This window comes from Caulobacter sp. GW821-FHT11E10, assembly GCF_058808375.1.
Genome location: NZ_JBXARP010000006.1, coordinates 57,099 through 110,992, shown reverse-complemented (window position 1 = coordinate 110,992; position 53,894 = coordinate 57,099). Strand labels below are relative to the sequence as shown.

55 protein-coding genes, 2 tRNA genes and 4 pseudogenes (2 of these 61 cut by a window edge) are annotated in these 53,894 nt (G+C 67.7%); 38 read left to right on the top strand and 23 right to left on the bottom strand.

All coding sequences use genetic code 11. The features are described 5' to 3' along the window. A protein-coding gene (gene argH / locus AC1RRV_RS13685; protein ID WP_492860203.1) for an argininosuccinate lyase crosses the window boundary here: on the bottom strand, nt 1–49 show its 5' end (the start). Its footprint begins 1,373 nt before the window's first position; the window shows 49 of its 1,422 coding nt (coding positions 1–49); the start codon lies at nt 47–49; the stop codon falls past the left edge of the window. Between argH and AC1RRV_RS13680 the strand changes: the two genes are divergently transcribed. The 5 genes from AC1RRV_RS13680 (at nt 50) to AC1RRV_RS13660 (ending at nt 3,722) form a co-directional block, all read left to right on the top strand. Beyond that, nucleotides 50–682, top strand: coding sequence for a TlpA family protein disulfide reductase (locus tag AC1RRV_RS13680; protein ID WP_492860202.1), 633 nt, complete (start codon nt 50–52; stop codon nt 680–682). Beyond that, on the top strand, nt 679–1,407 hold the full coding sequence (locus AC1RRV_RS13675; protein WP_492860201.1) for a GNAT family N-acetyltransferase: 729 nt from the start codon (nt 679–681) through the stop codon (nt 1,405–1,407). The genes AC1RRV_RS13680 and AC1RRV_RS13675 overlap by 4 nt, the downstream gene beginning before the upstream one ends. Before the next feature lie 111 nt (nt 1,408–1,518). Beyond that, the gene (locus tag AC1RRV_RS13670; protein ID WP_492860199.1) at nt 1,519–2,736 is read left to right on the top strand and encodes an acyltransferase family protein; all 1,218 of its coding nucleotides are present in this window, start codon (nt 1,519–1,521) and stop codon (nt 2,734–2,736) included. A 31-nt stretch (nt 2,737–2,767) separates the two neighbouring features. After that, a complete protein-coding gene (locus AC1RRV_RS13665; RefSeq protein WP_492860198.1) occupies nt 2,768–3,400 on the top strand; it encodes a hypothetical protein in 633 nt (210 codons plus the stop codon). A gap of 7 nt (nt 3,401–3,407) precedes the next feature. Further along, a complete protein-coding gene (locus AC1RRV_RS13660; protein ID WP_492860197.1) occupies nt 3,408–3,722 on the top strand; it encodes a winged helix-turn-helix domain-containing protein in 315 nt (104 codons plus the stop codon). Here AC1RRV_RS13660 and gluQRS read toward each other — a convergent pair. Together gluQRS and AC1RRV_RS13650 are read right to left on the bottom strand one after the other, a co-directional pair. Then, nucleotides 3,719–4,558 (bottom strand): tRNA glutamyl-Q(34) synthetase GluQRS, encoded by an 840-nt coding sequence (gene gluQRS, locus AC1RRV_RS13655; RefSeq protein WP_492860196.1) that lies wholly within the window; start codon nt 4,556–4,558, stop codon nt 3,719–3,721. The genes AC1RRV_RS13660 and gluQRS overlap by 4 nt on opposite strands. A gap of 7 nt (nt 4,559–4,565) precedes the next feature. Beyond that, on the bottom strand, nt 4,566–5,189 hold the full coding sequence (locus tag AC1RRV_RS13650; protein WP_492860195.1) for a TetR/AcrR family transcriptional regulator: 624 nt from the start codon (nt 5,187–5,189) through the stop codon (nt 4,566–4,568). 167 nt (nt 5,190–5,356) lie between these two features. Between AC1RRV_RS13650 and AC1RRV_RS13645 the strand changes: the two genes are divergently transcribed. The 5 genes from AC1RRV_RS13645 to AC1RRV_RS13625 all read left to right on the top strand — a co-directional run bounded on the left by AC1RRV_RS13645 (nt 5,357) and on the right by AC1RRV_RS13625 (nt 8,099). Beyond that, a complete protein-coding gene (locus tag AC1RRV_RS13645) occupies nt 5,357–5,467 on the top strand; it encodes a hypothetical protein (protein ID WP_492860194.1) in 111 nt (36 codons plus the stop codon). A gap of 186 nt (nt 5,468–5,653) precedes the next feature. Next, on the top strand, nt 5,654–6,136 hold the full coding sequence (greA, locus tag AC1RRV_RS13640; RefSeq protein ID WP_492860193.1) for a transcription elongation factor GreA: 483 nt from the start codon (nt 5,654–5,656) through the stop codon (nt 6,134–6,136). 51 nt (nt 6,137–6,187) lie between these two features. Beyond that, a complete protein-coding gene (locus AC1RRV_RS13635; RefSeq protein ID WP_492860192.1) occupies nt 6,188–6,829 on the top strand; it encodes a DNA-3-methyladenine glycosylase family protein in 642 nt (213 codons plus the stop codon). A gap of 174 nt (nt 6,830–7,003) precedes the next feature. Beyond that, nucleotides 7,004–7,567 (top strand): HNH endonuclease, encoded by a 564-nt coding sequence (locus AC1RRV_RS13630; protein WP_354071289.1) that lies wholly within the window; start codon nt 7,004–7,006, stop codon nt 7,565–7,567. A gap of 247 nt (nt 7,568–7,814) precedes the next feature. Beyond that, the gene (locus AC1RRV_RS13625) at nt 7,815–8,099 is read left to right on the top strand and encodes a hypothetical protein (protein WP_492860191.1); all 285 of its coding nucleotides are present in this window, start codon (nt 7,815–7,817) and stop codon (nt 8,097–8,099) included. Here the strand turns inward: AC1RRV_RS13625 and AC1RRV_RS13620 are convergent. The 5 genes from AC1RRV_RS13620 to AC1RRV_RS13600 form a co-directional block, all read right to left on the bottom strand. After that, the gene (locus tag AC1RRV_RS13620) at nt 8,092–8,616 is read right to left on the bottom strand and encodes a VanZ family protein (protein ID WP_492860190.1); all 525 of its coding nucleotides are present in this window, start codon (nt 8,614–8,616) and stop codon (nt 8,092–8,094) included. The genes AC1RRV_RS13625 and AC1RRV_RS13620 overlap by 8 nt on opposite strands. A gap of 134 nt (nt 8,617–8,750) precedes the next feature. Next, the gene (locus AC1RRV_RS13615) at nt 8,751–10,523 is read right to left on the bottom strand and encodes a M1 family metallopeptidase (RefSeq protein ID WP_492860188.1); all 1,773 of its coding nucleotides are present in this window, start codon (nt 10,521–10,523) and stop codon (nt 8,751–8,753) included. A gap of 83 nt (nt 10,524–10,606) precedes the next feature. Continuing rightward, nucleotides 10,607–11,167, bottom strand: a complete 561-nt coding sequence (locus AC1RRV_RS13610; protein ID WP_492860187.1) for a demethoxyubiquinone hydroxylase family protein — start codon at nt 11,165–11,167, stop codon at nt 10,607–10,609. Beyond that, complete coding sequence (locus AC1RRV_RS13605) at nt 11,167–11,736, bottom strand: disulfide bond formation protein B (RefSeq protein ID WP_492860186.1); 570 nt, start codon at nt 11,734–11,736, stop codon at nt 11,167–11,169. Before AC1RRV_RS13605 ends, AC1RRV_RS13610 begins: the two co-directional genes overlap by 1 nt. Then, the gene (locus AC1RRV_RS13600; RefSeq protein ID WP_492860185.1) at nt 11,733–12,341 is read right to left on the bottom strand and encodes a YqaA family protein; all 609 of its coding nucleotides are present in this window, start codon (nt 12,339–12,341) and stop codon (nt 11,733–11,735) included. Before AC1RRV_RS13600 ends, AC1RRV_RS13605 begins: the two co-directional genes overlap by 4 nt. A 210-nt stretch (nt 12,342–12,551) precedes the next feature. Between AC1RRV_RS13600 and AC1RRV_RS13595 the strand changes: the two genes are divergently transcribed. From AC1RRV_RS13595 to AC1RRV_RS13585, 3 genes are all read left to right on the top strand, one after another. After that, on the top strand, nt 12,552–12,806 hold the full coding sequence (locus AC1RRV_RS13595; RefSeq protein ID WP_492860184.1) for a DUF3297 family protein: 255 nt from the start codon (nt 12,552–12,554) through the stop codon (nt 12,804–12,806). A gap of 47 nt (nt 12,807–12,853) precedes the next feature. After that, nucleotides 12,854–13,099 carry a hypothetical protein gene (locus tag AC1RRV_RS13590; RefSeq protein WP_492860516.1) on the top strand — a complete coding sequence of 82 codons (246 nt, stop codon included), beginning with the start codon at nt 12,854–12,856 and terminating at the stop codon, nt 13,097–13,099. 220 nt (nt 13,100–13,319) lie between these two features. Next, nucleotides 13,320–13,829: a MarR family winged helix-turn-helix transcriptional regulator gene (locus tag AC1RRV_RS13585; RefSeq protein WP_492860183.1), complete on the top strand. Its 510-nt coding sequence runs from the start codon at nt 13,320–13,322 to the stop codon at nt 13,827–13,829. On the opposite strand, the gene AC1RRV_RS13580 is transcribed toward AC1RRV_RS13585, so the two are convergent. Next, nucleotides 13,816–14,811 (bottom strand): P1 family peptidase, encoded by a 996-nt coding sequence (locus AC1RRV_RS13580; protein WP_492860182.1) that lies wholly within the window; start codon nt 14,809–14,811, stop codon nt 13,816–13,818. The two genes, AC1RRV_RS13585 and AC1RRV_RS13580, sit on opposite strands and share 14 nt — an antisense overlap. Nucleotides 14,812–14,911: 100 nt before the next feature. Here AC1RRV_RS13580 and AC1RRV_RS13575 point away from each other — a divergent pair. Then, nucleotides 14,912–14,996: transfer RNA gene (locus tag AC1RRV_RS13575), tRNA-Leu, on the top strand. 15 nt (nt 14,997–15,011) lie between these two features. Here the strand turns inward: AC1RRV_RS13575 and AC1RRV_RS13570 are convergent. After that, on the bottom strand, nt 15,012–15,620 hold the full coding sequence (locus AC1RRV_RS13570) for an alpha/beta hydrolase (RefSeq protein ID WP_492860515.1): 609 nt from the start codon (nt 15,618–15,620) through the stop codon (nt 15,012–15,014). Nucleotides 15,621–15,747: 127 nt separating this feature from the next. After that, a complete protein-coding gene (msrB, locus tag AC1RRV_RS13565; protein ID WP_492860181.1) occupies nt 15,748–16,227 on the bottom strand; it encodes a peptide-methionine (R)-S-oxide reductase MsrB in 480 nt (159 codons plus the stop codon). A 55-nt stretch (nt 16,228–16,282) separates the two neighbouring features. Between msrB and AC1RRV_RS13560 the strand changes: the two genes are divergently transcribed. Further along, nucleotides 16,283–16,861, top strand: a complete 579-nt coding sequence (locus AC1RRV_RS13560) for a type 1 glutamine amidotransferase family protein (RefSeq protein WP_492860180.1) — start codon at nt 16,283–16,285, stop codon at nt 16,859–16,861. 182 nt (nt 16,862–17,043) lie between these two features. Here AC1RRV_RS13560 and AC1RRV_RS13555 read toward each other — a convergent pair whose 3' ends face one another. Together AC1RRV_RS13555 and AC1RRV_RS13550 are read right to left on the bottom strand one after the other, a co-directional pair. Next, a complete protein-coding gene (locus AC1RRV_RS13555) occupies nt 17,044–17,553 on the bottom strand; it encodes a GlcG/HbpS family heme-binding protein (protein WP_492860179.1) in 510 nt (169 codons plus the stop codon). After that, nucleotides 17,550–21,474: pseudogene (locus AC1RRV_RS13550) on the bottom strand (LamG-like jellyroll fold domain-containing protein). Before AC1RRV_RS13550 ends, AC1RRV_RS13555 begins: the two are co-directional and overlap by 4 nt. 22 nt (nt 21,475–21,496) lie before the next feature. Between AC1RRV_RS13550 and AC1RRV_RS13545 the strand changes: the two are divergent. The 3 genes from AC1RRV_RS13545 (at nt 21,497) to AC1RRV_RS13535 (ending at nt 24,531) form a co-directional block, all read left to right on the top strand. Further along, nucleotides 21,497–23,491 carry an acetyl-CoA carboxylase biotin carboxylase subunit gene (locus AC1RRV_RS13545; RefSeq protein WP_492860178.1) on the top strand — a complete coding sequence of 665 codons (1,995 nt, stop codon included), beginning with the start codon at nt 21,497–21,499 and terminating at the stop codon, nt 23,489–23,491. 44 nt (nt 23,492–23,535) lie between these two features. Continuing rightward, the gene (locus tag AC1RRV_RS13540; protein WP_492860177.1) at nt 23,536–24,030 is read left to right on the top strand and encodes a DUF805 domain-containing protein; all 495 of its coding nucleotides are present in this window, start codon (nt 23,536–23,538) and stop codon (nt 24,028–24,030) included. 90 nt (nt 24,031–24,120) lie between these two features. After that, a complete protein-coding gene (locus AC1RRV_RS13535) occupies nt 24,121–24,531 on the top strand; it encodes a DUF805 domain-containing protein (RefSeq protein ID WP_492860176.1) in 411 nt (136 codons plus the stop codon). Between the two features lie 562 nt (nt 24,532–25,093). Here AC1RRV_RS13535 and lipB read toward each other — a convergent pair. Continuing rightward, entirely contained in the window at nt 25,094–25,819 is a 726-nt protein-coding gene (gene lipB, locus AC1RRV_RS13530; protein ID WP_492860175.1) for a lipoyl(octanoyl) transferase LipB, read from the bottom strand. Nucleotides 25,820–25,836: 17 nt separating this feature from the next. Here lipB and AC1RRV_RS13525 point away from each other — a divergent pair. From AC1RRV_RS13525 to AC1RRV_RS13505, 5 genes and pseudogenes are all read left to right on the top strand, one after another. After that, nucleotides 25,837–26,141, top strand: a pseudogene (locus tag AC1RRV_RS13525) (FliM/FliN family flagellar motor switch protein). An 86-nt stretch (nt 26,142–26,227) separates the two neighbouring features. Further along, nucleotides 26,228–26,312 (top strand) — tRNA-Leu (locus AC1RRV_RS13520). 146 nt (nt 26,313–26,458) lie between these two features. Further along, on the top strand, nt 26,459–27,913 hold the full coding sequence (gene mgtE, locus AC1RRV_RS13515) for a magnesium transporter (protein ID WP_492860174.1): 1,455 nt from the start codon (nt 26,459–26,461) through the stop codon (nt 27,911–27,913). A gap of 94 nt (nt 27,914–28,007) precedes the next feature. Next, entirely contained in the window at nt 28,008–29,297 is a 1,290-nt protein-coding gene (spmX, locus tag AC1RRV_RS13510) for a lysozyme-family localization factor SpmX (RefSeq protein ID WP_492860173.1), read from the top strand. Between the two features lie 84 nt (nt 29,298–29,381). Further along, nucleotides 29,382–30,542, top strand: coding sequence for an isovaleryl-CoA dehydrogenase (locus tag AC1RRV_RS13505; RefSeq protein ID WP_492860514.1), 1,161 nt, complete (start codon nt 29,382–29,384; stop codon nt 30,540–30,542). A gap of 99 nt (nt 30,543–30,641) precedes the next feature. Here AC1RRV_RS13505 and AC1RRV_RS13500 read toward each other — a convergent pair. Then, nucleotides 30,642–30,727 (bottom strand): annotated as a pseudogene (locus tag AC1RRV_RS13500) (hypothetical protein). A 155-nt stretch (nt 30,728–30,882) separates the two neighbouring features. Between AC1RRV_RS13500 and AC1RRV_RS13495 the strand changes: the two are divergent. Then, nucleotides 30,883–31,677 carry a methyltransferase domain-containing protein gene (locus tag AC1RRV_RS13495; RefSeq protein ID WP_492860172.1) on the top strand — a complete coding sequence of 265 codons (795 nt, stop codon included), beginning with the start codon at nt 30,883–30,885 and terminating at the stop codon, nt 31,675–31,677. Between the two features lie 60 nt (nt 31,678–31,737). Here the strand turns inward: AC1RRV_RS13495 and AC1RRV_RS13490 are convergent, their stop codons facing one another. Beyond that, the gene (locus AC1RRV_RS13490) at nt 31,738–33,513 is read right to left on the bottom strand and encodes a patatin-like phospholipase family protein (RefSeq protein ID WP_492860171.1); all 1,776 of its coding nucleotides are present in this window, start codon (nt 33,511–33,513) and stop codon (nt 31,738–31,740) included. A gap of 170 nt (nt 33,514–33,683) precedes the next feature. Here AC1RRV_RS13490 and AC1RRV_RS13485 point away from each other — a divergent pair, with 170 nt between their 5' ends. Genes AC1RRV_RS13485 through AC1RRV_RS13470 form a run of 4 tightly spaced genes read left to right on the top strand, consistent with a single transcriptional unit; the run spans nt 33,684 to nt 39,456 of the window. Beyond that, complete coding sequence (locus AC1RRV_RS13485; RefSeq protein WP_492860170.1) at nt 33,684–35,276, top strand: carboxyl transferase domain-containing protein; 1,593 nt, start codon at nt 33,684–33,686, stop codon at nt 35,274–35,276. Nucleotides 35,277–35,297: 21 nt separating this feature from the next. After that, nucleotides 35,298–36,137: an enoyl-CoA hydratase-related protein gene (locus AC1RRV_RS13480; RefSeq protein WP_492860169.1), complete on the top strand. Its 840-nt coding sequence runs from the start codon at nt 35,298–35,300 to the stop codon at nt 36,135–36,137. Nucleotides 36,138–36,164: 27 nt separating this feature from the next. Further along, a complete protein-coding gene (locus AC1RRV_RS13475; protein WP_492860168.1) occupies nt 36,165–37,478 on the top strand; it encodes a DUF3667 domain-containing protein in 1,314 nt (437 codons plus the stop codon). 7 nt (nt 37,479–37,485) lie between these two features. Beyond that, nucleotides 37,486–39,456: an acetyl/propionyl/methylcrotonyl-CoA carboxylase subunit alpha gene (locus tag AC1RRV_RS13470; RefSeq protein WP_492860167.1), complete on the top strand. Its 1,971-nt coding sequence runs from the start codon at nt 37,486–37,488 to the stop codon at nt 39,454–39,456. A 12-nt stretch (nt 39,457–39,468) separates the two neighbouring features. Here AC1RRV_RS13470 and AC1RRV_RS13465 read toward each other — a convergent pair whose 3' ends face one another. Continuing rightward, the gene (locus AC1RRV_RS13465; protein WP_492860166.1) at nt 39,469–40,422 is read right to left on the bottom strand and encodes an amidohydrolase family protein; all 954 of its coding nucleotides are present in this window, start codon (nt 40,420–40,422) and stop codon (nt 39,469–39,471) included. Between the two features lie 340 nt (nt 40,423–40,762). On the opposite strand from AC1RRV_RS13465, the gene AC1RRV_RS13460 reads away from it, so the two are divergent. Continuing rightward, the gene (locus tag AC1RRV_RS13460; RefSeq protein WP_492860513.1) at nt 40,763–41,164 is read left to right on the top strand and encodes a DUF1489 family protein; all 402 of its coding nucleotides are present in this window, start codon (nt 40,763–40,765) and stop codon (nt 41,162–41,164) included. A 176-nt stretch (nt 41,165–41,340) separates the two neighbouring features. Here the strand turns inward: AC1RRV_RS13460 and panC are convergent, their stop codons facing one another. Then, entirely contained in the window at nt 41,341–42,198 is an 858-nt protein-coding gene (gene panC / locus AC1RRV_RS13455) for a pantoate--beta-alanine ligase (RefSeq protein WP_492860165.1), read from the bottom strand. A gap of 211 nt (nt 42,199–42,409) precedes the next feature. Between panC and mipZ the strand changes: the two genes are divergently transcribed. From mipZ to AC1RRV_RS13435, 4 genes and pseudogenes are all read left to right on the top strand, one after another. Then, a complete protein-coding gene (gene mipZ / locus AC1RRV_RS13450; protein ID WP_492860164.1) occupies nt 42,410–43,246 on the top strand; it encodes a division plane-positioning ATPase MipZ in 837 nt (278 codons plus the stop codon). A gap of 73 nt (nt 43,247–43,319) precedes the next feature. After that, nucleotides 43,320–43,754, top strand: coding sequence for a J domain-containing protein (locus AC1RRV_RS13445; RefSeq protein ID WP_492860163.1), 435 nt, complete (start codon nt 43,320–43,322; stop codon nt 43,752–43,754). 14 nt (nt 43,755–43,768) lie between these two features. Beyond that, nucleotides 43,769–43,828 (top strand): hypothetical protein, encoded by a 60-nt coding sequence (locus AC1RRV_RS13440; protein ID WP_492860512.1) that lies wholly within the window; start codon nt 43,769–43,771, stop codon nt 43,826–43,828. Nucleotides 43,829–43,859: 31 nt separating this feature from the next. Continuing rightward, nucleotides 43,860–45,154 (top strand): annotated as a pseudogene (locus tag AC1RRV_RS13435) (aminotransferase-like domain-containing protein). 66 nt (nt 45,155–45,220) lie between these two features. Here the strand turns inward: AC1RRV_RS13435 and AC1RRV_RS13430 are convergent. Further along, nucleotides 45,221–46,534 (bottom strand): D-alanyl-D-alanine carboxypeptidase, encoded by a 1,314-nt coding sequence (locus AC1RRV_RS13430; RefSeq protein WP_492860162.1) that lies wholly within the window; start codon nt 46,532–46,534, stop codon nt 45,221–45,223. A gap of 307 nt (nt 46,535–46,841) precedes the next feature. Between AC1RRV_RS13430 and AC1RRV_RS13425 the strand changes: the two genes are divergently transcribed. The 4 genes from AC1RRV_RS13425 to AC1RRV_RS13410 all read left to right on the top strand — a co-directional run bounded on the left by AC1RRV_RS13425 (nt 46,842) and on the right by AC1RRV_RS13410 (nt 49,868). Continuing rightward, nucleotides 46,842–47,276 (top strand): phasin family protein, encoded by a 435-nt coding sequence (locus AC1RRV_RS13425; protein ID WP_492860161.1) that lies wholly within the window; start codon nt 46,842–46,844, stop codon nt 47,274–47,276. A 188-nt stretch (nt 47,277–47,464) separates the two neighbouring features. Next, complete coding sequence (locus tag AC1RRV_RS13420) at nt 47,465–47,926, top strand: RidA family protein (RefSeq protein ID WP_492860160.1); 462 nt, start codon at nt 47,465–47,467, stop codon at nt 47,924–47,926. Beyond that, entirely contained in the window at nt 47,926–48,699 is a 774-nt protein-coding gene (locus tag AC1RRV_RS13415; RefSeq protein WP_492860159.1) for a glycerophosphodiester phosphodiesterase, read from the top strand. Before AC1RRV_RS13420 ends, AC1RRV_RS13415 begins: the two co-directional genes overlap by 1 nt. Next, entirely contained in the window at nt 48,696–49,868 is a 1,173-nt protein-coding gene (locus AC1RRV_RS13410) for a GNAT family N-acetyltransferase (RefSeq protein WP_492860158.1), read from the top strand. The genes AC1RRV_RS13415 and AC1RRV_RS13410 overlap by 4 nt, the downstream gene beginning before the upstream one ends. Before the next feature lie 7 nt (nt 49,869–49,875). Here AC1RRV_RS13410 and AC1RRV_RS13405 read toward each other — a convergent pair whose 3' ends face one another. The 3 genes from AC1RRV_RS13405 to AC1RRV_RS13395 form a co-directional block, all read right to left on the bottom strand. Beyond that, nucleotides 49,876–50,364 (bottom strand): pyridoxamine 5'-phosphate oxidase family protein, encoded by a 489-nt coding sequence (locus AC1RRV_RS13405; protein ID WP_492860157.1) that lies wholly within the window; start codon nt 50,362–50,364, stop codon nt 49,876–49,878. Nucleotides 50,365–50,425: 61 nt separating this feature from the next. After that, nucleotides 50,426–51,001, bottom strand: coding sequence for a DUF4287 domain-containing protein (locus tag AC1RRV_RS13400; protein ID WP_492860156.1), 576 nt, complete (start codon nt 50,999–51,001; stop codon nt 50,426–50,428). After that, a complete protein-coding gene (locus tag AC1RRV_RS13395; protein WP_492860155.1) occupies nt 50,998–52,077 on the bottom strand; it encodes an alpha/beta fold hydrolase in 1,080 nt (359 codons plus the stop codon). Before AC1RRV_RS13395 ends, AC1RRV_RS13400 begins: the two co-directional genes overlap by 4 nt. Before the next feature lie 51 nt (nt 52,078–52,128). Between AC1RRV_RS13395 and AC1RRV_RS13390 the strand changes: the two genes are divergently transcribed. Next, nucleotides 52,129–52,563: an HIT family protein gene (locus tag AC1RRV_RS13390; protein ID WP_492860154.1), complete on the top strand. Its 435-nt coding sequence runs from the start codon at nt 52,129–52,131 to the stop codon at nt 52,561–52,563. Between the two features lie 57 nt (nt 52,564–52,620). Here AC1RRV_RS13390 and clpA read toward each other — a convergent pair whose 3' ends face one another. Further along, nucleotides 52,621–53,894 carry the 3' portion of an ATP-dependent Clp protease ATP-binding subunit ClpA gene (clpA, locus tag AC1RRV_RS13385; RefSeq protein WP_492860153.1) on the bottom strand. It continues 1,057 nt past the right edge of the window, so the window shows 1,274 of its 2,331 coding nt (coding positions 1,058–2,331); its start codon lies off the right edge, out of view; its stop codon occupies nt 52,621–52,623.

Below are 53,894 nucleotides of genomic sequence, written 5' to 3'. Positions count from 1 at the left end.
GACCCTGGCCCTTGGCGGGCTTGGGCGTATTGGAGGCGTTGTCGGTCATATGAACGAAGTCCACTCGGTCGAAGACGGTAAGGCCGCGCCGAAGCGCAACCCGTTGCAATGGGCGATCCTGGGCGTCGCCCTGGTGGGCGTCGCGGCGGTTCTATACGTCATCGCCACCGCTTCGTTCAAACCCTCTGGTCCCGCCAACCTCACAGAATTCAAGAAGGGGACGCTGGAAAAGCTCGATGTGCCGGCCCAACCGCGCGCCGCGCCGACCACGGTGTTCACCAGCCTGGACGGCAAGCCGGCCACCCTGGCCGACTTCAAGGGGCGGGTGGTGGTCATGAACCTGTGGGCCACCTGGTGCGCGCCCTGCAAGGCCGAGATGCCGACCCTGGCCAAGCTGCAGGCCGCCTATGCGACCCAGCCGGTCACCGTGCTGCCGATCAGCGTGGACCGCGACAGCGACCTGAACCTCGTCAACGAGGAGATGGCCGCCAACCCGCCGCTGAAGACGTATCGGGATCCGGGCTACAAGCTCTCGTTCGCCATGGAACCGCGTGCGGCCGGCTATCCGACCACGGTGATCTACGACCGCCAGGGCCGCGAGCGCGCGCGGATGGCCGGCCCGGCCGACTGGTCCGGCCCCGAGGCGCGCGGCATCGTCGAGAAGCTGCTGGCCGAGAAGTGATCGATCCCGCGATCCTTGAGCCCCTGGCCGACGACGCCTGGCCGGCTCGCGAGCGGGCCCGGCTGGGCGGGTGGCGGCTGAACGCGTCGTCTGGCCGCTCGATGCGGATCAACGCCTGCTGGCCGCTGGCGGCGCCGGACCGCGATCCGGAAGAGGCGCTGGACGCCGTCGAGGCCTGGTTCGCCGCGCGCGGCTTGCCGCCGCGCTTCAAGCTGACCGACGGTGTCTTCGCGCCGAGCGACCTGCCCGAGCGCCTGGCCGCCCGAGGCTATGCGCCCTGCAAGGAAACCGTGGTCATGCTGGGCCCGACGGGCGGGGAGGGTGATCCCGCCGTCCGCGTCGCCGCCGCGCCGGACGCGACCTTCGAGGCCGTCTTCACCGCCACCGCCGGCGATCCGGAGGACGGCCGCGAACGTCTGGAGGCCCTCGGCCGCATCCCGCCGCCGGCTCGGTTCGCGCGGCTCGACATCGACGGGGCCGCCGCCGCGATCGGGGCCAGCGCCGTCGGCGGTGGTTTCGTCGGCGTCTTCGGCATGCGCACCGCGCCCGACCATCGCCGCAAGGGCCTGGCGCGCCGGGTGCTGCGGGCCCTGCTGGCCGAGGCGAAGGGGTTGGGCGCCGAGCGCGCCTGGCTGCAGGTCGAGGCCGACAACGCCGCGGCCATCGCCCTCTACGCCGACGAAGGCTTCGAGCCCGCCTATCTCTATCGCTACTGGACCCGCTGAAGGCTGAGGTCGCCGTCCGGCATCGGTGCGAAATCGAGGTCATGGCAGACAAGTTTACAAAACAAACTTGTTGATGCATGGTGCGGCCACCTTCAGAGGGGAGCCAAGTCCATGCACGCGCCACTCAGCGCCTCCGAACGATCGACCATCGCCCAGATCGGCGGCCGCAACGCCCCGATCGGCGCCCTGCGCGCCTTCGTCACCCTGCTGGTGATCGCCCACCACGCGGTGCTGACCTATCACCCGTACGCGCCGGTCCCGAAGGCGTTCGGCGCCACGCCGATCCTGTGGACGGCCTTTCCGGTCGTGGACCCGCAGAGGTTCGGCGGCTTCGGGATCCTGACCCTGGTCAACGATCTCTTCTTCATGTCGCTGATGCTCTTCATCTCGGGGCTGTTCGTCGCCGACGGGCTGAAGGCCAAGGGCGCGGGCGGCTTCCTGAAGAGCCGGGCCGTGCGCCTGGGCGTCCCCTTCATCCTCGGCGCGGGGCTATTGGCCCCCCTGGCCTATTTCCCAGCCTGGCTGCAGGCGGGCGGCGCGCCGTCGCTCCCGGCCTTCGCCGAGGCCTGGACGCACCTGCCGTTCTGGCCCAGCGGTCCGGCCTGGTTCCTGTGGGTGCTGCTGGCGTTCGGCGCGATCGTCACAGCCGCGCATGCGCTGTTTCCCGGCCTGACCGACGCGCTGGGCCGCCTGGCCAAGGGCGCGGAGGCCAAGCCGGCCCGGTTCTTCTGGGGCCTCGCGATCGCCAGCTTCCTGGTTTACCTGCCGCTGGTGATGACCACACCCTTTGGTCACTGGACCATGGTCGGACCGTTCCTGGTCCAGACCGCCCGGATCGGCCACTACTTCGTCTACTTCCTGGCCGGGATCGCCGTCGGCGCGGCCGGCGTCGGCTTCGGCTTGACCGATCCGGAAGGCAAGCTGGCCAAGCGCTGGTGGCTCTGGCAGATCGCGCCGACCGTGCCGATCATCTGCATCGTGGCCGTCATGATCATGGCCTTCTCGCCGAACCCGCCGCCTCGGGTGTTGCTGGACGTGTTCGGCAGCGTGATGTTCGCCCTGTCCTGCGCCACCCTGTCGTTCGCGGCCCTGGCGACGGTCCTGCGCTTCGTCCGCAAGACCGGTCCGATCGGCGCCAGCCTGCAGGCCAACGCCTACGGCATGTACTTGACCCACTATGTCTTCACCGCCTGGTTGGGCTGGATGCTGCTGCCGCAGCAGTGGGGCGGCCTGGCCAAGGGCGTGGCGGTGACGCTGGGCGCGATCGTGCTCAGCTGGATCCTGACGATGGCGCTGCGCCGCATGCCGCTGTTGGGACGAATCCTATGACCCGGCATGATGGCCGCGAGGGAGCCCGCGCATGAACGACAAGCTGAAGACGGCCCAGGACGACCTGGCTTTCCTGCGCGGCCTGGCCGAAGGCGGCAACGAGCGGGGCGGGCTGGGCGTGGCCGGCGGCGCGCTCTACGGTTCGGCCGGCGTGCTCTACGGCGTCCAGACCCTGAGTTATTTCGTCCAGGAGAAAGGCCTGCTGAGCCTGGGGACGACCGGGAACATCGTGATGGCCTGGGGGCCGACGGTGATCTTCCTGATCCTGATGACCATCGTCATCATCATCGATCGCAAGAACCCCCAGCGCGGCGTCACCAACCGCGCCGTCAACGCCGCCTTCTCGGGGACGGGCATCGCCAACCTGGCCCTGGTCGTGGTCTTCGCCTCGGCCGCCGCGCGCAACCACGACTTCCGCTACTGGCTTTTCCATCCGGCGGTGGTGTTCATCCTCCAGGGCGCGGTCTGGTACGTGATCTTCGTGCTGCGCAAGCGGATCTGGATGGCGCTGGTCGCCATCGGCTGGCTGGTGTCGGGCGTGGCCATGGGGATGCTGATCCATCGCGCGGACCTCTATCTGGCGATCGCGACCTTCGGCCTCTTCGCGTTCATGGGAGCCCCGGGCTTCTTCATGATGCGCCAGGCCATGCGGCCGGCCGCCTGAGACGATCGTGGCCCCCAAGTTCGACATCAGCGGGCTGGACGACGTCATCCATGGCCGGGTGCGGCTGGGGATCGTCGCCTATCTGGCCAGCGCCGAGGTGGCTGACTTCACCGAGCTCAAGGATCTGCTGGAGCTCACTCAGGGCAATCTGTCGGTCCACCTGCGCAAGCTGGAGGAGGCGGGCTATGTGGCCATCGACAAGAGCTTCGTCGGCCGCAAGCCCCTGACGCGGGTGCGCCTGACCGAGACGGGCAGGGCGGCGTTCGCCAGCTACCTGAAGGCCATGGGCCAGTTGGTGGAGCAGGCCGGCGGCGGGAGCTAGAAGCCCAGCTCCGCGCGAAGCGCCTCCGGCGTCATCCCTTCCGCCCGCAGTTCGCGCAGCGTTTGCGCCTTGTCGCGCTTGGCGTAGCGCTTGCCGTCCGGGCCGACGAGGAGGCCGTGATGGCGATAGGTCGGGGTCGGCAGACCCAGCAGGGCCTGCAGCAGGCGCTGGATATGGGCGGCCTCGAACAGGTCCTGGCCTCGGATGACGTGGGTGACGCCCTGCAGCGCGTCGTCATGGACCACGGCCAGGTGATAGGCGACGCCGACATCCTTGCGCGCCAGGACGATGTCGCCGGCCGTTTCCGGCCTGGCCTGGATCAGGCCGATTTCGCCGTCCGGCCCGGCGCCTTCCTCGACGAAGGTCAGCGCCTCGAAACCGCCCAGCGCCTCGCGCGCCGCGGCCAGCGACAGCCGCCAGGCGAAGGCCTCGCCGCGATCCAGCCGCGCGGTTTCCTCATCGACGGATAGGGGCGCGCCGACATAGGGAACCTGCGGCTCGTGCGGCGCGCGGCCGATGTCGATTTCCTTGCGGGTCTTGAAGCAGCGATAGACGAGGCCGCGCTCGCGCAGGGCCTCGATCGCCGCGTGATAGTCGGCCAGATGCTCGGACTGCCGGCGCGCCGGCGCTTCCCAGGAAAGGCCCAGCCAGGCCAGGTCCTCGAAGATCGCCGCGTCGTACTCGGGCCGGCAGCGGGTGGCGTCGATGTCCTCGATGCGCAGCAGGAACCGGCCGTCGGCGGCTTGAGCGGCCTGGAAAGCCGTGAGGGCCGAGAAGGCGTGGCCGCGATGCAGATAGCCCGTCGGTGACGGGGCGAACCGGGTGACGAAGCCCACGCTGGCCTCAGTCCCGGTCGGAGAACTTCGCGAACATGCCCAGGTGCTCGAACACGGCGCGGAGAAAGGCCTCCTCACCGCCCAGCAACGCCTTCAGCGGGGCGAACTGCTTGAAGCTGATCATCTCGGCCAGGCCATGGCCGGCGCACCAGGCGGCGATCGTCGCCAGCTCCAGGTCGATGTCGGTGACCTGGCCGCCGCCGTTCTCGTTGATCGTGTCGCGGACCTGGCAGTAGGCGCCGTCGTCCTTCAGCTGGTCGGGCAGGGCGTCCTTGTCGCGCGAGCGGTCGTACATCACGCGATAGAGGGCCGGGTTGTCGCGGGCGAAGCAGACATAGGCCACGCCCAGATTGGTCATCCGGGTCCGGCCTTCCTGCGCGGCGGCGCGGGCCTTGGAGAGGGCCAGGTCCAGCTCGTGCCAGCCCTCGTGGGCCACGGCCTCCAGCAGCTCGTTCTTGTCCTTGAAATGGTGATACGGCGCGGCGGGACTGACCCCGGCCTCGCGCGCCACCGCCCGCAGGGACAGCGCCGCCGGACCCTCGGTCTCGAGAATCTTGCGCGCGGCGTCGATCAAGGCGCGGCTCAGGTCGCCGTGGTGATAGGGGCGGGTTTCGGCGGTGGCGGTGCTCATCGTCCCTCACTGTAACAGCACCTTTCTAAATTTTCATCCAAACGCTGTAAAGATCATCTTGACGGCGTTTAGATACATGCTATCTAAGCATCGTCCAGATTGGCTCGCCGGCACGGCGGCCAATGACCCATCGGGGGTTTGGGCAACAAAAGAGAGGGACTATCGCCATGCAACGCACGCTCAACGCCTTTGAAACCGCCTTCGACCGCCTGGCCGCCGGCTATTTTCTCGTGATCGCTCTGGGCCTCGCCGCCGCCGTCGCCGGCGTGACGCTGTAAGGACCGATTGCTCGTGACCGGCGGGCTGACCCTTCTGATCCCCCAGAAGTCGCCCGCCGCCGCGTTCGGTCCCGCCTTGAACCCTTCGGGGAGCGGAGCTAACCAGACCAGGACGCGTTAGGCCCTCGACGCCATTCATCCGTACGCGTCGCAGGCTTTCCCCATGTTCCAAGACATCTACCGACCATGAGCGTCGCCTTCACCAAGGAGGGCGACAGCGAAGCTTTCGCGGCCGATCTGCCCGATCGCCCGATCTCCACCCATCCCAATCTCGTCACGCCCGAGGGCCTGGCCCAGATCGAGGCCGAGCTGGCCGCCGCGCGCGCCGCCTATTCCTCGGCCCAGAGCGCCGGCGGGGCGGCCGATGGCGATCGCACGGCCATGGCCCGCGCCACGCGCGACCTGCGCTACTGGTCGGCCCGCCGCGCCACCGCCCAGCTGCTGGAACGCGATCCCGCCAAGACCGTCGTGCAGTTCGGCGACCGCGTGACCTTCGAGCGCGAAGACGGCCGCGTGCAGACCTTCCGCATCGTGGGCGAGGACGAGGCCGATCCGGCCAAGGGCTCGGTCTCCTATGTCGCCCCGATCGCCCGCGCCCTGCTGGGTAAGGTCGTCGGCGACGTCTCGCCCGCGCCTGGCGGCGAAGTCGAGATCACCGCGATCGCATAGTTCAGCAAGTTCCGGATTGTCATTCCAGCCAAGCTGCCCCACCTGCGAACCATGTTCGTTCCGCCGACCGCCGAAGCGCTGCTTCAGGCCCGAAAGCATCTGGCCGCCCTCGATCCCGCCCTCGCGGCGATGGAGGCCGTCACGCCGCCCTTCGCCTGGCGCGTCGCCCAGGGCGGTTTTCCGGGCCTTCTCAAGATGGTGGTGCAGCAGCAGGTCTCGCTGGCCTCGGCCGCCGCCATCTGGGCGCGGGTCGAGACGGGCCTGCCTGAGATGACGCCCGAGCGGGTGATGGATCATGACCAGGCCTATCTGCTGTCGCTGGGCCTCTCGCGGCCCAAGGCCCGCTACGCCCACGCCCTGGCCGAGGCCCACGTCACCGGCGCATGCGATTTCGACGCCCTGCCGGGCCTGTCCGACGACGAGGCCGTCGCGGCCCTGACCGCCATCACCGGCATCGGTCGCTGGACCGCCGAGGTCTATCTGATGTTCACCCAAGGGCGCATGGACATGTTCCCCGGCGGCGACGTCGCCCTGCAGGAGGCCATGCGCTGGGCCGACAAGGCCGAGGTCCGGCCGAACGAGAAACAGGCCTACAGCCGCGCCGAGCTCTGGCGGCCCTATCGGGGCGTGGCCGCCCACCTGCTGTGGGCCTGCTACGGCGCCGTCAAACGCCGCGAGATCGCGCCTTTTTGAAACCCGTCAACGAGATGTCTTGGTTCTGTCGCTGACTCGGATCATCCTTTCCTTGCGTTCGGGAATGGATGGCGATTCCCAGAATTGCGTAGGAAGGAGGCCCGTCTTCAGTCCTGTCGCGTGTTTCATCAGCCGAGGCTTGGCGCGTTCTCGCGTCCGTCTTGAGGGGGGGATCTGATGCAGGTCCTCACGCGCCCACCATCCGGCATGCCGGCTCTCGTGCTCAACGCGGACTTCCGGCCGCTCAGCTACTATCCGCTTTCCCTCTGGCCGTGGCAGGAGGTGATCAAGGCGGTTTTCCTGGACCGCGTCGACGTCGTCGCGACCTACGACCAGGTGGTCCATTCGCCGTCGTTCGAGATGAGGCTGCCCAGCGTCGTGTCGCTGAAGCAGTACGTCCCGCAGGAGCGTCCGCCAGCCTTCACCCGCTTCAACCTGTTCCTTCGCGACGCCTTTAGCTGCCAGTATTGCGGCTCGCCCGAGGACCTGACGTTCGACCACGTGATCCCGCGCTCGCGGGGCGGTCGCACGACCTGGGAGAATATCGTCACCGCCTGCGCGCCCTGCAATCTGAGCAAGGGCGGCCGCACGCCGCGCGAGGCGGGCATGCAGCCCTTCCACCACGCCCGCCGCCCGTCGATGCACGAGCTGCAGGAGCGGGGACGTCGGTTCCCGCCCGGCCGCCTGCACGTCAGCTGGCTGGACTATCTATATTGGGACATCGAGCTGGAGGCTTAGGGAGCGCCGCGCTCCAGATAGCAAAACGGCCCGGGCTGGCGTTTTGAGGAATGGCAATCCCGGGCCGTCGGCTATGAGGCGGAAGGGGATCTGACCGCCAAGCTGACCCTAAAATGCAGTCTTACGGCGAAGGTTCCAGGCCCTGCCGTAAAAATATTTCAACGCGGACACACAACGCCAGGGCGATGCAACCCTAACCTCGGCCGGTGGGTTTCTATACCGAGGCAACAGCCACGGGAGACACGCCATGAACCGACCCACCACAGAGGGCGGCGACCAACGCCACTTCACGCACGGGACGTCCGCGTCGACGGCCGACATGGCCGCCGAGGGCCGGATCCGGGAAGAGGACAAGCACATCGACGCGCCCCACGCGCGCGAAGCCAAGCGGCCCCTCCAGGAAGGCGAAAAGCACGACCAGCTGGCCGCCAAGGTGGCCAAGTCCGAGAGCCGCCAGGAGGCCTTGCTCGACGAGGGCCTGGAAGAGAGCTTCCCGGGCAGCGACCCGGTCAGCGTCAAGCGTATTACCTGATGTGACGGGGGAAGCGACGCGCGGCGCGTTCGGCGAAGCTGAGCGCCCGTTCCTTCGCTTCCTCCGCGGCCGCCGCGGGCTCGAAGGTCTTGGCTTGGCGAAGGCTGACCTGGCGACGGTCGGCGGCGGCGATCTGGGCGAAGGTCAGGTCACCCTGCACCCGGGCGGTTCGGCGGATCGTCTCGGTCATGCTGACGGCATAGACCGCCAGGATTCCGCCCGCGTCAGCCAGCCAGTCAAAGACGCTGGCGCTACGACTGTCGAAGAGTTGGGCCGCCTCGATGGCCCCGCCCAGCACCAGGGCGGCGATCGTCAGGTCGGCCCGGCGCATGCGGGGGAAGGCCAGGAACGCGATGGCCAGCAGACCGCCGAACGCGATGGCGTGGGCGGCCTTGTCGCTGAGACCGAAGATTTGCTCGGCCCCCTGGAACGGACCCAGGGTCAGCACCGTCACGGCCAGAGACCCGACCAGCAGCGCGAGGCGCGCGGCGGTGACGAAATGGACGGGCTTGAGCATGGATGCGAACTCCGGAGGATATCCCTCCTAGCGGCCAAGATCGCGCCATCCGGTAAACCGACAGGGTTAGCGAGAGGTCACCCGGCGCATCCGCCTTCCTGGACGTAGAGCCCAGGAAGGCAAGATGACCGGTCCTATTTCTTGGCGGCCGCTTCAGCTTCCGCCTTCTTCTTGGCTTCCGCCGCGGCCTTGTCGGCGTCGTCCTTGGCCTTCTTCCAGGCCTGGAACGCTTCGACATAGGGCTGGCGCCGCAGGATCTTGGAGGCCGGGTCGACGATCACCGGCACGGCGTCGCCAACGGTCACGCGACCCGTTCCGTCGGCCATCGGCACGGTGACCACCTTGCCGCCGACCTTGACCTCCACCGGCATCGGGAACGGCTTGCCGCTCGGGGTCTTCCAGCGCAGCGCCAGATCGCCGCCCTCGCGGGTTTCGACCAGTTCGGGCGGCATGGCCTGGTAGAGATAGGCGTCGAAGAACCAGCCATAGTCCTTGCCGGTCACGTCGTTGACGATCTTCACATAGTCCTTGGTGCCCAGATAGCGCGGGCTGAAGTTGCCCGGCTTGGGATCGTCGCGGCCGTAGATGGCGATGCGGGTGATCTTGAAGAACGCCTCGTCGCCGACCAGCATGCGCAGGGTGTGCAGCACGTTCGAAGCCTTGGCGTAGATGTCGTTCCCCGGGCCGCGATCGGCGTTGTAGACCTCGTCCTCCTTGAGCGCGCGGCCCGAGACGATCGGGTACTTGTTGCGGGTTCCCAGGCGCTGGCCGTTCAGGCGCGCCATGTACTCCATGTCGCCATGCAGCCACTGCGAATAGAGCGGCTGCATGTAGCTGCCATAGCCCTCGTGCAGCCACATGTCGTCGTTGTCGACGTCGGTCAGCTGGTTGCCGAACCACTCGTGGGCGAACTCGTGCTGCAGCAGCCAGTCGAAGCCCCAGCCGTCCAGCGCGTAGTTGTTGCCGTAGGCGTTGATGGTCTGGTGCTCCATGCCCAGGTGCGGGGTCTCGACCACGCCCATCTTCTCGTCGCGGAACGGGTAGGGACCGATCATCGCCTCGTAGAAATCGAGCATCGGCGCGAACTCGGCGAACAGGCCCTTGGCCTTCTCGGTCCGGCTCTTCAGGTGCCAGAACGTCATCGGGAAGCTGTCGCCGTAGCGGCTCTTGTAGGTGGCGGTCAGCTCCTCATAGGGGCCGACATCCAGGGCGATGGCGTAGGTGTTGGGGTTCCTGGCCTGCCAGTTGTAGGTCCGCCAGCCATCCTTCTCGGTCATGCCCTTGAAGGCGCCGTTGGCCGGGGCGACCAGCGGAGCGGGGACGGTGATGTGCAGGTCGACCAGCTTGGGCTCGCCCGTGGGATAGTCGATGCACGGCCAGAAGAGGTCGCAGCCGTCGCCTTGGACGGCCGTGGCGATCCAGGGCTCGCCGGTCTCGGTCTTGGCCCAGACGAAGCCGCCGTCCCAGGGCGCGCGCTTGGCCTCGTGCGGGACGCCGTCATAGGTGACGGCCAGCTTCACCTGCTTACCCTTGGCCACCTTCTTGGGCAGGGTGATGGTCAGGCGGCCCTCGGGATTGCTCCAGGCGGTGGGCTTCAGAGCCTTGCCGTCAATCGTCAGCTTGCGGATCGAGAAGACCCGGTCGAAGTCGACGACCAGCTTGTCCAGCGGGGCCTTGGCCGTGAAGGTCAGGGTCGCCTCGCCCTCGATCGCCTTCTTCTCGGGCAGGATCTTGAACTTCAGGTCGGCATGGTCGAAGCCCAGCGCCTGCTGCTCGGCGGGCATCGGGCCGCCGGTCTCGAGGCTGAGATCGCTGGTCTTCAGAGGCTCCTGGGCCAGCGCCTGGGCGGCGGACAGGGCCAGGATCGACGCCGCGCAGGCGGCGAGGGTGCGGATACGGAACGACAAGCGGACGACTCCCCAACGCAAGAATTGCTTGGGCGTATCGGTAGGCTCCCGACGGACGGGCGCCAAGAGTGCGAAGCTTTCGCTTAGATCTTCTCGCTGATCTTGATCGCGGCGCGGCAGCCGGCCTGGATGACCGCGGTCAGCAGCGGATAGCCCGCCGCCTCGTGCGCGCCTTCCTCGACCGCGAGGTCGCGATGGGCCAGTTCGTCGTCGCGAAACTGAGTCAGTTCGGCGGCGAGCGCCGGATCGCGATCCTTCAGTTCCTCGATCTGGCCGGCATAGTGCTTCTCGATGACGTTCTCGACCGCCTCGGTGCAGGCGTGGGCCGCCTTGTCGCCGAGGAGGGCGGTGCCGGCGCCCAGCGCGAAGGCGGCCGCGCGCCAGATCGGCGACATCAGGGTCGGGCGCACGCCGCGCTCGGTCAGCATCTCGTTGAAGCGGGTCAGGTGGACCTGTTCGTGGCCCTCCATCTCCTTCAGCTGGTCGGCGATCCGCTCGCGGCCGGGGCTGGCGCGCATGACCGCCGCCTGGCCGCGATAGATGTGGACGGCGGCCAGCTCGCCGGCCTGGTCGACGCGCAGGATCTCGGCGAGACGAGACGCGAGCGCGCCCTGGCCGGGACGGGGCGGGACCGGGCGGGTCATTAGCCCATCTCTCCCTTGAGCGTCTCCGCCTTGCGCAGGCCGGCCAGGGCCGACCAGACGGCCAGCTTCAGCGAGGCGAGCGCGTTCCAGCCGGCCATCGACAGGCCCAGGAACACCCAGGCGGCCTCGTCGCACATCGGCGGCTTGAGCTTGATTTCACCCTTGAGCATGGCCGAGAGGCTGGCCGCGTCGGCCACGCCGCCGCCCGTGCAGGTCTTCGGACCCGGCCACCATTTCCACTCGACGCCGGCATGGAAGGCCGCGAGGCCCGCGCCGTAGAGGAAGATCGCCCCCAGCAGCAGGTTGGCGGGCAGGCGCAGGCGGGGCCACAGCGGCGTCCGCTGCAGGATGAAGGCGATCAGGCCGACGGTTCCCGCCACCCAGTAGACCTCGCGCTGCTTCAGGCAGAGATGGCACGGGGCGAGGCCGCCGAACTTCTCGAAGCTGTGGGCGATGGCCAGCATCAGGGCGCTGGAGAGGAAGGCGATCAGCGGCCAGTGGCGCGTGACCAGGTCATAGACCCGGGCGATGAAGCCGCTGCTGGCGATCTTGGTCTCTTCATTCGTCATGCGGCGCAAGCTCCACCATGTCCGCCCCCGCCCAGGAAGTGGCTGGCGGTGAGGCCGATGACAAGAAGGGCGATCAAGATTCCGGCGAACAGGGCCAGGCGCCGTTCGACGATCGGCAGCAGGGTGGGGCCGAACTTCTTGATGATGAAGGCCACCAGGAAGAAGCGCGCGCCGCGCGTCACGACCGAAGCGGCGATGAACACCGGGAAGGCGAAGGCGGCCAGGCCCGAGGCGATGGTCACCAGCTTGTAGGGAATGGGGGTCAGGCCCTTGGCCAGGATCACCCAGACGCCGTACTTGGCGTACCAGCACTGGAACTCGGCCAAACCGCCGGCATGGCCGGTCGCGGCCATCATCCACAGGCCGACGTCGCGCAGGAAGTAGCCGATCGCATAGCCCAGCATACCGCCCAGCACCGAGGCGATCGTGCAGATCAGGGCGTAGCGCCAGGCCTTCTCAGGCCGCGCCAGGCACATCGGGGCCAGCATCACGTCCGGCGGGATCGGGAAGAACGAGCTCTCGGCGAACGAGACGACGAACAGGCTCTTCGAGGCGTGACGGGAAGCGGCCAGGCCCATGACCCAGTCGTAGAGGCGACGCAGCATGCGGACTCCGAGGAAACTATCGGGTCGTTGCTAGCAGGGGCGCCGGCGCTTGTCCTCCTGGATGTACGACGGCGGCGGCTGATCCGATGAAGAGCGATCAGTAGAACCGCCGAACAGCGGGACGCATCGTCGGATTTGGATTTTCGGCGTTTCGTGGCTATCACCGCCGGCCAGACACGGGCCGCGCGGCCCAGACCGAAAGCCGAGACCATGAGCGACACGCCTCCCGACCGCCTCTCCGTCAATCCCGACAGCCCGCACTACGACGCCGACCTGCTGGAGCGCGGCATCGGCATTCGCTTCAAGGGCGTCGAGAAGACCAATGTCGAGGAGTACTGCATCAGCGAGAAGTGGGTCCGCGTCGCCGCGGGCAAGACCATGGACCGCAAGGGCAATCCGATGACGATCAAGCTGCAGGGCGACGTCGAGGCCTATTTCCGCGACACGGCCGAAGGCGAAGGCTGAGGCCTGGCCCGGTGAGCGATCCGGTCAACGATCCCGACCTCGAGGCGATGGCGCGCGACGAGCTTTCGCGCGCCGTGACCCTGCGCTGGCAGGACCTGAAGGGCATCGTCCCCTGGGGCGATACCTTCGAGGGCATCTCGCCGGCCGGTCGCTATGTCGAGGTCGAGCGCAGCTACATCTGGGCTTCGGATGAGGGCGGCGACATCCTCTGCGAGGTGACCGTCTATGGCGGGCCGTCGCGTTACGACCAGGGCGCGCGGGTCACCCGCTTGATTCCCCGCGCCGGATCATAAGAACGCCGATCAGAGAGGCGAGACGGCTATTCTCTGCCCAAGGGGCGTGCGAAGCTGCGCCTTCGTTCGAGCCAGCTCGCCGCGCCGTTTGAGGCGAAGGCGAGGGACGCTCACAACAAGAATCAGCTTGGGTCGCAACGCCGAGGCCCGAAAAGCGAAATCGACTGGCGAAGGCTGCTCCTTCGAGGCGGCCGCGCCTGGGAGGACGAAAGGAAGGGACATGACCGCGACTGTGTCTCCGATCACGTCTGGCACCCCCGAAACGCCCGAGACGGGCGTCAGCCTCATCGATTACGTCCCCTATCGCCTGGCCACGGCCTCGGCGGCGGTCAGCCGGCTGATCGCCCGCGCCTATGAGGACCGCTTCGGCCTGACCATCCCGCAATGGCGGCTGATGTCGGTGCTGGCCGAGGGCAACCTGACCCAGCACACGGCGGTGACCCGCACGGCCATGGACAAGGTCCGGGTCAGCCGCGCCGCCCAGGAGCTGGTCGTCCGTCGCCTGGTCGCCCGCACGACCGTGCGCTCGGATCGCCGTTCGCACACCCTGGAACTGACGGCCGCCGGCCGTCGCCTGTTCGCCGAGATCGCGCCCCTGGCTCTGGCCTATGAGGCGACCCTGCTGGCGGGCCTGGCCCCCAACGAGGTGGCGATGTTCAAGCGCCTGCTCGACCACCTCGAGACCGCCGCCATCCAGCTGACCGGCGGCGAGACGATCAGTCCGCCCTAGCGGCGGCTTCGTAAACCGCTCGCGCGATCGCCCTCGCCAGGCAGTCGGCCGCCGCCGCGCCGATGCGCGCGCGCTGAATTCCCCGCATCGGACCATCGCCCAGCGCAACCGCGCCCGAGGCCAGGGCGAAGACGACGTCTCCGTCGAAAGGCGTATGCGACGGCCGTACGGCCCGGGCCATGCCGTCGTGCGCCATCATCGCCATCCGCTGGGCCTCGGCGGTGGTGAGATCGGCGGTGGTCGCGACCAAGGCCAGGGTGGTGTTGGCGCCGGCCTTCAGGCGGGCGGCCAGTTTGGAATCGTCCGGGATGGGTTCGACCACGGGCGGCATGGGGCCGGGCCGCTTGCCGCCGAACTCGCCGTCGATCTCGAACGGCCAGGCCCAGAAGGTCTCGCCGTCCGGCATGTAGGGCGAGCCGACCGGATTGGCCGCCACCAGCGCCCCGACGATCAAGCCGTCGCCCAGGTCCAGCGACGCCGAACCGAGCCCGCCCTTGCGGATCCCGGCCATGGCGCCGCGCCCCGCGCCGAACGAGCCCAGCGGGAAATTCTCGCCGGCCGCCTCGACCGCCCTCATGCCCAGGTCGCGATAGGGCGGGGAGAGGCCCCAGGCCTTGTCGCCGCCGTTGCCCAGGTCGTGCAGCGCCGCCGCCGGCACGATCGGAATGGCGGGCGTGCCTTCCGCGATCCTCAGGCCCCGGTTGCTGACCGAAAGCGCGATCGCCGCCCCATCGGCCGCGCCCAGGCCGAACACCGAGCCGCCCGAGAAGCAGATCGCATGGGCCTTAGAGAAGCTGTTCTCGGGCCGCAGGGTGTCGGTCTCCCGCACCGCCGGCCCGCCGCCGCGCACGTCGACCGCCGCCGTCCAGGCGTCGGGGCAGAGGATGACGGTCACGCCGGTCCTCACGGCCTCGTCCTCGACGCAGCCCACCAGCAGGCCCGGGACGTCGGTGATCAGGTTGCGAGGGCCGGGCGTGAGCATTGAGAATCTCCGTGTGGAGCAATGCTAAACCTGCCGCCGCAAGACTGGAATTCGCTCCCGACGCCTGCTAGGAAGACCACCCTTCGCGAAGGCGAAGCACGCGGGCGTGGTGAAACTGGTAGACGCGCCGGACTCAAAATCCGGTTCCGAAAGGAGTGTCGGTTCGACCCCGACCGCCCGCACCATCTTTTCTTCTGAATTCAGAGGCGCGTGCTCGCGCCGACCCGGTCGATCAGGCCGCGCAGCAGCGTGCGCCCCTTCGTCCACGCCCCATGCCCCGAGTCGACATTGATGTGCCCGGCGCGGCCCAGGTCGACGAACTCCGCGCCCCAGCCGCTGGCGAAGGCTTTGGCGCGCTCGATCTCGACATAGGGGTCGTCGCGGCTGGCCACGACCAGGCTAGGGAAGGGCAGGCGCTGGCGGGGGATCGGCGAAAAGCCGACCAGCAGGCGGCCGGCCGGGCCTTCTCGATTGACGTCGGCCGGCGCCACCAGCATCGCCCCGCCCACGCCGCGTCCGCCCGTGACCTGGGCGAAGTGGGCGATCAGGGCGCAGCCCAGGCTGTGAGCGACCAGGATGGCGCCGGGCCGCCGCCGCACCGCTTCGGCCAGGCTGATCGTCCAGTCGCCCAGCAGCGGGCGCTCCCAGTCCTGCTGGTCGACGCGCTCGGCGTTCGGCAGCTCGCGCTGCCAGTGCGATTGCCAGTGGTCGGGACCGGAATTGTAGAGGCCGGGCACGATCAGGATCGGCGGACCGTTGTGGCCGTCGCCATAGGAACGCGCGGGCTCGAAGGCCGAAGGTGGGTGCATCATCATGCGAAACTCGAAGGCTGGAACCGTCGAGGCGCAGATAGGCCCGGTCCGGCCCTTCGCTCAATTCATATCAATTCGATAGGAATTCAGAAAAGCTGGGGCGAGACCGGGATTTTAGTTCGTTCTAGCCGATCTTGTCGCCCCGATGCAGGGGATCGGGCAGGGGATCGCCGGCCTTCACCAACTGCAGCGACACCGAGTTGATGCAGTAGCGCAGCCGCGTCGGGGCCGGGCCGTCCGGGAAGACGTGACCCTGGTGGCTGTCGCAGCGGGCGCAGCGGGTCTCGATGCGGACCATGCCGTACGCCGTGTCGCGCACGCCGACCACGTGATCCTCGGCGAACGGGGCGTAGAAGCTGGGCCAGCCCGTGCCGCTCTCGAACTTGGTCTCGTGCTTGAACAGCGGCAGGCCGCACAGGCGGCAGCAATAGGCGCCGGGGTTCTTCTCGCCCAGCAGGCCGCCGCAGAACGGGGCCTCGGTGCCGTGGTGCAGGAGAACGCGGGCCTCTTCGGCCGTCAGGTCGGCTTCCAGGCGTTCGCGTTCCGGCTCCGTCGGCGGCGTAAGGTCGAAGCCGGCGGTTGAAAGGGTGGCTGCGTCTGTCATGAACGCCAATGTAAGCGTTCATACGTTGATCCGGTAGAGACCCGAGGAGTTCCCCATGACCATCGCCGTCGCATTCCTGCAGCCGGGCTGGGCCGATTGGGAGGCCGGCGGCGTGCTGGTCCTGCTGCGCGAGCACCTGAAGGTTCAGATCGAGATCGCCACGCCGACCGGCGATCCGGAGACCTCGATCGGGGGCATCCTGGCGGCGGCGGACTATCGCTTCGACGACCCGGTGCTGAGCGATGCGGACGTCTACATCCTGATCGGCAGCGACGAATGGACCAAGGGCGAGAACCCCGCGGTCACGGCGCTGATCCGTCAAGCGCTCGCCGACGGCAAGATCGTGGCCGGCATCTGCGCCGGCACGACGGCCCTGGCGCGCGCGGGCCTGTTCGACGGCCGCAAGCACACCTCCAACGGCAAGGACTGGCTGGAAGGCGTCGCGCCCGGCTATGCGGGCTCGGACAGCTATGTCGACACGCCCAAGGCGGTGACCGACGGCAAGCTGGTCAGCGCCTCGGGCCTGGCGCCCGTGACCTTCGCCGCCGCCGTCGCACGCCTGATCGCGCCCGAGGCCGAGGCGATGATCGCGGGCTACGAGGCGATGTTCGCTAGAGAATTTTCGGCGGGATAGGAGCCCGGAACTTGTGGGCTTCCGGCGCATGCCAACGCCATCAAAACTCGTGTCATCCCGGAAGCCTCGCAGAGGCTATCCGGGACCCAGGGGCCAAGCGCAGTGTATCGCCCCTGGGTCCCGGCTCTCCGCGCTTCGCGCTGCGGCCGGGATGACGCGGGAATTATTACTCGCGATCGAACCTATTTAAGCGCCGCCGCCCCGGCGCGGGCGACCACGCCGTCTTGGGCGCCGGTGCCGCCGGAGACGCCGATCGAGCCGACGATCTTGCCGTCGACCAGCAGCAACTCGCCGCCTTCGACGGCCGTGGCGCCGGTGAAGATCGAGTTCAGCGTCCCGGCCTTCACGGCCTCCTGGAAGTAGGAGGTCGGGCGGCGGAAGTTGGCCGAGGTGTGGGCCTTCTTCAGCGCGACCTCGTTCGAGCCGTACTGCGTGCCGTCCATCTTCTGGGCGAAGACCTGCTGGCCGTTCGACTCCAGGATGACGAAGACCATCGTCCAACCGTTCTTGCGCGCCTCGGCCTCGGCGGCCGCGGCCACGGCCTTGGCCTCCGCCAGGGTGATGACGCGGCTGGAATAGGCCGGAGCGGGCGGCGGCGCGGGCGCGGCGGCGGGAGCCGGGGCGGTCTGGGCCAGGGCCGGCGCGCCGGACAAGACAAAACCGGCGGCGATCAGGGCGAGAGTCTTCTTCATGGCAGCACGACCTCGTCGTTCAGGGCGGTGTTCTGGGACTGGGTGGAGACGATGCGGACCCGCAGGCCCGCCGCCTTCACGCCCGCCGGGATCTTCAGCTTCACCGAAGCGGTCTTGGGCAGCAAGTCCAGCGGCGCCTTGAGCGCCGGAATGGCGGCGCTGTTCAGGACCTTGCCCGAAGCGTCGACCAGTTCCAGCTTGGCCGCCGCGGCGTTCTGGGCGCCCAGGCTGTGGACCTTGGCGGTGACCGCCGATCCCTTCACCGTCACGTCGCCGCGACCGACGCCGAGGTCGGCGCGCTTGGCCGGATCGTCGCCGGGCGTGGCCAGCTTCATGTCGATCACCGTGGTCTGGCGCGGAGCCAGGGTGACCTTGGTCCCCAGGCTGCGCTCGAAGGCGACCGAGCGGGTCTCGGCCGACCCGTCGATGGCGTCGTCGCCGTTGGCGTCGAGGCCCTGGGCCAGGCTCCACTGGCCGGGCGCGACGTTCCAGCCGGTCATGGTCGCCGTCACCGGCTTGTCGGTGGTGTTGTAGGCGATGACCTTGAAGCCGGTTTTGGTCGCGTCCTTGACCAGCACCGCCACGTCCGTGCCGTCGGCGTTGTCGAAGCGCCACGAGACGGTGTGGCCGGGCGTCATCTGGCCGCGCTTATTGGCGATGCCGCCCAGGCGGGTGCGCTGGAGGATGTCGGACGGCAGCTCGACACGGTCGGACCACCAGTGGCCTTCGGTGTGCATGTACATGTGCTGGGCGTTCCACTGGATCTCGTCGGCATAGAGGTCCTCGAGGAAGGTCTTGTCGCCGGTCAGGGTCCAGGCGCTGTAGCGCTCCAGCGCGCCGCCGCGCTTGGCGGCGCCGACGATCAGGTCCTTGTTCGGCGCGCCCAGCTTCATCTCGCTCAGGGCGTTGTCGTTGATGTCGCCCAGCGAGCGGATGGTGTTCTTGCCGATCCGCCACTTGATCGGCGTCAGGTACTTCTGGTCGCCGGTCAGGCGATAGGCGGCCCAGAACACCTGGAACGGCCCGCCCGCGCCCGAGCCCTGCAGCACCGTGCCGCCACGCTCGGCGTCGCTGCGCCAGTTGATCTCGTTGGGGTACGAGCCGTCCTTCTTGTTGACGTGCGCCAGATAGCCGTCGGCCAAGCCCAGCACGATGTCGCGGGCGGTCGGATCGCCATTGTAGTCGGCGATCAGGATCGAGGGATGCGCGACGCCGAACGAATAGGGCTTCTGCCACTCCCACGGACCTTCGCGGTACGAGATCTTGCCGCTGTACCAGTTGGTGTTGAAGTGGACGTGGCCGGCCGGGTTCTTGTCGACCACGCGGGGCAGGGCCTTCACGGTCGTGAACAGGCGCTCGACCGTCAGCGGGTCGCCGTAGTTGAGGTACATCGCCTCGGAGTTCGAGTTGATGCCTTCCTCATAGGCGTGCAGCTCGTCGGTCACGATGGTCGAAAGACCGTCGGTGAACATGCCGTTCTTGTAGACGGCGTCGGCCATGCGGTTCAGCGAGGTCGTGATCTTGTCCGGCTGAACGCCCATCAGGGCGACGCCCGGCCATTGCTGCAGCAGGTCGCTGTCGTCGGACAGGCCGCCGCCGAAGTCGCCGTAGTCGACCTGGCGCTCGTCGATCCACCAGTTGATGAACTTGCTGACCAGCTTGAGGTCTTCGGTCTGGCGGAAGGCCCACAGCGGCGTGCCCGCCGGCGCCTTGGGCTGGTCGAAGGCCGGCCAGCCCTGGCTGCCATAGGTGATGTCGCCCCAGTACTCGCGGCCGATCTGGTTGTCGGGATCGACGCGCAGCAGGTCGGAGATGTCGGCGTAGAGGCGGCGATAGAGGCCCTGGCGCTTGGAGGTCGTGTGCTCCTCGACCAGGAAGGCCCAGTTGTCCTTCACCTGATTCAGGCGGTCGGCGACGTGTTCGGCCTTGGCCTTGTCGCGGTCCTTCAGCACCAGGCGGATCTTGGCGCCGTCCAGCGCCTTGGGACCAAAGTCGGTGCTGTCGGCGGCGATGGTCAGGTACAGGCTGTCGGGCGTCAGGATGCGGTCGCGCATGTCCAGCCAGACGGTGCGGGCCTCGCCGGCCTTCACCGAGACGCTGACGTCGATCATGTTGCGGCCCGGCCAGATCGGATCCTTGACCTGGATGTTCAGCGGGATGGTCGTCCCAGCGGCGCCGGGCAGGGCGGGGATGTCGATGGCGACGCCGTCCAGGCCGTCGCGGGCGTTCTCCCAGCCATAGGCCCAGTTGCGGGCCAGGGGCTTGGCGGCCGGCGCGTCGCCGAAACCCGACGGGATCAGGACGTGGACGATCGGCAGGCCCTTGGCCGGCAGGTCGCCAGCCGGGCGCGGGCGGGTCGGCGCGGCGTCCGGAACGGCCACGACCGTGGCGCGCTCGCCCGCCGGGTGGCGGCCGGCGATATAGGCGTTCAGTTCGGCCAGGTTCAGATAGTCCGGCGCCACGTCGGCGCGAACCGTGTAGCTCATCTTAAACGCGTTCTTGGGCTCGGCGCCGGCGGTGACGTTATAGGCCCAGAGCTCCTGGATCGGGGTTTCCTGGGCCAGGTTGGTGAAGGTCAGGACGCCGCCCTTCAGCGGCTGGCCAAAGGTGTTGACCGTGCGCTCCTGGTCCTTGGCGCGCCCGCCGACGCTGGAGCCCTTGTCGCCGGCCTTGGCGGACCAGGACAGATCGCCATAGGCCGGGCCCTGGATCTCGACGCGGTTGATGGCCTCGTCAGGCAGCGCCAAGGTCAGGGCCTTGCCGCCGTCGACATAGACGTTCCAGTCCGGCAGCTGGAAGTAGTCGTCACGACCGGCCAGGCGCGAACGGTTGTAGACGCCGGGCCAGGTGGTTTCCGAGATGCCGTCGTTGGCGCGCCACATCCACTGCTTGATGTCCTTGGCGTCGGCGAACTCGACCTTGCGGATCGTGGTCTGGGCGTCGGCCAAATAGGGCGGGAGGTCCTTGTTCCAGCCGTAGCGCTGCTTCCACGCGGCGTGGACGGCGGGGTCGGACAGCGTTGCGATCGGCGCGGCGGCGGCCGGCGCCTCGTTGCGGGCCAGGGCGGCGATGGCCTCGGCGACCAGCGGGCGGTCATAGACGCGCAGCTCGTCCAGGTCGCCGCCACGGGTGAAGTTGTAGCGGCTCTGCACCTGGTGAGGCGCGATCACGCGGCCGGCGACGCCGAACTGGTCGAGACCGGCGTCGTAGACGGCCTTGGCCTCGGTCTTGGCCGCCAGCTTGCCGTCGACATAGAGCTGGACGCCGGTGGTTTCGTCCCAGGTGAAGGCCAGGTGGGTCCAGGCGTCGGCCGCCGGGTTCTTGTCGACCTTGAACGAGACGCGGGTGCGCGCCAGGCCGTTGTCGGTGACGAAGGCGTCGAAGCCGTGGCCGTTCCAGTCGATGCGCAGGAACGCCATGTCCCAGCTGGAGTGGTCGGCATAGCCGACGCGGAAGATCACGAACGGCGCGACCCCGACCGGATAGCCCGAGCGCCAGAAGAACGACAACGTGCCGCGCTGAGCCTGGATGTTGCCGGGCGCGTTCCACGAGACGACGCCGTCGTCTTCGGCGTGGAAGCCCTTGCCGGCCTTGCCGTTGTCGATCGGCGTGACCTTGTCGGCGAAGTTGGGGATGGGGTCGCCCGAGGCGATGTCGGCCACCAGGCCCTTATCGCCGGAAACCTTGAACAGCAGCGCCGGCTCAGCGGTCTGCGCGGCCGCGGCTGTCGCCGCATGGGCCAGGATCAGGGCGCAGGTCGAGCCCAGGAAAATCGCCTTCATACGAACCGTCTCCTCCCGATGGCGTCCATCTCGGTCCCGTACTCTTGGTAACCGGTGTCATGCCTGGGTGCTGGTGTAGCGCCGTAAGGGCATGCTTGCAAACCCGACGAGGCCTGATAGGCCATGCTGCAAAGCACAAAAACTACGGGCGGAAGTTGCCGATGTTCTCCAAGATCCTGATCGCCAACCGGGGCGAGATCGCCGTGCGCGTGATCAAGACGTGCCGCCGTCTGGGGATCAAGACCGTGGTGGTCTACTCCGACGCCGACGCCGGCAGCCTGGCCGTCGAGATGGCCGACGAGACCGTCCACATCGGCGCCTCGCCCGCCGCCCAGTCCTATCTCGTCGCCGACAAGATCATCGCCGCCTGCAAGCAGACGGGCGCGGAGGCCGTGCATCCGGGCTTCGGCTTCCTGTCCGAGAACGCCGGCTTCGCCCAGCGCTGCGCCGACGAGGGCGTCGTGTTCATCGGTCCGAACCCCGGCGCGATCAGCGCCATGGGCGACAAGATCGAGAGCAAGAAGTTCGCCCAGGCCGCCGGCGTCTCTTGCGTGCCCGGCCACATCGGCGAGATCGACGACACCGCCCATGCCGTGACGATCTCCGAGCAGATCGGCTATCCGGTGATGATCAAGGCCTCGGCCGGCGGCGGCGGCAAGGGCATCCGGGTGGCCTGGAACCGCAAGGATGTCGAGGAGGGCTTCCCGGCCGTCCGCGCGGAGGCCAAGGCCAGCTTCGGCGACGATCGCATCTTCATCGAGAAGTTCATCGAGAGCCCGCGCCACATCGAGATCCAGGTGCTGGGCGACAAGCACGGCAACGTCGTCCACCTGTTCGAGCGCGAATGCTCGATCCAGCGCCGGAACCAGAAGGTCATCGAGGAGGCCCCGTCGCCTCTGCTGGACGAGGCGACCCGCGCCGCCATGGGCGCCCAGGCCGTGGCCCTGGCCAAGGCCGTGAACTACGACAGCGCCGGCACGGTCGAGTTCGTCGCCGGCCAGGACAAGAGCTTCTATTTTCTGGAGATGAACACCCGCCTGCAGGTCGAGCACCCGGTCACGGAACTGATCACGGGGCTGGACCTCGTCGAGCAGATGATCCGTTCGGCCGCTGGCGAGACGATGGCGTTCGGCCAATCCGACCTGAAGATCAACGGCTGGGCCATCGAGAGCCGCATCTACGCCGAGGACCCGTACCGCAAGTTCCTGCCGTCGATCGGCCGCCTCGTGCGGTACGACCCGCCGGCCGAGGGGGAAGAGGACGGCTATACGGTCCGCAACGACGCCGGCGTCCGCGAGGGCGACGAGATCTCGATGTTCTACGACCCGATGATCTCCAAGCTTTGCACCTGGGCGCCGACCCGCCTGGCCGCCATCGACGGCATGGGGCGGGCGCTGGAGGACTTCCACATCGAGGGCCTGGGCCAGAACATCCCGTTCCTGGCCGCCGTGATGGACCAGGAGCGGTTCCGGTCCGGCAAGATCTCGACCAACTACATCAAGGACGAGTTCGCCGAGGGCTTCACCGGCGTGGCCCCGACGGCCGAGCAGATGGACATTCTGACCGCCGTCGGCGCGGCCATGCAGCGGGTCTACGCCGCCCGGGCGCGTTCCTACGCCTCGGGCCTGGTCGCCGCGCCGCGCGACGAGTGGGTGGTGGCCGTCGGCCATACCAAGCGCCGCGTGAAGGTGAGCGGGGAGGGCGACCTTTCCGTCGAAATGCTCGACGAGGACCGCACGCTGGTTCTGACCGATGTCGATTGGCGTCCGGGCAAGCCGGTCTTCAAGGCGGCCTTGGACGGCAAGGCCTTCACGGTCCAGGCCGCGCCCGCCGCCGAGGGCTTCGACATCCGCCACCGCGCCGCCAAGGCCCGGGTGCTGGTCCTGACCCCGCGCTCGGCAGAGCTGCACGACAAGCTGCCCGAGAAGCAGGCCGCCGACACCTCCAAGCTGGTGCTGTCGCCGATGCCGGGCCTGGTGGTCTCGATGGATGTCATCGCCGGCCAGCAGGTTCGCGAGGGCGAGGTCGTCTGCGTGCTCGAGGCCATGAAAATGCAGAACATCATCCGCGCCGAGCGCGACGGGGTGGTGAAGACCGTCAACGCCAAGGGCGGCGACCCGGTCGCGGCCGACGAGGTGCTGGTGGAGTTCGCCTAGGGATTGGGCCTTGCAGCCAAAGGTGGAGTCGCTAGCTTCACCTTATGGCGAAAAAGACTCATCCCCTCATCGACGGACTTTTCGGCTTTGACGGCCGGTTTCGACGCTCCGAATACTGGATCGCCGGCATCGGCCTAGCCGTGGTGCGCCTCGTGGCGCTTGGACTCGCGACGGCCATTCTGGGCATGGGCTGGATGCAGGCCAGCAATTCTTTTCCGCTGCGGATCGGATTGGATCTGGTCTTTCTCTGGCCCTACACGGCGCTCGCCATCAAGCGTGGCCATGATCGGAACCGCTCGGCTCGCTTCACGGGCATCCTGATGGCGTTGATCTACGGGACGAGCTGGAGCGGCTCCTGGCTGATCCAGGCGGGTGATGTGATGTCAGGCGGCATGCTCGGCCTCGTTGTCCTGGTGATCGCGCTATACATGCTGATCGACTACGGCTTCATCGACGGCACGAAGGGCCCCAACCGCTACGGAGCCTCGCCCAAGGGGCACGCCGGGTCTGGCCTGGACGTCGGCAAGACCTTCGACTGAGCTCGCTCCGACGCCCCTTTCTGAGCGGCCTTCCAGGCTCTAGATTGCCCGCGTCGGCGAACGGCCGACTCGTAGGCTGCAAGGGCGGGCATGAGCGAACGTAGCGAATGGGCGGAGCTGTTCCTGTCGTCGAACGGCAGGCTGTCGCGCACGCCGTTCCTGATCGCGGCGGGCGTGATCCTGGGCGTAGCGGCGCTTTATGAAGCGTTGGTCGGCTCCCGTCACACCCTGAACCTGCTGACCGGCTGGCTGGCCTATCCCGTATTGCTCTTCTCGGGCGCCTGTGTGCTGTCCAAGCGCCTTCATGACCGAGGGCGCTCGGGATGGTGGTCGATGCTGATCCTGATCGCGGTGATCGCTGTCTGGCCGCAGCCCACGCGCTTCTGGGACTTCGCCTTTGTGTTGGTGATCGCCTGGGCGGTCGTCGAGCTGGGCGTCATGGGCGGCGAGCAGGGCGCCAACCGCTACGGCGTGAACCCGCTGAAGGCCGTCTCGGTCTAGAGCATCCCGCCAAGATCCTCTCTCCTGGGGAAAGGGGATTGGCGGACGTCTATCCCCGGAGTCCGCTCCGTTGAACTCAACGAAATCAACGGCCTGTCGATTTTTCGCGCCGCTGAATCATCCGCGTCTGGAACCGCCCCCATACTCATTGCACCTGATGGCTTGAAAGGGACGTCCGGCCGGCGACTTGGGCGGCTGTCAGGGGTGGTCGAGCGGGTAGCGCTCGCCGGTGCGGAGGCGACTCTGCAACTTCGTCCATCCTGAGGTAGTCGACCCTGGAACACAAAAACGACGTTGGACGCAGGCTGGCAGTGCAACAGGCGGGGCTGAAATCGCCCTTGCAGTCCGGACGGGATGGCCAATCCCTCCGCCCGTCGGGGGCCTAGCGGCGAGAGCGGGTTAAGACCCCGCGCCTCGCGGGCTCACCGGATAACGACCGCGCGGAGCGTACGGTCCTCGCCGAAACGGTATCCAAACTCTCACACTCCGGGCGACGCCCGGCGCTCCGCGGTCCCTTTCACATCTTCAGCGGCCCGCCGCGTGAGGACGTAGGCGTATGACCCTAGACCGGAGACGGGGCGTCCTCGACCGGCCCGAACACCTTCGCGAAGCTGGCCTTCAGCGCCGCGTCGGCCTCGTCCGTCGTCACCGGCAGACCCAGGTCCACCAGGCTGGTCACCCCATGCTCGGTCTGGCCGCAGGGCACGATGCCGGAGAAGTGGTCCAGCTCCGGCTCCACGTTCAGGCTGATCCCGTGGAAGCTGACCCACTTGCGCAGCTTCACGCCGATGGCGGCGATCTTGTCCTCGCGGCTCCAGCCTGGGCCCTTGCGCTCGACCCAGACGCCGACGCGGCCGTCGCGCAGTTCGCCGGTGACGTTGAAGGCGGCCAGGGCGTCGATGATCCAGGCCTCCAGCGCCGCCACGAAGGCGCGCACGTCGCGGCCGCGCTTGGTCAGGTCCAGCATCACATAGGCCACCCGCTGGCCGGGCCCGTGATAGGTGTACTGGCCGCCGCGCCCGCTCTCGAACACCGGGAAACGGTCCGGCTGAATCAGGTCGCCGCCCTTGGCCGAGACGCCGGCGGTATAGAGCGGCGGATGCTCCAGCAGCCAGATCAGCTCGCCCGCCGTCCCCTCGGCGATGGCGGCCGCGCGGGCCTCCATGGCGGCAACGGCTGCCGGGTAGGCGACCCGCTCGGTCGAAACCGCCCACCCCACGGGCGCGGCGTCATCGCGTCCCATGGTCGGAAGCCCAGTATTTTCAGGGTTTAACGGGAGAGCAAGCATACGGCCCTAATCTTGCAATCGAGACGTGGCGACCCGGTCGGTCGTGTGTGTCAGTCAAGGGTCTTACTTCGTGAGCCAGGTCAACGCCGTCAATGTCGAGATCTCCGTCCTGCTGGGGCGCTCGATCCTGCCCATGCAGCAACTGCTGCGCATGGGCCGCGGCGCGGTGATCCCGCTGGACGCCAAGACCAATGACGAAGTCTGGATCCTGGCCAACAACCACCCGATCGCGCGTGGCGAAATCCAGATCAGCGACGACCGCATCGCCATCCAGGTGACCCGCGCGGCCGACGTCTACGACTACATGGCCGGCGGCGCCTAATAGGCCGCGGGCTGTAAGTTCGCGCATAGCGAACTTCCGACTTCCCAAAGCCGATTCAGTTTGCTACCTGCCGCCCCTCACCACGAGCGGTCGTGGCGGAATTGGTAGACGCGCAGCGTTGAGGTCGCTGTGGGGCAACCCGTGGAAGTTCGAGTCTTCTCGACCGCACCAGTGGTGAAACAAGAGTAGAGCGCGCTTGGCGAAATCGGTTTCCGACTCGCTGGGGGCGCTCTAATCGTTTCAGGCCTTGGTTTCGCCCCAAGCGCGCTTCATCGGACCCAGCCTAACGAACCCAGCCTAGAGCTCAGGAGGCCCCCATGACCCGGGACACCGCCGAACTGACCGACGACGTGCTGGACGACATCCCGCTGGCCAAGGCCGAGACCCCGGAGGAGCTGGAAGATCTCGCCCTAGGCGACGACTACGCCCTCAATCCCGAATACGTCGAGATGGTGATCGACGCCGCCGACAGCGGTGACCTGAAGCGCCTGCGCGAGCTGGTCGGCGCGCTGGAGCCGGCTGACGTCGCCGACCTGATGGGCTTCCTGACCGCCGACTATCGCGAGGAGATCATCCCGCTTCTCGATCCGGAGGCGCTGGGCGAGATCATCTCGGAGATGGACGAGAACATCCGCGAGGAGGTTCTGGAGGCCACCCCATCCGTGACTCTGGCCCGGGCGCTGGAGGAACTGGACACCGACGACGCCGCCGACGTCATCGACGACCTGGACGACACCAAGCGCTTCCAGGTTCTGGCCGCCATGGGCGAGACCGACCGCGCCGCCATCGAGACGACGCTGTCGTACGAGGACGAGACCGCCGGTCGCCTGATGCAGCGCGAGTTCCTGGCCGCGCCGGAGTTCTGGACCGTCGGCCAGACGATCGACCACGTCCGCGAGGCGGGCGACTCGTTGCCCGAGCTGTTCTTCGACGTCTATGTCGTGGACCCCACCTACAAGCCGGTGGGCGCCATCCCGATCAGCATCCTGCTGCGCAGTCGCCGCGAGACGCCGCTGGCCGAGCTGATGGAGGCGGTCACCGAAATCGATGTGGCGATGGACCAGGAAGAGGTCGCCTACATCTTCGACAAATACCACCTGATCAGCGCCCCGGTGATCGAGCCGGGCGGGCGGCTGGTGGGCCAGATCACCGTTGACGACATCGTCGAAGTCATCCGTGACGAGGCCGAGGAAGACATCCTGGCCCTGGCCGGTGTGTCCGACGCCGGCCGTGACGCTTCCGTGGTCGAGATCGTCAAGTCGCGGCTGCCGTGGCTGATGCTGAACCTGGCCACGGCGACCCTCGCCGTCAGCGGCGTGGCGATCTTCCAGGCCGAGATCGCGCAGCTGGTGGCCTTGGCCATCCTGATGCCGATCGTCTCGTCGCTGGGCGGCAACGCCGGCACCCAGACCCTGGCCGTGGCTGTGCGCGCCTTGGCCAGCAAGGAACTGACCACGGCCAACGCCCGCCGGATCGTGCTGCGCGAACTGTTGGTCGGCCTGGTGAACGGCCTATGCCTGGCCCTGGTGATGGGCACCGCGACCTACCTGTTCTTCGGCGCCAACGAGCATCACGGCAAGCTGGCGATCATCGTCGGCGCGGCGCTGATCGCCAACATCTTCACGGCCGCCCTGGGCGGCATCCTGGCGCCTCTGGCCCTGGAGAAGATGGGCCGGGACCCGGCGGTGTCGTCGTCGATCTTCGTGACCTTCCTGACCGACTTCACCGGCTTCTTCGCCGTGCTGCTGATCGCGTCCCTGCTGCTGCACTGAGACAAAGTTCCCCTAGATAGCGAAACTGGCGCCGACCTTGCGCCGAGACAGGCGAACGCATCCGCGTCTGTCTCAAACTGGGTCAATCTAGGCGATGAAACCGCGTCACCAGGTCTCCCGCGCCGCCGTCGATCTCATCAAGAGATTCGAAGGCTACCGTCAGAAGGCTGCTCAGCTCCCCGATGGGCGCTGGACGGTCGGCTACGGCCATACCCTGACAGCGCGCGAAGGCGCCTCCGTCTCTGAAAAGGACGCCGAGGCTCTGCTGCTGTACGACCTGATCGGGGTGTCCCATTCGGTCAACGAACACACCTATGCGCCGCTGAACCAGAACCAGTTCGACAGCCTGGTCTGCTTCGCCTTCAACATCGGTCTCGACAATTTCCTCCGCTCGGGCGTGCTGCGCCGGATCAACGAAGGCTCGCTCCTGCAAGCGGCGTGCGCGATGGAGATGTGGCGCAAGGCCGATTTCGAGGGCGAGCGGATCGTCATCGACGCTTTGGTCCGCCGCCGCTCGGCCGAGAAGACGCTGTTCCTCACGCCGGCCAACGGCGAGTGGGTGCCCGCGCCCAGCCCCGTGCTGCGCCCGAAGGTCGACTACGACGCCAGCTGCGCCATTCCGCGCCAGACCCCCGCCGCGGTCAACACCCGCACCGAAGGCGACCGGGTGATGACGGAGCGTGAGGAAGGCCTGCCGCTGAACGTGGTCGTCCCGGAAGAAGACGGTCCGACCGCCACCGAGCAATCGGCCGCCGCTGTCAGCGCGCGTCTGGAAGCCATCCTGTCCGAGGAGACGGCGGCCCCGGCCAAGCCCGCGCCGCGCCAGGACGACCTTGGTCTGCCCGAACCGCCGGTTCCGAGCATCGCCGCGACGGCCGAGCCCGAGCCGACCCTGTTCCAGGAAGAGCCGGGCCCCGCCCCGGTCGAATCCACGCCGGTCGCCCCGGTCGAGTTCACGCCGTTCCGCCTGACGCCGCAGCCGGTCGAAGAGGTGGCGAAGCCGGACCCGGTCGACAGCTTCGCGGTCTCCCAGCCCTATCCCGCCGAACCCACGCTCTTCGGCGCGCGGATCGGCGGACCGTCGGTGTTCAATCTCGACGGCTTCTCGACCAGCGACGAGGTCTCCCTCGGCACGATGGACGTGCCGCTGGTCGAATCCGAACAGCCGCGCTTCGGCAATATGAGCCTGCTGGTCAGTCTGGGCATCCTGGGCCTGGCCCTGTTCGGCGGCGGCGTGCTGTGGATCCTGACGGTCGGCGCGGGCTCGGACAGCGGCGTGAAGCTGTTCGGCTATGGCGCCAGCATGGTCGGCGCTATCTGCTTCGTGGTTTCGGCGTATCTTCTGCTGCGCCGCCTTGCCGGCCCCGATACGAGCGACGAATAGTTTTCTTTGCTTCCCTCGGGGAAACTGAGCAAGAACGCCCGCGGGTCTCCATGATCCGCGGGCGTTCGTGCTATGGGAGCAGCTATCATGACGAATTTCGCACCCTCGATGGACTTCGCGCTGGGCGAGACCGCCGACGCGATCCGTGAAACCACGGCCCGCTTCGCCGCCGACAAGATCGCTCCGCTGGCGGCCAGGATCGACGAGACCAACGAATTCCCTCGCGAACTCTGGGTCCCGATGGGCGACCTTGGCCTGCACGGCATCACGGTCGAGGAAGAGTTCGGCGGCCTCGGCCTTGGCTATCTCGAGCACGTGATCGCCATGGAGGAGGTGTCGCGCGCCTCGGCCTCGGTGGGCCTGTCCTACGGCGCCCACTCGAACCTCTGCGTCAACCAGATCCGCCGCTGGGCCACGCCCGAGCAGAAGCAGCGCTACCTGCCCAAGCTGATCAGCGGCGAGCACGTCGGTTCGCTGGCCATGAGCGAGGCCGGTTCGGGGTCTGACGTCGTCTCGATGAAGCTGCGCGCCGAGCAGGTCGGCGACCGCTACATCCTGAACGGCACCAAGTTCTGGATCACCAACGCCCCGCACGCCGACACCCTGGTGGTCTACGCCAAGACCGGCGAAGGCAGTCGCGGCATCACCGCCTTCATCGTCGAAAAGGGCATGAAGGGCTTCAGCGTCTCCAAGAAGCTGGACAAGATGGGCATGCGTGGCAGCGACACCGCCGAACTGGTGTTCGAGGACTGCGAGATCCCGGAAGAGAACATCATGGGTCCGGTCGGCGGCGGGGTCGGGGTGCTGATGAGCGGCCTCGACTACGAGCGCGCCGTACTCAGCGCCGGCCCGCTGGGCATCATGCAGGCCTGTCTCGATATCGTTCTGCCCTATGTCCGCGACCGCAAGCAGTTCGGCCAGGCCATCGGCTCGTTCCAGCTGATGCAGGGCAAGATCGCCGACATGTACGTGGCCCTGAACTCGGCTCGGGCCTATGTCTACGCCGTCGCCCGGGCCTGCGACGCGGGCAAGACCACGCGCTTCGACGCGGCCGGCGCGATCCTCATGGCGTCCGAAAACGCGGTGAAGGTGTCGCTGGAGGCCATCCAGGCCCTGGGCGGCGCGGGCTACACCAAGGAGTGGCCGGTCGAGCGCCTGCTGCGCGACGCCAAGCTCTACGACATCGGCGCGGGCACCAACGAGATCCGCCGCTTCCTGATCGGCCGCGAGCTGATCGGGGCGTAGGCTTCAATTGAAAAGGGCCGCCCCGATTGCTCGGGACGGCCCTCCATCGTCGTAGCCGCTCTCGCAGCGTGTGACTTAAAACCTCAGGCGTTCAACGCCTTAGGCGGAGACCTCATTCATAAGGCTCCAGGTCACGACTTGCGACCGCGGTTGGAGACAATGAGACACTGGTCACCTCCTTTCAGTTGGTTGAACAACACCAGACGAATATGGACCCGTTTTCGCCGGAGAAAAGGGGGCATCTCGCGCGACGCGACGTCGCGGTCCCCGAAACGCGAAGAAGCCTTTCAATGAGGCGTGGCGGCGCCACCATCCTGCGCCGAGCCTAGGAGGGATTCGCATGGCCAGTTGGGACCCCGACGTCTACGCCCTCTACCGCCGCTATCGCGAGCGGCCGGCGCTGGACCTGCTGACCGCCATTCCGCGAGACCTGGCGCCGCGCGAGATCTGGGACCTGGGCTGTGGCCTTGGCGAACAGGCCGCCCTGCTGGCCGCCCGGCATCCGGGCGCGCGGGTGAGGGGCCTGGACTCCAGCCCGGAGATGCTCGAGCGGGCCAGGGCTCTGCCGACGGCTGTCGAGTGGGTGCTGGGCGATCTCGGAGACTTCGCGCCCGACGTCCCGGCCGATCTGATCTTCAGCAACGCGGCCCTGCAGTGGGTCGACGACCATGCCAGCCTGATCCCCCGCCTGGCCGGGAGCCTCGCGCCCGGAGGCGTGTTGGCGGTCCAGATGCCGGTGGTCGAAGGCCTGGGCTGGCGGGCCAGTCTGGTCGAGATCGCCGCCGACGGGCCCTGGGCCGCGCGGCTGGCCGGGGTCGAGGGCGTCCGGGCGGCCAATAGTCCCGAGGACTATTACGCCTGGCTCGCGCCGTTCTGTCCCGAGATCGACATCTGGTCGACGACCTACCTGCACGCGCTGCACGGCCAGGATCCCATCGTCGACTGGACCATGGGCACGACCCTGCGTCCCTATCTCGACGCCCTGCCGGACGACGAGAAGAAGCCGTTCCTGGACGCCTGGCGAGCACGGCTGGCGCGGGACTATCCCCGCCGCGAGGACGGCGTGACCCTGTTCCCGTTCAAGCGGCTGTTCATCGTCGCGCGTGCCGGCCCGATCCCGGTGGTCTCCGCCTAGATCGGACCAGCCGGCCCGACTGTGCGGCGCGATGGTCGCCGAAACCGGCGCCCCCTTCGGCTATCGCGCCTTGGCGAGGGGAGGGGCCGCGCGCTTTTCCGCGAGGCTCGGCCGTCGACGCAATTCAGTGACTGGCAGGTGAAGCCCTTCCAGCGCGAAGGCGGCCGCCAGGTAGCCGGCCTTCACGGCGGGATCGAAGGCGCGCCAGTCGCGGATGTCGACGCCTTCCAGCTTTGGCGTGATCAGCACGTCGGTAGCCTCGCGCGCCGCGGCCAGGTCGCGGCCGGTGGTGACGGTGGCCGCCCGCATCAGCAGCGCCACGATCGGCGGGCCCTTGCGCCACTCGCCGGAGATGATCCAGGTCCAGAGCGAGGGAGGGCGCTCGACATCATCGGCGGTGATGCTGCGGCCGCGCGTGACGTCGACGCCGACGATGGGGCCTAGCTGGAACGAGCGCATCACATCGGCGGGGAAGTTCTTCATCACCGCCCCGTCGACCAGAACCGCGCCGTTCTCGGTCGCCGGCGGCAGAACACCGGGCAGCGAGATCGTGGCGCGCAGCGCCGACTGCAGGTCGCCCGTGCGATGCAAGTGATAGGCGCCCGAGGTCAGGTTCGATGAAACGCAGAAGAACGGCAGCCACAGGTCGCTGATATCGACCGTGCCGAAATGCTCGTTCAGCCGGGCCTGGACCTTCTCGCCCCGGGTCATGGCGATCAGGGGAAAGGCGATGTCGTCCAGTGGGCTGGTGTCGACGAAGGCCTTGCGGATGCGGGCCTCCAGTTCGCCGTCGTCCCAACCCATGGCGATCCCCGCCGATACGATCGCACCCATCGAGGCGCCGCCGACGAAGTCAATCGGGATGCCGCGCTCGCGCATGGCCTGAATCGCGCCGATGTGGGCGTAGGCTCGCGCGCCGCCGCCGGACAGCACCAGGCCCACCGACTGGCCGGTCAGCACGCGGGCCAGCCGTTGCATGTCGGCGAGGCCGTTCTCCCGCAGATGGAACAGGCGCGCGGCCTGCGTCGCCGCCACCCAGGCCGCCGAGCCGCTGGGCCGATCCAGGGTGGCCGACTGAAGCAAGATCAGATCGACCAGCCGCTGAGCCTGCAGTGGGCCCGAGGCATAGGAGGGGATGCTGGCCGGCGGCTCGCGCTCGCCGCGCCCGACCCGGAACAGACGGTCCACCTGGCGGCCGACGACGTGTTTCCAGGCGGTTTCGTCGGCCTCGGCGACATAGAGGACGAAGTCGTGCTCGCGCTCGACATTGCTGAACCACTCGGTGGGGGCCAGCAGGGACTCGCCGCCCTCGACGGTGACCGAATAGCCGAGGTTCTCGATGCAGCGGGCCAGGCGCTCGATGACCGGCCGGATCGCCGCTCCCGGTTCGACGGCGATGAAGCCGAACACCGACGGATCACCGATCGCCGCATGGGTCTGGGCCTGGCGCGCGCGGCGGATCATCAGCCGCGACAGCTCCAGCATCACGGTCGGGTCGCTCTCGGCCGCCTCGAAGAAGTCCTCGCGGGGCAGGGACAGCACCTCGCTGTCGCGCAGGGCCACCATATTGGCCGAGTGGGCTGTGCCGCCGACCAGCGCCATCTCGCCGGCGGGCTCGCCGGGACGGATCACGCCGAGGAATTGCGGCTCCTGGCCCTCTTCCCGGCGAAAGGCTCCGAGGCGTCCGGTCTTCAGGAAATAGAGCTGGTCGGCGTCCTCGCCAGGCTCGAACAGGGTGGCGCCGCCGGGCAGTGAAAACCACGACGCCGCGCCTGTTCGCCGCTCGCGGGCGAACAGCCGCGCCAGGGCCGAGTCGTCGGGCAGGGGCGTTTCCACGGGCGGGACGCTAGCCTGAAGCGGCAGGCTTGACCACAAGGCCGGGTTCGGGCGCAACTGTTGCTCTGGCAAGCGAAATAGTCGAGAACGGTTTTGGCTCTGAACTGGCTTGTTCGGGGTCCAAAAAACTACGACTTCCGGGATTGGGTGGAAGAGGCTAAGCGTCGGTCATGCCGAAGTTGAACTCCGTTATCGACGCGTCCGGTGACGCTTTCGCCCGCAACGCGGCCCACAACCGCGCCTTGGCCGACGAACTGCGCGTAAAGGTCGCGGAAGCGGCGCTGGGCGGTCCCGAGAGTTCGCGCGAGCGCCATGCCTCGCGTGGCAAGCTCCTGCCCCGCCAGCGTGTCGAGCGGCTGCTGGATCCTGGTTCCCCGTTCCTCGAAATCGGTCAACTGGCGGCCTGCGATCTCTATGGCGGCGAGGCCCCTGGCGCGGGCATGATCTGCGGTATTGGTCGGGTGTCCGGCCGCGAGGTGATGATCGTAGCCAACGACGCCACGGTGAAGGGCGGCGCCTACTTCCCGATGACGGTGAAGAAGCACCTACGCGCCCAGGAGATCGCCGCGCAGAATAGGCTGCCGTGCGTCTATCTGGTCGACAGCGGCGGCGCGAACCTGCCCCATCAGGCCGAGGTCTTCCCCGACCGCGACCATTTCGGCCGCATCTTCTTCAACCAGGCCCGGATGAGCGCCGTGGGCATCCCCCAGATCGCCTGCGTCATGGGCTCGTGCACCGCCGGCGGCGCCTATGTCCCGGCGATGAGCGACGAGACGGTGATCGTCCGCAACCAGGGCACCATCTTCCTGGCCGGCCCGCCGCTGGTGAAGGCCGCCACGGGCGAGGTCATCTCGGCCGAGGAGCTGGGCGGCGCCGACACCCACGGCCGCCGTTCGGGCGTGGTCGACCACGTGGCCGAGAACGACGAGCACGCGCTGGAGATCGTCCGTTCGATCGTCGCCAACCTCAACACCACCAAGCCGCGGGAACTGGTCATCGCCGACGCCGAACCGCCGGCGTACGACCCGCAAGAGCTTTACGGCATTGTCCCGACCGACGTCCGGGCCCCGTATGACGTGCGCGAGGTCATCGCCCGCATCGTGGACGGCAGCCATTTCGACGAGTTCAAGGCGCTGTACGGCACGACCCTGGTCTGCGGCTTTGCCCGCATCTGGGGCCAGCCGGTGGCGATCCTGGCCAATAACGGCGTGCTGTTCAGCGAGAGCGCCGTGAAGGGCGCGCACTTCATCGAGCTGGCCTGCAAGCGCAAGATCCCGCTGGTTTTCCTGCAGAACATCTCGGGCTTCATGGTGGGCGGCAAATACGAGGCCGGCGGCATCGCCAAGGACGGCGCCAAGCTGGTCACGGCCGTCGCCTCGGCCGAGGTGCCGAAGTTCACCGTCCTGATCGGCGGCAGCTTCGGAGCCGGCAACTACGGCATGTGCGGCCGCGCCTATAGCCCGCGCTTCCTGTTCACCTGGCCCAACAGCCGTATCTCGGTGATGGGCGGCGAGCAGGCCGCCAGCGTGCTGGCCACGGTCCACCGCGACGCCGCCAAGTGGTCGCCCGAGGAGGCCGAGGCCTTCAAGGCGCCGATCCGCCAGCGCTACGAGGATGAGGGCAATCCCTATCACGCGACCGCGCGGCTCTGGGACGACGGGATCATTGATCCGGCTCAAACCCGCGACGTCCTGGGTCTGGCCATCTCCGCTTCGCTGAATGCGCCGATCCCGGAGACCACCTTCGGCGTTTTCAGAATGTAACGCCGCAAAAAGGATCCGCACATGACCAACCCGATCGCCGATCCCATCGTCGAGGTGAACGACACCGACGCGATGAGCCCGCTGGTCCACATGGACAGCACGCCGGAAGGCGCGGTCACCGTGTGGATCAACCGCCCGGACAAGAAGAACGCCTTCGACGCCGAGACCATCGCCGCCCTGCGCCAGACCTTCGAGACCCTGCATGGGGCCGAGGGGGTGCGGGTCGTCTTCCTGCGCGGCGTGGGCGGGGCGTTCAGCGCCGGCGCCGACCTCACCTGGATGGGCGCGTCCGTCGACTGGGACGAGGACGACAACCGCCAGGACGCGCTTGAGCTGGCGCACATGCTCAAGGCCCTGCATGACATCCCGGCCCTGACCGTGGCCCTGGTCGAAGGTCCTGCCTTCGGCGGCGGCGCTGGTCTGGTGGCGGCCTGTGACCATGCGATCGCCCTGGTCGACGCCAAGTTCTCGTTCTCCGAGGTCAAGCTGGGCCTGACCCCGGCGACCATCAGCCCGTACGTGATCCAGGCCCTGGGCCCGCGCACGGCCAAGCTGCTGTTCGCCACTGGCCGGGTCTTCGACGCCGACGACGCCTGGGGCTACGGCCTGGTCGACGAAGTGTTCGAGGACGTCGCCAGCCTGGAAGTCGCCCGCGACGCCCTCATCGAGGAAATGGCCCCCTGCGCCCCCGGCGCGATCGGCGACGCCAAGGCCCTGGTCAACGACTTCGCTGGGCAGAAAATCGACAAGGGCCTGATCGAAGAGAGCGCCAAGCGCATCGCGCGCCGCCGTGTGTCGGAAGAGGGCCAAGAAGGGGTGCGCGCCTTCCTCGCCCGTCGTAAACCGTCGTGGTCTGAATAGACTCAACTTCAGGGGGCGTAGACGGGCGTGATTACAGGCGCGGAACTGGAAGCGGCGGCGGCGGACTCGGCGACGAGCTATGTCGGCTCGAAGAAGAAGCCCTTCAACCACAAGGGCGAGCCCTGCAAGAACTGCGGGACGCCCCTTGAGGGCTGGTACTGCTATTCGTGCGGCCAGAACGCCGACACCCATCACCGCTCGATCCTGCACCTGATCTGGGAAGCCATCGAGGGGATGTTCCACCTCGACGGCCGCCTGGCCAACACCTTGCCGTTGCTGTTCTTCCGGCCCGGCAAGCTGGCCAAGGACTACATGGAAGGTCGGGTCGTGCGGCACGTGCCGCCGTTCCGCACCTTCCTGGTGGCCTTGCTGCTGTTCATCTTCGCGGCCGAGCACGCCATTCACGGCATCCGCCACGAGCAGGAACTGAAGGAGGAGGCGGAGGCCCAGGCGCTGATGACGCCGCAAGGCCGCAAGGCCAAGGCCGACGAGATCCGCAAGGACGCGACCTCGGATCGCAAGGAGCGGCTGGACGGGGCCGTCGCCGAGCGCGACGAGGACCTGAAGGGCGAGAACCCCGACAAGGCCGCGATCGCCGAGGAGTATGCCGACGACGTCAAGAAGGCCGAGGACCGCTACGCCCGCGAGATGGCCAAGGCCCAGGCGTTGCAGGACAATCCCAACGCCGGCGCCGAAGCCCTGGCCAAGATCCAGAACAGGGGCGTGCAGGCGGCCGAACAGATCCGCGGCCTGGATTTCCAGGACCCGACCAAGCTCCAGGCCGGCGCCAACAAGATCGCCGAGGCCCAGATCGGCGGGCAGCAGTTCAACGTCGTCGTTCCGGATGCGAAGGCGCAAGCCGAGGCGAAGGCCAAGGCTGATAGAAACGGCACCACGGCCAAGAACGAGGCCAAGAACTGGTTCAAGGAAGGCCTGGCCAAGGCCATCTCCAACCCGGACTATTATCTGCTGGTGATGTTCGGCTGGGCGCACCGCCTGGCGGTGCTGCTGCTGCCGATCATCGGCCTCTCCCTGGCGCTCGTCTATGTGAACCGCCGCCAGTACTTCATCTATGACCACCTTCTGGTGGCCACCAACCTGCTGTCGTTCTCGTTCCTGACCAATGCGTTCTGCATGGTGCTGCCGATGTCCGCCTGGCCGGCGGCCTTCGGCATCCTGTCACTGTGGACGCCGATCAATCTCTTCCAGACCCTGCGCGGCGGCTACGGCTCCGGCGTCATCGGCGCCCTCTTCAAGACGTTCATCGTCTGGATGATCAGCGTGACGTCGTTCGGCGTGCTGCTCACCGGGCTCATGCTCTTCACCCTTGCCCAAATGTAGGCCGCCCTTGATCTCCTCCGTCCTGATCGCCAACCGAGGCGAGATCGCCCGTCGCATCATCCGCACCGCTCGCGAGCTGGGCGTGCGGACGATCGCCGTCTATTCCGAGGCGGACGCCAACGCGCCCTTCGTGATGGAGGCCGACGCGGCGATCCTGATCGGTCCGGCGCCGGCCAGGGAGAGCTATCTCGACCCGAAGAAGATCCTGGCGGCTGCCAAGCAGATGGGGGCCGACGCCATCCACCCCGGCTACGGCTTCCTGTCCGAGAACGCCGACTTCGCCCAGAGCGTGACGGACGCCGGCTTGGTCTGGATCGGTCCGCCGCCCTCGGCGATCCGCGCCATGGGCCTGAAGGACGCGGCCAAGAAGGTGATGATCGACGCCGGTGTGCCGACCACGCCTGGCTATCTGGGCGAGGATCAGTCGGTTGAACGCCTTACGGCCGAGGCTGGCAAGATCGGCTATCCGGTGCTGATCAAGGCCGTGGCCGGCGGCGGCGGCAAGGGCATGCGCAAGGTCGAGCGGGCCGAGGACTTCGAGGCCGCCCTGGGCTCGTGCCGTCGCGAGGCCTCGGCCAGCTTCGGCGACGAGCGGGTGCTGCTGGAAAAGTACGTCACCCGCCCGCGCCACATCGAGGTCCAGGTGTTCGGCGACCAGCACGGCAACGTCGTCCACCTGTTCGAGCGCGACTGCTCGCTGCAGCGCCGCCACCAGAAGGTCATCGAGGAGGCTCCGGCCCCCGGCATGGACGAGGCCACCCGCGCCGCCGTCTGCGCCGCCGCGGTCAAGGCCGCCCAGGCGGTGGGCTATGTCGGCGCCGGCACGGTCGAGTTCATCGCCGACGCCAGCGACGGCCTGCGCGCCGACCGCATCTGGTTCATGGAGATGAACACCCGACTGCAGGTCGAGCACCCGGTCACCGAGATGGTCACCGGCCAGGACCTGGTCGAGTGGCAGCTGCGCGTGGCGTCGGGCGAACGACTGCCATTGGAGCAGGACGAGATCACGCTGGACGGCTGGGCCATGGAGGCCCGTCTCTACGCCGAGAACCCGGCCACCGGCTTCCTGCCCTCGACCGGCAAGCTGAAGCACTTCCGCCTGCCCGAAGGCGATGTCCGTGTCGACAGCGCGGTCGAGGAGGGCGGCGAGGTCACGCCCTATTACGACCCGATGATCGCCAAGTTGATCGCCCACGGCGTCGACCGCGAGGACGCCGCCGCGCGTCTGGCCGAGGCCTGCGGCCTGGTCGAGGTCTGGCCGGTCAAGACCAACGCCGCCTTCCTGGCCAAGTGCGCCAGCCATCCCGACTTCGTCGACGGCGCCGTCGACACTGGCTTCATCGAAGCGCGCCTTGAGGAACTGACCGAGCGCGTCTTCAGTGACGCCCCGACCCTGGCCGCGATCGGCCAGCGCCTGGAAACCTTCGGCGAGGCCGACACCGCCCGCGCCGATCCCTGGACCAGCGCGCCCTCGCGCCTGCTGGGCTTCCGCATGAACGCCCCGCGCGCGGCCATGGATCTACCGTTCAATGTCGACGGCCACCGGACGCCGCTGCGGGTGGCCCTGGTCGAAGGACAGGACGACGATTGGTCCTGGGACATCACCGTCGAGGACGGCCGCGCCCTGGACGATGTCGAGGTGCTGCCGGGGATCTACGGCAAGGGCCCGTTCCACGCCTTCGAGGGCGGCGACGTCCGCGAGTTCGACTTCACCGCCAAGGTCGGCGGAGCGGGCGAGGGGGCTGCCTCCGACGGCGCCATCCTGTCGCCGATGCCGGGCAAGATCGTCTCGGTCGCCGTTGAGGCCGGCCAGACGGTCACCAAGGGTCAGACCCTGCTGACGCTTGAAGCCATGAAGATGGAGCACGCGCTGGCCGCGCCGTTCGATGGCGTGGTGGCCGAACTGTCGGCGACCGCCGGCGGCCAGGTCAGCGAGGGCGTGGTGCTGGCGCGGCTGGAGGCGGCGGCCAGCGCCTAGCGTCGCGGCTCCCTAGGCGTCGGCCAGCTTGTAGAAGCGGGCGGCGTTGTCGTGGAAGATGTCCTGCTTCTGCGCCTCGGTCAGGAAGGCGGCGGTCTCGACCGCCTGGATGGAGAGGCCGATCGCGTCGGGCCAGAACATCTGGTCCGAGCCGAACATGATGCGCTTGCTGAAGCCGGCTTCCACCAACTGCCGCAGGATGCCGTGGAACGCGGGGCGCGGCAGCAGCCAGGCCAGCGCCCCCGTGTCGAGGTTCACGTTCGGGTACAGCATCAGGATGGCGATCGTCTCGCCCAGGTAGGGCCAGCCCCCATGCATCAGGTTGAGGCGCAGCCTGGGATGCTTGTTGAGCGCTTCCTCGACATATTCCGGATTGCCAAGACGCGCCCGGGCCGTGCGACAGCAAGGGTCGAAGGTGGTCCCGCTCGGCATCGACCCGGTATGCAGAGCCACGGGAATGTCGAACTCCTCGGCGAGTGACAGATACGGATCGTATTTCGGGTCGCCGAGCGGCAGGCCGGCATATTGCGAAGTCAGTTCGCCCAGCACCTTGATGCTGCCGTCGGCGAACGCCTTGCGCAGCGTATCAAGCGGCGGCAGCGGAGTGTCGTCGGATCCACGGACGCCCGCTCCGGCGACGAAGCGGCTGGGATCGCGATCATGCCAATCGGTCGCGGCCTTTAGCCGGTCACCGTCTCCGCCGCTGACTACGCCCTTCACCACATTGTGCCGCTTCATCTCGGCGATGCAGGCTTCCATGTGCTCGGCGCCGTTGCGGATCGGGCTCTTGGCGCCGGTGATCGGATTGACGATGGGATCGGTGAAGACCGTCGTGGCGGGATAGGCATGCATGTGCACGTCGATGATGCGGCGCGGTTTGGCGGGGGCGGCCAGCGCGCCGGGCGCGACCGTCGCGGCGACGGCCCCGCCGCCGAGCTTCAGGAAATCCCTGCGTCCAACCGACATCGATCCGTCTCCGCGCCTATCGAGATGCGGCTCCAGGGCCGCGCAGCACGATTGGTTAGAGCAGGTGTCGCGGCCGCGACATGATCCCGGAGGTCATGCTGGCGAGGAGGGCTTGACCCGCAGCCCGGCGATATTCGGGCTCAAACGAAAACCGCCGCTAAGGACGGCCCCCCACAAGGCGTCCGAAACGGCGGCATTGAGCCTCGCGGGCCCGGACTGCGCTACAGCGAGAAGCGCGATCCCCTATAGCGATAACGCTGTCATGCGGATCGTCGAACGCTTTCCCCCTCAGGGCGAACGGTATTCTTGCCTTGCCCAAAAGACGGGCTATCTAGCCCCCATGGCGTTGCACATCATCAAGCTGGTCGTCGGCTGCGATACGATCGACGATCTTCTGGCCTGGCACAAAGAGGCCGACCGTCCCTGGATCATGCATACGCGCATGACGCCCAAGCGGGTGGACGAGGTGCTGGACGGTGGCTCGCTGTATCGAGTGATCAAGGGGCAGGTGCTGTGCCGGCAAAAGATCCTGGCCATCGACACCGTCGGCTCGGGACCGGCTTCACGCTGCGAAGTGACGGTGGATCCGCCGATCATTCGCGTCGCGCCGCAGCCGCGCCGGGCCTTTCAGGGTTGGCGCTATCTGAGGCCGGAGGACGCGCCGCCGGATCTCACCGCAGCCGAGGCCGCTGACCTGCCGCCCGACCTCGCGCGGCAATTGCGCGAACTCGGCGCCTGGTAACTTTCGCGCGATCCGTTAGTTAAATGGCAACCGTGGCGGGTGTCATCTTGTCGCAGGGTAGCGGAGGGATGACGATGAAGGCCGGTTTTGCCGCCTTGGGCGTAGGGATGCTGTTCGTGGGCATGATCGTGGGGCTGTTCATCGCCCTCAAGCCGGTCGGCTAGCCCGGGAAGGGTTCAGCTGACGGCCATGTTGTCGATCAGCCGCGTCTTTCCCAGCCACGCGGCCACCAGGATTCGGCCCTCGGCGTCGCCGATCGGTCCAGGCCCTAGGCGCGACAGATCGCTGGCCTCGCGCACCTCGACATAGTCCACCTGACCAAAGCCGGCCGCCTTCAGCGCGGCCACGGCCGCCTGCTCGGCTTCGTCGATGCGACCGCCGGCCGCCACGGCTGCCGCGGCGGCCTTCAAGGCCGTGGGCAGGGTGACGGCGGCCGCGCGTTCCGGCGGCGACAGATAGGCGTTGCGCGAGGAGAGGGCCAGGCCGTCCTCGGCCCGCGCGGTCGCCGCGCCGATGATCTCGATCGGAATGTCCAGGTCGCGCGCCATGCGCTTGATGACCTGCAGCTGCTGGTAGTCCTTTTCGCCGAACACCGCGACGTCGGCCTGCGACTGGAGGAACAGCTTAGCCACCACCGTGGCGACGCCGGCGAAGAACTGCGGGCGCGCCGCGCCTTCCAGCGGCTCGGAAACGCCAGAGACCGACACCGTGGTCGAGAAGCCAGGCGCGTACATCTCGGTTGCGTTGGGCGCGAACATCAGGTCGCAGCCCACCGAGGCCAATTTCTCGGCGTCATCGGCCTCGCCGCGTGGGTAGGCGTCGAAGTCCTCGTGCGGCGCGAACTGCTTGGGATTGACGAAGACCGTGGCGATCACTCGCTCGGCGTGCCGCTGAGCCAGGCGGATCAGCGACAGGTGGCCCTCGTGCAGGGCGCCCATGGTCGGGACCAGGGCCACGCGCTGGCCGGCGGCCTTCCAGGCGCGCACATGCTCGCGCATCTCGGCGACGGTGCGGACGATGGTCGGGCTGGTCATGGGCGAAGTCTCCACGCGGACAGGCCGCGCTTATGGCCTTCGCAAGCGCGAAGGTCCACCACGACGCAAGGTCACCCACAGGGCGCCCAACTTCTGGCTGCGACAATTCGGTCTGTGGATTGAAGCAGTTGACCCCCTCGGGGCGCGGTAACATCGTGTTAACCTTCAGTCCAAGGTCGCGCGAGTCGCGACGCATCGAGGATCGAGATCCATGGCCGAAACGCGCGTCATCGTCGTCGGCAACGAAAAGGGTGGGGCGGGCAAGTCCACCATCGCTGTCCACCTCGCCACCGCGCTGCTGTACGGCGGCGCCAAGGTCGCGGTCCTGGACCTCGATCTGCGTCAGCGCACCTCCGGCCGGTTCTTCGAGAACCGAACAGCCTGGACAGCCAGCAAGAAGCTGGATTTGCCCATGCCGTTGTCCCTGACCCTCAGCGACAACGACATCGCCCTGGCCGAACAGGGCGAGGACGCGCAGGTCGCGGGCTTCGAGGCCGCCTTCGCCCGGGCCAAGGCCGAGTGCGACTTCGTCCTGATCGACACTCCCGGCGGCGACAGCGCCATCACCCGCCTGGCTCACGGCCTCGCGGACCTCGTGGTCACGCCGATGAACGACAGCTTCGTCGACTTCGACATGCTCGGCACCGTCGATCCGGTGACCATGGAGCTGACCAAGCCCAGCCTCTATTCGCTGACCGTCTGGGAAGGCCGCAAGCAGCGCGCCCTGTCGGGTCAGCGCCAGGCCATGGACTGGGTGGTGCTGCGCAACCGCCTGGCCACCACCGAGGCCCGCAACCGCAAGCGCCTGGAAGATCGCCTGACGGCCCTGGCCAAGCGGGTCGGCTTCCGCATCGGCCCCGGTCTGCGCGACCGGGTCATCTATCGCGAACTGTTCCCGTTCGGCCTGACCATTGCCGACCTCTCGCCGCAAGTGCGCCCGGTGCCGGTGTCGCTGCAGCATCTGGCCGCGCGCCAGGAGCTGCGGGCGCTGATGCACAGCCTGGGCCTCTCGGCCTATTCGGGCGAGACCCTGCTGGCGGCGCAGTAGGCGCTCGTCTAAAGTTCGAGACCAAGCGGGCGGCCGGGGCGACCTTGCCGCCCGTTCCTTGTCTGGAGTTCCGATGCTCTATCTGCTTTTGGGCGCGGTCATCCTGATCTTCCTGCTCTGGCCGAAAGGTCGGTCGTTCCTGAAGGGCGACGGCTGGCGGGTCGGGGCGGGGGCGGCTTCGATCGCCGCCTTCGCCGGGGCGGCCTATGCCACCATTCGCGGCTCGTGGGGCACGGGCATCGTCCTGGGCGTCATCGGCCTGTGGAGCGTCACCGAGGCGCGCCGGCGGCCCGTTATCCGCCGCGAGATGGTCCAGCCGCCCAAGCCCGAGCTCAGCCTCTCGGAAGCGCGCGCCATCCTAGGCGTTGGACCCGACGCCAGCCTGACCGAGGTGAAGGCCGCCTATACCCGCCTGATCCAGATGGCCCATCCCGACAAGGGGGGCACCGAGGGCCTGGCGGCTCAGCTGAATGCCGCGCGGGACCGTTTGATCAAGCGACGCCGCTGAGTTAGGACTGGATCATGATCCATCGCGAACGCTTCTGGCGCCGCCGGTCATCCGGCCAGACCTGCGCGGTATGACGCTCTGACCTTGTTCAGAGAACGAGCCGCCGTGCGTGGCTTCAGGCGTCATTCTTCAGTTCGGACTTCGATCATCCCATGACCACCCAGACCTCCGACCACGGCCAAGACTGGGCCGCGCGTTTCAGCGACCGCATGGCCCGCGTCCGCGCTAGCGAGATCCGCGAACTTCTCAAGCTGCTGGACCAGCCCGACATCCTGTCGTTCGCCGGCGGCATCCCCGATCCCGGCCTGTTCCCGGCCGAGCAGATCCAGGCCGGCTACGACGCCATCCTGGCCGATCCGGTGCTGTCGCGTCAGGCGCTGCAGTACTCGGTCAGCGAGGGCTACCTGCCGCTGCGCCAATGGATCGCCGAGCGCATGACCCGCGATGGCATGCCGTGCGAGCCGCACAACATCATGCTGACCGCGGGCTCGCAGCAGGCGCTGGACCTGATCGGCAAGCTGTTCCTCAGCAAGGGCGACACGGTGATGGTGGCCCGCCCGACCTATCTGGGCGCGCTGCAGGCGTTCAACGGCTACGAACCGGCCTATCTGGACCTGCCGGAAAACGCGCTGAGCGACGGCGTCGACGAGGAGGCCCTGATGGCCGGCCGCGCGCCGCGTCCGCTGGGCTATTTCGTGCCGGATTTCGCCAACCCCACCGGCGTCAGCCTGACCCATGCCGAGCGCGAGGCGCTGCTGGCTCTGGCTGATCGACTGGACATGACCCTGGTCGAGGACGCGGCCTATCGCGAGCTGCGCTTCAGTGGCGAGTCGACCCCGACCTTGCTGGCCCTCGACATCGCCCGATCGGGCGGCGTCGACAATGCTCGAACCATGTTCTTGGGCACTCTGTCCAAGACCCTGTCACCGGCCCTACGCATCGGCTGGGTTTGCGGCCCCAAGCCCGTGATCGAGAAGCTGGTGCTGCTGAAACAGGGCGCGGACCTGCACGTCTCGACGATCAACCAGATGGTCGCCCATCGCGCCGTCTCGGAGGGCTATGATCAGCATCTGCACCGCCTGCGCGGCGCCTATGGCGGCAAGGGGCGGGTGATGTTGGCGGCGCTGGAGCGGTCGATGCCCAAGGGCGTGACCTGGTCGCATCCTGAAGGCGGTATGTTCGTCTGGATCGACCTGCCCGAGGGGCTCGACGGCGCCGCGCTGCTGGCGCGGGCGATCGCGGAGGAGCGGGTGGCCTTCGTGCCCGGCGCGCCCTTCTTCGCCGAGGTCCCAAGGGCCAACGCCATCCGCCTCAGCTACTCGCTGCCGACCGACGCTCAGATCGAGGAGGGCGTCGGACGCATCGCGCGGCTGATCTCGAAGGTGATGGCCGAAGCCTAGACAGAAAAAACCCCGGAGGGCGAACCTTCCGGGGTTTTTCTTTGATCGGCGATGATCGTGTCGCGCCTAGCGCGGCGACAGCACCATGCACGGCACGCGCTTGGCCTTCAGGGCCGAGCAGGCGTTGCGGGCGGCGTCCGAGGTCAGGCCCTGGAACTGGGCCCGGAAGTTGCCACCGGCGCCCTCGACCGCCGCCTCGGCGTCCGAGACGACCTTGGCGAAACGGCCGCGCACCAGCTTCAGCTGATCATTGGCCAGCGACTTGGACTTGAAGGCGCCGACCTGCACGCCCCATTCGCCCTTGGCCTTCTTGGCGGGGACGGTCTTGGCCGGAGCCTGAGCGGCGCGTAGGGTGGGGGAGACCTTCACCGGGCCCGGATTGCGAGGGTTCTCGGTCAGGACGATCTTCAGGCCGGCCTGGTCCCCATCGCCCTGTTCGGTCGACGGACGCTCGATCGGGCCCGAAGGCTCTTCCTCGTAGATGTTGGCGGCGATGCTGGTGCGTTCGCCGCGCGAACGACGCTTCATCACGTCGAAGCCGGTCAGCAGCAGGTCTTCCATATTGTTGTCGCGCCAAGCGGTCGACGGACCGCCCAGGACAACGGCGATCAGACGGCGACCGTCGCGCACGGCGGAGCCGGCGAGGTTGAAGCCACTGGCATTGGTGTAGCCGGTCTTTAGGCCGTCGAACCCTTCCATGCTGTCCAGCAGGCGGTTGTGGCCCTTCACGTAGTTGCCCCGGAAGTAGAAGCCCTTCACCGAGAAGTAGCTGTAGTACTGGGGGAAGTCGCGCATGGTGGCGCGCGACAGGATGGCGAGATCGCGGGCCGTCGAGATCTGGCGGCTGTCGGGCAGGCCCGAGGCGTTCACGAAGCGGCTGTTGCGCATGCCCAGTTCCTGACCGCGCAGGGTCATCAGGGCGGCGAAGCGCGACTCGCTGCCAGCCAGGCGCTCGGCCATGGCGACGGCCACGTCGTTGGCGGATTTCACGGTCATGGCCTTGATGGCGTCGTCGACGCTCATGGTCTCGCCGGGCGGCAGGCCGATCTTGGTCGGGGCCTGGGCCGCCGCGCGGGGCGACATGACGATGCGGTCGGTCAGCTTCAGGCGGCCTTCGCTCAGCGCCTCGAAGGTGAGGTACAGCGTCATGACCTTGGTGACCGAGGCAGGATAGCGGGGGCTGTCGGCGCGCTTATCGTAAAGGACCTCGCCCGAATTGGCGTCGATCACGATGGCCGCGTACTTCGGCTCGGAAGCGTTCAGCTGCAAATAGGGTATGGCCGCCGAGGCGGCGGTCGGAGCTACCGCGCCGAACAGGCACGAGAGCGCGAGGCCAGCGGCGGCTAGCAGAGAACGGGCGGAGGTAAGCTTGGCGAACATCGAGCAGCGTCCGTCATTTGAACTGGGAAGCGGTTCCGCACCGCCACACGCGTGACCCGTAGCATGATGGAGTCGGTCTTTCGCTAAAGTAAACAACTGGTGAGCGATCTTGCCGCAGGCGGGAAAAAAGCGGGCGCGTGGTTCCAATGCTGCAGCTTGCAGGGCATGCCCCTGCGTCATGGTGCGCTGCACAATTTTGTTGACTGCTGCACTGCAACATGGCAAACCCACGTTGTTCCAAGCGCAGATGGCCGAGTTGCAGCTCGACCGTTCGCCCCGCCTCCGACCCCTCCCCAGGAGAATTCCCATGGCCGCCGCCGAAACCGTCAAGAACACCGTCGAACAATTCAGCACCGCCTCGAACGCAGCGTTCAAGGACGGCGTCGAGAAGTCGCTGGCCGCGCTGGCCGAGGCCAACACCCACTCGAAGAAGAACCTGGAAGCCGTCGTCGCCTCGGTGACCGCCGCGACCAAGGGCGCTGAAGCGCTGGGCGCCCAGACCTTCGCCTACTCGAAGAAGGCCGCCGAGGACCAAGTCGCCGCCGCCAAGTCGCTGGCCGGCGCCAAGAGCGTCCAGGAAGCCGTCGAGCTGCAGACCGCCTGGGCCAAGTCGGCCCTGGAAGCCTACATCGCCCAGGTCAGCAAGGCCTCGGAGATCGTCTCGGCCTCGATCAAGGACTCGGTGAAGCCGCTGAACGAACGCGTCAGCGCCGCCGTCGAGAAGTTCCAAGCCGCTCGCTAAGGGCAGCTTCTGGTCGAGCGCCCCGCCGGCGCTCTGGCCAATCCAACTCTGAAGAGGTCCGGGCCGAAAGGTCCGGGCCTTTTTCTTTTTGTACCCCCTCGGAGCCGGACCACGGTCCGGCTCCTTTTCCTTTTGTGCCCTGGTCTGGGCCGCGTTAAGCATGACCCCACAGTCAGTGGAGCGCGTGCATGTCGAAGGTCGAGGAACGCCTGAAGGCGATTGGGGTCGAGCTGCCCCAACCGGTCGCGCCGGTCGCCAACTATGTGCCCTTCGCCCGCTCCGGCAACCTCGTGCACATCTCCGGCCAGATCTCGATCGCGGCGGACGGCGGGATCAAGGGCACGGTCGGCGTCGACGTCGACACCGAGACCGCCCAGAAGGCCGCGCGTCTTTGCGGGGTCAACCTCCTGGCCCAGATCAAGGCCGCCTGCGAGGGTGATCTCGACCGCGTGGTGCGGGTGGTCAAGCTGGGCGGCTTCGTCCAGGCCGGCCCCGATTTCATCGACATTCCCAAAGTCATCAACGGCTGCTCGGACCTGATGGTCGAGGCGTTTGGCGACGCCGGCCGCCACGCCCGCTCTGCGGTGGGCGTCTACAAGTTGCCCCTCGGCTTCGCAGTGGAAGTCGACGCGGTGGTGGAGATCGCCTGATGCGCTCGCGCGAACGTCCCTCGACCGATGTCTTCGGCGAGGCGTGGGAGCGCCTGTTCGATCCGCCGGTGGCTCACCGAGGCCTCTGGACCCCGGATGGCGCGCCGGAGAACTCCCGCGCCGCCTTCCAGGCCGCCTGCGCTGGTGGCTACGGCATCGAGCTGGACGTCCAGCTGACCGCCGACGGCGAGGCCGTGGTCTTCCACGATGACCGCCTTGAGCGGATGACGGGGCACGAGGGCCGCCTGCGCGACCACACCGCCGCCGACCTCGGGGCCATGGCCCTGAAGAACACCGACGAGACCATCCCGACCCTGGCCGACGTGCTGACCCTGATCGGTCACCGGGCCATGGTGTTCATCGAACTGAAGACGCCCTTCGGCGAGGTTGGCCCGCTGGAGAAGCGGGTGACCGACGTGCTGATCGACCACAACGGCCCGACCGCGGTGATCGGTTTCAATCCGTACTCGCACGCCTGGTTCGCTGATCACCATCCGCAGATCTTGCGCGGCCTCGACAGCTACAGCTGGAACGACGAGGGCGCCCGCAAGCTGGCCCCGGAAATGCGCAAATCGCTGGCGGCTCTGGAACAGGTCGAGCTGGCGCGGCCCGATTTCCTGGCCCTGGGCCTGGACATGTTGCCCAGCACGCGCGCCGACCTATATCGCGCCAAGGGCATGCCGGTGATCGCCTGGACGGTCCGGTCGCCCGACCAGTGGGAAGGCGTGCGTGACCATTGCGACAATCTGATCTTCGAGGGCTTCACGGCGTGAAGCCAGGCCCGGTGGGGGTCCAGTCGGCGGTTCGCGTCCATAGCGCGATCGGCGAAGTCGGCAGGGAGGCGTGGGACGCCTGCGCCGCCCACACGGGCGATCCCTTCGTCGGCTACGACTTCCTGTCGATCCTGGAAGAGAGCGGCTGCGTCAACCGCCGCACGGGCTGGCAGCCACAACACCTGTCGGTGCTGGACGAGACTGGCGCCGTGGCCGGTGTCATGCCGCTCTACCTGAAGTCCCACAGCCAGGGCGAATACGTCTTCGACCATGCCTGGGCCGACGCCTATGAGCGGGCCGGCGGGCGCTACTATCCCAAGCTCCAGTGCTCCTCGCCGTTCTCGCCGGTGACCGGATCGCGGCTGATCGTGCGTCCGGACGTCGATATCGACGAGGGCCGCGCGGCTCTGCTGGGCGGTGCGCTGACGCTGTGCGGTCGCCTCGACGCCTCGTCGCTGCACGTGACCTTCCCCGTCGAGGACGAGTGGCGCTGGATGGGCGAGGGCGGGATGCTGCTGCGCCAGGACCAGCAGTACCACTGGGAGAACCGCGGCTACGCGACCTTCGACGACTTCCTGGCGGCCCTGTCTGCCAACCGGCGCAAGACCATTCGCCGGGAACGCCGCGACGCCCAGGCAGGGCTCGAGATCATCGCCCTGACCGGCGACGAACTGACCGAGGATCACTGGGACGCGTTCTTCGCCTTCTACATGGACACGGGCAGCCGCAAGTGGGGCCGGCCCTACCTGAACCGACGGTTCTTTTCACTGCTGCAGGAGCGGATGGCCGACAAGGTGCTGTTGATCCTGGCGCGCCGGCCGGGCGGTCCCTGGATCGCCGGGGCGCTGAACCTGGTGGGCCGCGACTGCCTCTACGGCCGCCACTGGGGCTGCACCGAGGACGTGCCGTTCCTGCATTTCGAGCTCTGCTATTACCAGGCCATCGAGCACGCCATTCGCCTGGGCCTGCCGCGCGTCGAGGCCGGGGCCCAGGGGCAGCACAAGATCGCGCGGGGCTATCTGCCCAGCCCGGTCTATTCGGCCCACTGGATCGCCGACCCGCGCTTGCGCGAGCCAGTCGCCCGTTACCTCGAACGCGAGCGCGAGGCGGTCGAGGGCGACATGGCGATGCTGACGGAAGAGTTCTCGCCGTTCCGGGAGCAGCGGTAGACGGTCGCTAGTGCAGTCGCACTTCGCCGACCTTGTCCTTGTAGGCCTTCTTCGGATCGGCTCCCAGCATCATCCTGACGCCGGCGAACAGGCTGTTCTCGTTGAGCCAGATCTGCGCGTCGGCCGGCTCGAAGCGCAGCAGGCGCAATTTCGGATCGTCCTTGCCCTCGAACCAGGCGGCGATGAACGGGTTCCAGAGCCGGTTCACCGTCTCGTAGTCGGTATCGATCCGCAGGCGACCCTCGACCGCCGCGAACAGGTGGTGACCCTTGTCGGCGAAGTGGATGAAGGCGTCGCGCCCCTCCACGTCGAGTGCGTGGGCGAGATCGGTCTCCGACGAGGTGAAGATCCATATGGGGCCGGAATGGTCGCCCTCGATCAGGGCGGTCATCGGCTGGGCGCGGCCGCCGTCGACGTCGGGCAGGCCCAGCATCACGGTGCGGTCGGACTTCAGGGCCTTCCAGAACTTGGCGGCCAGATCGGCTTCCTTGGACATCGTGGGTCTCCATTGTTTGAAGACCCAACGACAGCCGCGCGGGGCCGTTCCTAAGGCGCAGCTACGACCGCTCCCACGCCGCCTTCAGCAGCGCCTTGATCTCGTCGTCGACCTCGGCCGGCGAGGCCAGGGCGACCTTGGCCTTGAGGCGTTCCGACCAGCTCTCGTTCTTGGGCGTGGCGAGGCGCGGCGAGGCGTCGGGCGTCAGGGCCAGGCCCAGCGAAACTGTCCCGCCCTTGACCGGCTTGGCCGAGGCGAACTGCACCTTGTTGGAGAAGGCGGTGAAGGCCTTGCGCTGGCCGGTGACCAGGCCTGGGAAGTCGGCGACGGTGGCTTCGATTGCCTCCAGGATCGCGAGCGAGGCAGGGTCGGTCCACAGCGCCTTGCGCAGGGCGTCGGCGTCGTCCCAGCCGCCGGCTTCGGGGAAGGCCATCGACAGGATGTGAGCGCAGCGATTGACGCCCAGGTCGTAGTGATCCTTCAGCCATTGGACCCGCGCGCCCGGCTTGGTCTCCTTGCAGTCGCGGCGGACGATCTCGACCCATTGGTCGATGGTCTTGCCGGTGTCGCGCTCCAGGCTGGCCTGGACGGAAGCGAACCACTTCTGCTGGCGTTCGGTGAGACCTTGGCTGCTCATGCGGGAAGTCCTTGGAAGAATGTGGTCAGCTCGGCCAGCAGGCGGTCACGGCCGCGCTCGGGCCGGTCCAGATGGACGAAATGGGTGGCGTCGGGGATCTCGACGCTGGTGACCTTGGGGCTGCGTTCAGCGTCGGCGGTGAAGGCTTCGACATCGGCCCGGCGGCTCCAGAAGTCGGCGCCGGAGCGCACGAGTACAACGGGGGCGGTGATCGAGCCGGCGTCGTACAGCCGCCGTCCGCAGGCCTGGTGGAAGCTGTCTTCCAACGCGCCCAGCGGGGCTCGAAACCGGGGCGGGGAGAGCGCCGCCGCCCTTGGGTCGCTGGCCAGGGCGCCCGCCGCCAGAGCGTGGGCCACGACCGGATCGCGCCAAGCGTCCTTGTCGGCGATTGGAATGTTGGAGTTCCAACGGTCCAGCAGCGAGGTCCCAGGATAGAGGGCATAGCCGCCGGTCGTGGGATCGAACCGGCGTGGTTGGCCGGGCTGGGCGAAGGCCGAGCCCGGGCCCAGCATCGGATGGATCTCTGAACCGCCATAGAGGGCGTTGAGCGTCGCCAAGCCGGCGACGGCCTCCGGGTGAAGGGCGGCGTACCAGCCGGCCCAGAGGCCGCCGGTGGCCCAACCGATCAGGCCTGGCCGCGAGCCGCCATTGCGCTTGGCGGCGAGCTTCACGACCGCGTCGAGGTCGCGCACCACCTCATGAGCGCGGGACAGCGGGCGACTCTGCTCGGGCGGCTGGTCCATGGCGGCGGGCCGTTGCGAGCCGCCATAGCCTCGGGCGTCGATCAGATAGATCCGGCGGCCCAGCCGCTGCGCCAGATCGGCCGCCATCGAGCCGCCGGGGACGGGAAGGTCGAAGGACGCGACGCCCGGCGCGCGGGCGCCGTGGACCAGGATCAAGGGCGCGCCGCGAGGGGAGGGCGGAGCGATTTCGCGGGCATGAATACGGACGCCGTCGTCGGTCAGCGTGAAGAGTTCGGTGCGCCGCAGGTTGTCGGCGCGAGCGGCGGTCGTGGTCAGCAGAGCTGGCGCGGCCGCCAGGACAGCGCGGCGGGACCATTGCCGTCTCATCGACATTTGCGCGCGCCTCCCCGTTTGCTACGACCGTCTCGTCAAAGGGAGACGGTCATGAGCCTCGACGGACGCTACGACGCCGACAACATCTTCGCCAAGATCATCCGGGGAGAGATCCCGTGCGTGAAGGTGTTCGAGGACGACCGGGTGCTGGCGTTCATGGACGTCTTTCCTCAATCGCGCGGCCACGCGCTGGTGATCTCCAAGGTCAGCCATGCCCGGAACCTGCTCGAGGCCGAGCCCTCCGTGGTGAATGAACTGGCCGCCGCGACCCAGAAGCTGACCCGCGCGGTGGCCGAGGCCCTGAAGCCGGACGGCGTGGTTGTCACCCAGTTCAACGGCGCTCCCGCCGGCCAGACCATCTTCCACCTGCACTTCCATGTGATCCCTCGTTACGAGGGAGAGGGACTGGGTCGCCATGGCGAGGGCGGCATGGCGAACATGGAAGAGCTGAAAGTGCTCGCGGCGAAGATCAGCGCGGCGCTGTAGGCTCAAACGAAAAGGGCCCGGATCGCTCCGGGCCCTTCGCGCGTCTGTCTTCGCGGCCTATTCGGCCATGGCCGGTTCGGCTTCGTCGGTCTTGCTGGCCTTCGGATCGGGGGTGCCCTCGATCTCGAAGCCGATCTTGCCGTTCTCGAGCACGACCTTGACGTGGCCGCCGCGGACCAGGCGTCCGAACAGAATGTCGTCCGCCAGGGGCTTCTTGATATGCTCCTGGATGACGCGGCCCAGCGGACGGGCGCCGTAGAGCTCGTCGAAGCCGTTCTTGGCCAGCCAGTCGGCCGCGTCGTCGGTCAGCGAGATCGTCACGTTCCGGTCGGCCAGCTGGGCCTCCATCTGCATGACGAACTTCTGCACGACCTGGCGGATGATCTCCGGCGTCAGCGACTTGAAGGCCACGACCGCATCGAGGCGGTTGCGGAATTCCGGCGTGAACAGGCGCTTGAGCGCGGCCTCTTCCTCGCCGACCACCTTGTCGCGACCAAAGCCGATGGACTGGCGTTGGGCGTCCGAGGCGCCGGCATTGGTGGTCATGATCAGGACCACGTTGCGGAAATCGACCTTCTTGCCGTTGGAGTCCGTGAGGACGCCGTGGTCCATGACCTGCAGCAGGATGTTGTAGACGTCCTGGTGAGCCTTCTCGATTTCGTCGAGCAGCACGACCGCGTGCGGGTGCTGGTCGACGGCGTCGGTCAGTTGGCCGCCCTGATCATAGCCGACATAGCCGGGAGGGGCGCCGATCAGGCGGCTCACGGTATGGCGTTCCATGTACTCCGACATGTCGAAGCGGATCATCTCGATGCCCAGGGTCTGGGCCAGCTGCTTGGCGGCTTCGGTCTTGCCGACGCCGGTGGGACCGCTGAACAGGAACGAGCCGATCGGCTTGTCCGCGTCGCGAAGACCTGCGCGGGCCAGCTTCATCGCCGAGGACAGCTGCATGATCGCATCGTCCTGGCCGAACACGGCGCGCTTCAGGTCCGTTTCCAGCTCCTTCAGCGCCTCGGTGTCCGACTTCGAAACCGACTTCGGCGGGATTCGGGCGATCTTGGCCACGACGGCCTCGATCTCCTTGACGCCCAGAACCTTCTTGCGGCGGCTTTCCGGCAGCAGCATCTGACCAGCGCCCGCCTCGTCGATCACGTCGATCGCCTTGTCGGGCAGCTTGCGGTCGGTGATGTACTTGGCCGACAGCTCCACCGCGACCTTCAAGGCCTCGGCGGTGTACTTCAGCTTGTGGAAGTCCTCGTAATAGGACTTCAGGCCCTTGAGGATCTTGATGGTGTCTTCCACCGTCGGCTCGTTCACGTCGATCTTCTGGA

Coding starts and splice junctions, on each gene's coding strand:
- AC1RRV_RS13680 (WP_492860202.1), top strand. CDS start 50: ATGAACGAAGTCCACTCGGTCGAAGACGGTAAGGCCGCGCCGAAGCGC.
- AC1RRV_RS13670 (WP_492860199.1), top strand. CDS start 1,519: ATGCACGCGCCACTCAGCGCCTCCGAACGATCGACCATCGCCCAGATC.
- AC1RRV_RS13665 (WP_492860198.1), top strand. CDS start 2,768: ATGAACGACAAGCTGAAGACGGCCCAGGACGACCTGGCTTTCCTGCGC.
- AC1RRV_RS13650 (WP_492860195.1), bottom strand. CDS start 5,189: ATGAGCACCGCCACCGCCGAAACCCGCCCCTATCACCACGGCGACCTG.
- AC1RRV_RS13645 (WP_492860194.1), top strand. CDS start 5,357: ATGCAACGCACGCTCAACGCCTTTGAAACCGCCTTCGACCGCCTGGCC.
- greA (WP_492860193.1), top strand. CDS start 5,654: ATGAGCGTCGCCTTCACCAAGGAGGGCGACAGCGAAGCTTTCGCGGCC.
- AC1RRV_RS13635 (WP_492860192.1), top strand. CDS start 6,188: ATGTTCGTTCCGCCGACCGCCGAAGCGCTGCTTCAGGCCCGAAAGCAT.
- AC1RRV_RS13625 (WP_492860191.1), top strand. CDS start 7,815: ATGAACCGACCCACCACAGAGGGCGGCGACCAACGCCACTTCACGCAC.
- AC1RRV_RS13620 (WP_492860190.1), bottom strand. CDS start 8,616: ATGCTCAAGCCCGTCCATTTCGTCACCGCCGCGCGCCTCGCGCTGCTG.
- AC1RRV_RS13610 (WP_492860187.1), bottom strand. CDS start 11,167: ATGACCCGCCCGGTCCCGCCCCGTCCCGGCCAGGGCGCGCTCGCGTCT.
- AC1RRV_RS13605 (WP_492860186.1), bottom strand. CDS start 11,736: ATGACGAATGAAGAGACCAAGATCGCCAGCAGCGGCTTCATCGCCCGG.
- AC1RRV_RS13600 (WP_492860185.1), bottom strand. CDS start 12,341: ATGCTGCGTCGCCTCTACGACTGGGTCATGGGCCTGGCCGCTTCCCGT.
- AC1RRV_RS13595 (WP_492860184.1), top strand. CDS start 12,552: ATGAGCGACACGCCTCCCGACCGCCTCTCCGTCAATCCCGACAGCCCG.
- AC1RRV_RS13590 (WP_492860516.1), top strand. CDS start 12,854: ATGGCGCGCGACGAGCTTTCGCGCGCCGTGACCCTGCGCTGGCAGGAC.
- AC1RRV_RS13585 (WP_492860183.1), top strand. CDS start 13,320: ATGACCGCGACTGTGTCTCCGATCACGTCTGGCACCCCCGAAACGCCC.
- AC1RRV_RS13580 (WP_492860182.1), bottom strand. CDS start 14,811: ATGCTCACGCCCGGCCCTCGCAACCTGATCACCGACGTCCCGGGCCTG.
- AC1RRV_RS13570 (WP_492860515.1), bottom strand. CDS start 15,620: ATGCACCCACCTTCGGCCTTCGAGCCCGCGCGTTCCTATGGCGACGGC.
- msrB (WP_492860181.1), bottom strand. CDS start 16,227: ATGACAGACGCAGCCACCCTTTCAACCGCCGGCTTCGACCTTACGCCG.
- AC1RRV_RS13560 (WP_492860180.1), top strand. CDS start 16,283: ATGACCATCGCCGTCGCATTCCTGCAGCCGGGCTGGGCCGATTGGGAG.
- AC1RRV_RS13555 (WP_492860179.1), bottom strand. CDS start 17,553: ATGAAGAAGACTCTCGCCCTGATCGCCGCCGGTTTTGTCTTGTCCGGC.
- AC1RRV_RS13545 (WP_492860178.1), top strand. CDS start 21,497: ATGTTCTCCAAGATCCTGATCGCCAACCGGGGCGAGATCGCCGTGCGC.
- AC1RRV_RS13540 (WP_492860177.1), top strand. CDS start 23,536: ATGGCGAAAAAGACTCATCCCCTCATCGACGGACTTTTCGGCTTTGAC.
- AC1RRV_RS13535 (WP_492860176.1), top strand. CDS start 24,121: ATGAGCGAACGTAGCGAATGGGCGGAGCTGTTCCTGTCGTCGAACGGC.
- lipB (WP_492860175.1), bottom strand. CDS start 25,819: ATGCTTGCTCTCCCGTTAAACCCTGAAAATACTGGGCTTCCGACCATG.
- mgtE (WP_492860174.1), top strand. CDS start 26,459: ATGACCCGGGACACCGCCGAACTGACCGACGACGTGCTGGACGACATC.
- spmX (WP_492860173.1), top strand. CDS start 28,008: ATGAAACCGCGTCACCAGGTCTCCCGCGCCGCCGTCGATCTCATCAAG.
- AC1RRV_RS13495 (WP_492860172.1), top strand. CDS start 30,883: ATGGCCAGTTGGGACCCCGACGTCTACGCCCTCTACCGCCGCTATCGC.
- AC1RRV_RS13485 (WP_492860170.1), top strand. CDS start 33,684: ATGCCGAAGTTGAACTCCGTTATCGACGCGTCCGGTGACGCTTTCGCC.
- AC1RRV_RS13480 (WP_492860169.1), top strand. CDS start 35,298: ATGACCAACCCGATCGCCGATCCCATCGTCGAGGTGAACGACACCGAC.
- AC1RRV_RS13465 (WP_492860166.1), bottom strand. CDS start 40,422: ATGTCGGTTGGACGCAGGGATTTCCTGAAGCTCGGCGGCGGGGCCGTC.
- AC1RRV_RS13460 (WP_492860513.1), top strand. CDS start 40,763: ATGGCGTTGCACATCATCAAGCTGGTCGTCGGCTGCGATACGATCGAC.
- panC (WP_492860165.1), bottom strand. CDS start 42,198: ATGACCAGCCCGACCATCGTCCGCACCGTCGCCGAGATGCGCGAGCAT.
- mipZ (WP_492860164.1), top strand. CDS start 42,410: ATGGCCGAAACGCGCGTCATCGTCGTCGGCAACGAAAAGGGTGGGGCG.
- AC1RRV_RS13445 (WP_492860163.1), top strand. CDS start 43,320: ATGCTCTATCTGCTTTTGGGCGCGGTCATCCTGATCTTCCTGCTCTGG.
- AC1RRV_RS13430 (WP_492860162.1), bottom strand. CDS start 46,534: ATGTTCGCCAAGCTTACCTCCGCCCGTTCTCTGCTAGCCGCCGCTGGC.
- AC1RRV_RS13425 (WP_492860161.1), top strand. CDS start 46,842: ATGGCCGCCGCCGAAACCGTCAAGAACACCGTCGAACAATTCAGCACC.
- AC1RRV_RS13420 (WP_492860160.1), top strand. CDS start 47,465: ATGTCGAAGGTCGAGGAACGCCTGAAGGCGATTGGGGTCGAGCTGCCC.
- AC1RRV_RS13415 (WP_492860159.1), top strand. CDS start 47,926: ATGCGCTCGCGCGAACGTCCCTCGACCGATGTCTTCGGCGAGGCGTGG.
- AC1RRV_RS13405 (WP_492860157.1), bottom strand. CDS start 50,364: ATGTCCAAGGAAGCCGATCTGGCCGCCAAGTTCTGGAAGGCCCTGAAG.
- AC1RRV_RS13400 (WP_492860156.1), bottom strand. CDS start 51,001: ATGAGCAGCCAAGGTCTCACCGAACGCCAGCAGAAGTGGTTCGCTTCC.
- AC1RRV_RS13395 (WP_492860155.1), bottom strand. CDS start 52,077: ATGTCGATGAGACGGCAATGGTCCCGCCGCGCTGTCCTGGCGGCCGCG.
- AC1RRV_RS13390 (WP_492860154.1), top strand. CDS start 52,129: ATGAGCCTCGACGGACGCTACGACGCCGACAACATCTTCGCCAAGATC.